Source organism: Streptomyces flavofungini (assembly GCF_030388665.1).
Taxonomy (GTDB): domain Bacteria; phylum Actinomycetota; class Actinomycetes; order Streptomycetales; family Streptomycetaceae; genus Streptomyces; species Streptomyces flavofungini_A.
On the sequence record NZ_CP128846.1, the window covers coordinates 1,784,633 to 1,842,303 of the forward strand.

Below are 57,671 nucleotides of genomic sequence, written 5' to 3' on the forward strand. Positions count from 1 at the left end.
CGGGTGGCCAGCAGTCTCTCGTACGCGTCCAGCGCTCCCGACGCCATCGCCTCGCGTCGTAAGCGATCCGTCACCGTCCGCAACTCCGCATCCATGCGCTGAGCCTAGTCGCGACGGACGTCACAAACACCGGGGCTGGCGCGCTCGTTACTCGCGGGTTAATCTCATGTGAGCGGGGCACACTCCCCGCAGAGAGTTCGTTCGCAGTTCTCGCTCTTCGCTTTTCAGCTCGTGACGGCCTGGTGACGCAGCCGTCCTGAGTGTTGTCGGTTCGGTACGCACGTACCGCAGGACGGCGTGGCCACGGGACAGGGCCTGCCGGTTCCCCTCTCGCGCAACCTCCGCACGCCGTACGCGACTTCACGCCCGCTCGCGCGGCCACCGCGCACGCTCGCGTGGGCCGTGTGCCGGTGCGCCCCCGCCACGCGCCGTGCGCGTGCGCCCCTCAGTCGTCACTCACTTCCTGGAGTCCACCCATGGACACTCCCTTCAGCACGGTCGCCGTCGTCGGTCTCGGCACGATGGGCACCGGCATCGCCGAGGTGCTCGCGCACGCGGGCCGCGACGTCATCGGCATCGACATCAGCGAACAGGCCACGGCCCACGCCGTCGCCGCCCTGGAGGCCTCCACCGCGCGCGCCGTGCGCCGCGAGCGGATCACCGAGGACGAGCGCGAGAACATCCTCACCCGCTTCCGCGCCGTCACCGACCTGCGGGCGGCGGCCGAGGCCGACCTGGTGATCGAGGTCGCCCCGGAGTCGTACGCGATCAAGCAGCAGATCTTCCGCGAGCTCGACGGCATCGTGCGCCCGGACACGGTCCTCGCCACCGGCACGAACGCGCTCTCCGTGACCCGCCTCGCCGCCGAATCCGCACACCCGGAGCGGGTGTTGGGCCTGCACTTCTTCAACCCGGCGCCCGCCATGAAGCTCGTCGAGGTCGTCTCGTCGGTGCTCACCGCGCCGGCCGCCGTGGCGGCGGTGACCGACCTCGCCCGCGCCCTCGGCAAGGAGCCCGTCGCCGTCGGCGACCGCCCCGGCTTCGTCGCCGACGGGCTGCTCTTCGGCTACCTCAACCAGGCCGCGGCGATGTACGAGGCCAAGTACGCGAGCCGCGAGGACATCGACGCGGCGATGCGGCTCGGCTGCGGACTGCCGATGGGGCCGCTCGCGCTGCTCGACCTGATCGGCGTCGACACCGCCCGCACCGTCCTCGACGCCATGTACGCCGAGTCCCAGGACCGGCTGCACGCGCCCGCGCCGATCCTCAAGCAGCTCAGCGAGGCGGGCCTGACGGGGCGCAAGTCGGGCCGCGGCTTCTACACCTACGCGGCGTCCGGCAGCGACGAGGTGGTGCGGGACGCGGCGACGCCCCTGGAGGGCACCCGGCAGGCGCGCGGGCGCGAGATCCGCTCCGTCGGCGTGGCCGGTTCCGGCACCATGGCGTCCGGGATCGCGGAGGTCTTCGCGAAGGCCGGGTACGACGTGGTGCTCGTCGCCCGCAGCGAGGAGAAGGCCGCCGCGGCCAGGGCCCGGGTCGCCAAGTCGCTCTCGCGCTCCGTCGACAAGGGGCGGCTCACCTCGGAGGCGGCCGCGAAGACCCTGGACCGGATCACGCCGAGCGGTACGTACGACGCGTTCGCCGACGTCGATCTCGCCCTGGAGGCGGTCGCCGAGGACCTGGAGATCAAGCAGCAGCTGTTCGCGACGCTCGACAAGGTCTGCAAGCCCGGTGCCGTCCTCGCCACCACCACGTCCTCGCTGCCCGTGGTGGCCTGCGCCCGCGCCACCTCACGGCCCGGCGACGTGATCGGCCTGCACTTCTTCAACCCGGCGCCCGCCATGAAGCTCGTCGAGGTCGTGCGCACCGTCCTGACCGAGGACGACGTGCACGCCACCGCCCGCGAGGTGTGCGCGACGATCAAGAAGCACCCGGTGGACTGCGGCGACCGGGCCGGCTTCATCGTGAACGCCCTCCTGTTCCCGTACCTGAACAACGCGATCAAGATGGTCCAGGAGCACTACGCGTCCCTCGACGACATCGACGCGGCCATGAAGCTCGGCGGCGGCTACCCGATGGGGCCCTTCGAGCTCCTGGACGTCGTCGGCCTGGACGTCTCGCTCGCCATCGAAAAGGTGCTGCACCGCGAGTTCCGTGAGCCGGGGCTCGCCCCCGCGCCGCTCCTGGAGCACCTGGTGGCCGCGGGCTGCCTCGGCCGCAAGACGGGCCGGGGTTTCCGCGAATATGCCCGGCGCTGACCGGCGCGCGGACCTCGGGGCCAGAGCACACGAGGCGGTGCGCGCGGAGCGCGCGGACTGGGGCGGGCTGCTCGATCCGTCGGGCAGCCCGGTCCCGCAGGCGCACTCAGCTGCGCACATGCAGTACGTTCGGGTCATGCCCAAGGCCGCCAAGTCCTCACGTACGACAGCTACGCCCGACGCTCCGGAGAGCGCCGCGGGCAGCCGCGCCGCCGCACAACGGCTCAAGATGCGCCGCGAGCTGGCGGCCGCCGCCATGGAACTCTTCGCGTCCAAGGGGTACGAGGCGACGACGGTCGACGAGATCGCCGCCGCGGCCGGGGTGGCCCGGCGGACCTTCTTCCGCCACTTCCGGTCCAAGGAAGAGGCGATCTTCCCCGACCACGACGACACCCTGATCCGCGCGGAGGCCGTGCTCAACGCGGCGCCCGCGCACGAGCACCCGCTCGACACGGTGTGCCGCGGCATCAAGGAAGTCATGAAGATGTACGCGGCCTCGCCGGCCGTGTCCGTGGAGCGGTACCGGCTCACGCGCGAGGTGCCCACGCTGCGCGAGCGCGAGATCGCCTCCGTGGCGCGCTACGAACGGCTCTTCACGCGCTATCTCCTCGGGCACTTCGACGAGCACGCGCACCACCACGGCAACGACGATCCGCTGCTCGCGGAGGTGGCCGCGTCCGCCGTCGTCACGGCCCACAACCACGTCCTGCGGCGCTGGTTGCGGGCCGGGGGCCAGGGGGACGTGGAGGGGCAGCTCGACCACGCCTTCGGCATCGTGCGGCGGACGTTCGGGACGGGCATTCCCGCGGGGCGGGACACGGTGCCCTCCGGTCCGGTGGCGACGGTCTCCGACGGTGGCGAGGTCCTGGTCACCGTCGCCCGCACGGACGCCCCTCTCGACGAAGTCATGCGCACCATCGAGAAGGCACTGCGAGACCGCGGGTAGACCCCGCGGAGTGCCCTCAGAAGCCGGACGGGCCGACTACCTACCGGCAGGTAGTCGGCCCGTCCGGCTTTTGCGTACTCATGGCACACCCTCTGACCTGCAATGATCGATCATCGCTCAGATGAACCCACCCGGTGACAACTGAGAGAAATTGTTGGCACTGAGTGTCTTGCCGACTGGCACGCGGTGTCATACGTTGATGTTGTCCGGGCGGCCGACGGGTGGAGAACCTCCCCCGCCGGCTGTCCCCGCGAGCCACTGGCAAGCGCGCCCGGACGCCTGCGTCACAGGCACCCCGCGCCCCACCAGGGCGCCGCCGAGCACCACCTCCGCCGAACCGACGGCACCGCCCCGCTTTCAAGGACCACCCCGACGTACCCCTCAGAGCGCTCTCCCTCGGAGCGCCCTTCGCCGGAGGCAACCCATGCAGGAAATCCTGGACGCGATCCAATCGCAGGACACCTCGGCCGCCGACTTCGCCGCGCTGCCGCTGCCCGAGTCGTACCGCGCGGTGACCGTGCACAAGGACGAGACGGAGATGTTCGCCGGGCTCACCACCCGCGACAAGGACCCGCGCAAGTCGCTGCACCTGGACGAGGTCCCGGTGCCCGAACTCGGCCCCGGCGAGGCCCTGGTGGCCGTGATGGCCTCGTCCGTGAACTACAACTCCGTGTGGACGTCCATCTTCGAGCCGCTCTCGACCTTCGCCTTCCTGGAGCGGTACGGCAAGTTGAGCGATCTCACCAAGCGCCACGACCTGCCGTACCACGTCATCGGCTCCGACCTCGCGGGCGTCGTCCTGCGCACCGGCCCCGGCGTGAACGCCTGGCAGCCCGGCGACGAGGTCGTCGCGCACTGCCTGTCCGTGGAACTGGAGTCCTCCGACGGCCACAACGACACGATGCTCGACCCCGAGCAGCGCATCTGGGGCTTCGAGACCAACTTCGGCGGCCTCGCGGAGATCGCCCTGGTGAAGTCCAACCAGCTGATGCCGAAGCCGGACCACCTGAGCTGGGAGGAGGCGGCGGCCCCCGGCCTGGTGAACTCCACCGCGTACCGCCAGCTCGTCTCCCGCAACGGCGCCGGCATGAAGCAGGGCGACAACGTCCTGATCTGGGGCGCGAGCGGTGGACTCGGGTCGTACGCCACGCAGTTCGCGCTGGCCGGCGGCGCCAACCCGATCTGCGTGGTCAGCAGCCCGCAGAAGGCGGAGATCTGCCGGGCGATGGGCGCGGAGGCGATCATCGACCGCAACGCCGAGGGCTACAAGTTCTGGAAGGACGAGCGCACCCAGGACCCCAAGGAGTGGAAGCGCTTCGGCAAGCGCATCCGCGAGTTCACCGGCGGCGAGGACATCGACATCGTCTTCGAGCACCCCGGCCGCGAGACCTTCGGCGCCAGCGTCTACGTCACCCGCAAGGGCGGCACCATCACCACCTGCGCCTCCACCTCGGGCTACATGCACGAGTACGACAACCGCTACCTGTGGATGTCGCTGAAGCGCATCATCGGCTCGCACTTCGCCAACTACCGCGAGGCCTGGGAGGCGAACCGGCTGATCGCCAAGGGCAAGATCCACCCGACGCTCTCCAAGGTGTACTCCCTGGCGGACACCGGGCAGGCCGCCTACGACGTGCACCGCAACCTCCACCAGGGCAAGGTCGGCGTCCTCGCGCTCGCGCCCGAGGAGGGGCTCGGCGTGCGCGACGCGGAGAAGCGGGCGCTGCACCTCGACGCCATCAACCGCTTCCGCGACATCTGAGGGGCGAGGGCCCATACATGACTGAGCGCCAGAAAGACCGGCCGTGGCTGATGCGCACCTACGCCGGTCACTCCACGGCCGAGGCGTCGAACGAGCTGTACCGGCGCAACCTCGCCAAGGGCCAGACCGGTCTGTCGGTCGCCTTCGACCTGCCGACGCAGACCGGCTACGACCCGGACCACATCCTCGCGCGCGGGGAGGTGGGCCGGGTCGGCGTCCCGGTGTCCCATCTCGGCGACATGCGGCGGCTGTTCCAGGACATCCCCCTGGAGCAGATGAACACCTCCATGACGATCAACGCGACCGCCATGTGGCTGCTCGCGCTGTACCAGGTCGTCGCCGAGGAGCAGGGCGCCGACATCACCCAGCTCCAGGGGACGACGCAGAACGACATCGTCAAGGAGTACCTGTCGCGCGGCACGCACGTGTTCCCGCCGGGGCCGAGCCTGCGGCTGACCACCGACATGATCACGTACACGGTGGCGAACATCCCGAAGTGGAACCCGATCAACATCTGCAGCTATCACCTGCAGGAGGCCGGGGCCACGCCGGTGCAGGAGGTCGCGTACGCGATGAGCACGGCGATCGCGGTGCTCGACGCGGTGCGCGCGTCCGGGCAGGTGCCCGAGGAGAAGTTCGGCGACGTCGTCGCGCGGATCTCGTTCTTCGTGAACGCCGGGGTGCGGTTCATCGAGGAGATGTGCAAGATGCGGGCCTTCGGCCGCATCTGGGACCGGGTCGCGCGCGAGCGGTACGGCATCAGCAACCCCAAGCAGCGCCGCTTCCGCTACGGCGTGCAGGTCAACTCGCTCGGCCTGACCGAGGCACAGCCGGAGAACAACGTCCAGCGCATCGTCCTGGAGATGCTCGCCGTCACGCTGTCGAAGGACGCCCGCGCGCGTGCCGTGCAGCTGCCCGCATGGAACGAGGCGCTCGGCCTGCCCCGGCCCTGGGACCAGCAGTGGTCGCTGCGCATCCAGCAGGTCCTCGCGCACGAGAGCGACCTCCTGGAGTACGAGGACATCTTCGCGGGCTCGCACGTGATCGAGGCCAAGGTGGACGCCCTGGTCGAGGAGTCCCTCGCGGAGATGGACCGCATCGAGCAGATGGGCGGCGCGATGGCCGCCGTCGAGTCGGGCTATCTGAAGGCGCAGCTGGTGTCCTCGCACGCCGAGCGGCGGGCGCGGATCGAGGCCGGCGAGGACAAGATCATCGGCGTGAACGTCTTCGAGACGACGGAGCCGAACCCGCTCACCGCCGACCTGGACACGGCGATCATGACGGTCGACCCGGCGGTCGAGGCGCGCGTCGTGGAGGCCATCGGCACCTGGCGCACCACCCGGCAGGAGTCGTCGGACCGGCAGGGCCTCGGAGACCCCTACCACTTCCCCACCGTCCAGCAGGCGCTCGACCGGCTCAAGGAGGTCGCGGCAGGGACCGGCAACCTGATGGAGGCCACCCTGGAGTGCGCGCGCGCCGGTGTCACGACCGGCGAGTGGGCGGGCGCGCTGCGGGAGGTCTTCGGCGAGTTCCGGGCGCCCACGGGCGTCTCCGGGGCGCCGGTCGCGGTCACCGCGGAGGCGGGCACGCCGCTCGCCCTGGTCCGCGAGAAGGTCGAGAAGACGTCCGCCGACCTCGGCAGCGGCAAGCTGCGCTTCCTGGTCGGCAAGCCGGGCCTGGACGGGCACTCCAACGGCGCCGAGCAGATCGCGGTGCGCGCGCGTGACGCCGGGTTCGAGGTCGTCTACCAGGGCATCCGGCTGACCCCCGAGCAGATCGTGGACGCCGCGCTCGCGGAGGACGTGCACGCGGTCGGCCTGTCGATCCTCTCCGGCTCGCACGCGCAGCTCGTCCCGGACGTCCTGACGCGCCTGCGCGCGGCGGGCGCGCACGACATTCCCGTCATCGCCGGGGGCATCATCCCCACCAGCGACGCCGAGGACCTGAAGGCGGCGGGCGTGGCCGCCGTGTTCACCCCCAAGGACTTCGGCATCACGGAGATCATCGGCCGTATCGTCGACGAGATCCGCAAAGCGAACCACCTCGACCCCCTGGAGGTCCCCGCATGACCCCGTCCCAGACGCAGCCCGGCGCCGTGAACCGGCTCCGCCCGCGCCGCTCCTGCCTGGCCGTGCCCGGCTCGAACCCGCGCTTCCTGGAGAAGGCCCAGGGCCTGCCCGCCGACCAGGTGTTCCTCGACCTGGAGGACGCCTGCGCGCCGCTCGCCAAGCCGGAGGCGCGGCACACCATCGTCAAGTTCCTCAACGAGGGCGACTGGACGGGCAAGACCAGGGTCGTGCGCGTGAACGACTGGACGACCGAGTGGACGTACCGCGATGTCGTCACGGTCGTCGAGGGCGCGGGGCCGAACCTGGACTGCATCATGCTGCCCAAGGTGCAGGACGCCCAGCAGGTGGTGGCCCTGGACCTGCTGCTCACCCAGATCGAGAAGACGATGGGCTTCGAGGTCGGCAAGATCGGCATCGAGGCGCAGATCGAGAACGCCCAGGGCCTCAACAACGTCAACGAGATCGCGACGGCCTCCCAGCGCGTCGAGACGATCATCTTCGGCCCGGCCGACTTCATGGCGTCGATCAACATGAAGTCGCTGGTCGTGGGCGAGCAGCCGCCCGGCTACCCGGCGGACGCGTACCACTACATCCTGATGAAGATCCTCATGGCCGCCCGCGCCAACAACCTCCAGGCCATCGACGGCCCCTACCTGCAGATCCGCAACATCGACGGCTACCGCGAGGTCGCCCGGCGCGCCGCCGCCCTCGGCTTCGACGGCAAGTGGGTGCTGCACCCGGGCCAGGTCGAGGCGTCCAACGAGATCTTCTCGCCGTCCCAGGAGGACTACGACCACGCCGAGATGATCCTGGACGCGTACGACTACTACACGTCCGAGGCGGGCGGCAAGAAGGGCTCCGCGATGCTCGGCGACGAGATGATCGACGAGGCCAGCCGCAAGATGGCGCTCGTGATCTCCGGCAAGGGCCGGGCCGCGGGCATGAAGCGCACCAGCACGTTCGAGGCCCCGGAGGCGTAGGGATCATGCAATTCGGCCGCACCTACGAGGAGTTCGAAGTCGGCGCCGTGTACAAGCACTGGCCCGGCAAGACGGTCACCGAGTACGACGACCACCTCTTCTGTCTGCTCACCATGAACCATCACCCGCTGCACATGGACAGCAACTACGCGGAAGCGACGACCGACTTCGGCAAGAACGTCGTCGTCGGCAACTACATCTACTCGCTGCTGCTCGGCATGTCCGTCCCGGACGTCTCCGGCAAGGCGATCGCGAACCTGGAGGTCGAGTCGCTCAAGCACGTGGCGCCGACGTTCCACGGCGACACGATCTACGGCGAGACGACGGTCCTGGACAAGACGCCGTCGAAGTCCAAGTCGGACCGCGGCATCGTGCACGTGGAGACCAAGGGCTACAAGCAGGACGGCACGCTGGTCTGCGTGTTCCGCCGCAAGGTCATGGTGCCCACCGAGACGTACATCAAGGAGCGCGGCGGCGAACAGCCCGGCCGCCCGGAGCTGAACGCCCCGCAGCAGAAGACCGAGAAGTGAGGCCGTGATGACCCGACTCGCCCAGACCGCCGGGCTCTCCGACGTCCAGCAGGAAATCCTGTCCACCGTCAGGGAATTCGTCGACAAAGAGATCATTCCGGTGGCCACGGAGCTCGAGCACCGTGACGAGTACCCGCAAGCGATCGTGGACGGCCTCAAGGAGTTGGGCCTGTTCGGCCTGATGATCCCGGAGGAGTACGGGGGTCTCGGCGAGTCGCTGCTCACCTACGCGCTGTGCGTGGAGGAGATAGCGCGCGGCTGGATGTCGGTGTCCGGCATCATCAACACCCACTTCATCGTGGCGTACATGCTCAAGCAGCACGGCACCCAGGAGCAGAAGGACCACTTCCTGCCGCGGATGGCGACGGGTGAGGTGCGGGGCGCGTTCTCGATGTCGGAGCCGGGGCTCGGCTCGGACGTGTCGGCGATCACGTCGAAGGCGGTCAGGGACGGCGAGGACTACGTCCTGAACGGTCAGAAGATGTGGCTGACGAACGGGGGCTCGTCAACGCTGGTCGCCGTACTCGTCAGAAGTGACGAAGGACACCCCGAGGGGACGGCCCCCCACAAGTCGATGACGACCTTCCTGGTGGAGAAGGAACCGGGCTTCGGCGAGGTGCGTCCGGGCCTCACCATCCCCGGGAAGATCGACAAGATGGGTTACAAGGGTGTCGACACCACCGAACTGATCATGGATGGCCTGCGCATTCCGGCCAATCGCGTGCTCGGCGGACAGACCGGGCGAGGCTTTTACCAAATGATGGACGGAGTCGAGGTCGGCCGCGTGAATGTCGCCGCGCGTGGCTGCGGCGTCGCACAGCGTGCCTTCGAGCTGGGTGTCTCGTATGCCCAACAACGTCACACTTTCGGAAAGCCGATCGCCCAGCATCAGGCGATTCAGTTCAAGCTGGCCGAGATGGCTACCAAGGTCGAGGCCGCCCATGCGATGATGGTGAACGCAGCACGCAAAAAGGACTCCGGGGAGCGAAACGACCTCGAAGCCGGAATGGCGAAGTATCTGGCGTCCGAATACTGCAAGGAAGTCGTAGAGGACGCGTTCAGGATTCACGGTGGCTACGGCTTCTCGAAGGAGTACGAGATCGAGCGTCTCTACCGCGAGGCACCGATGTTGCTCATCGGTGAAGGTACCGCCGAGATCCAGAAAATGATCATTGGCCGACGACTCCTCGAAGAGTATCGATTCCAGGGCTGAATGTCCGACTTGGAGTGATTCCTTCGAGATTTATTCGAGAAGAAGATCACACCCAGTCAGCACGCTCCGGCGGCCGACTCGGCTTCCTGGCTTGCCCAGTTGTGGCTCGCAACCGATACGATCCCGGGAAAGCCGCCGTCCCCCCGTATGCAGTGCGGCATCATCCGCTACGAAGGTCATCCATGCCCCACAGCCAAACCTCTGCACCTCGCGACAGCCTGGCCGGCGTACGCCTCGCGCGCGGAGCATCGCCGTGGCTCCTGCCGACCGTGGCCACCGCGGCACTCAGCCTGGCCAAGGCTCGCCGCTCCAAGGGCGCGGCGGCGGTCGCCGTGCCCGCGACCGCCCTCGCGGCCGGAATGCTGTGGTTCTTCCGCGACCCCGAGCGTGAGATCACCCAGGGCCGGGTGATCTCCCCGGCCGACGGCGTGGTGCAGAGCATCATGCCGTGGAAGGACGGACGCACCCGCGTCGCGATCTTCATGAGCCCGTTGAACGTCCACGTCAACCGCGCGCCCCTCGCGGGCACGGTGACGTCCGTGGAGCACATCCCCGGCGGGTTCGTCCCGGCGTTCAACAAGGAGAGCGAGAACAACGAGCGCGTCGTCTGGCACTTCGACACCGAGCTCGGCGACATCGAGATGATCCAGATCGCGGGCGCCGTCGCCCGGCGCATCGTGCCGTACGTGCCCCAGGGCACGAAGGTGGAGCAGGGCGAGCGGATCGGCCTGATCCGCTTCGGCTCGCGCGTCGACATCTACCTGCCCGAGGGCGTCGAGGTGGATGTCGAGGTGGGTCAGAAGACCGTGGCTGGGGTGACTCGCATTGACCGTGACTGATCCGGAGACACAGGCGGGCTGGGTGCCCGAGTCCGTGGACACCGTGGACGACGCCGACGAGGACATGCCGCTGTCGCTGCGCCTCTCGATAGCGGACACCCTCACGCTCGGCAACGCCACGTGCGGATTCATGGCGGTGTACTTCACCACCACCGGGATCCTCATCCCGCACCTGTCCGGCGACGAGTCGGGCATGGCCCGCAACAGCGCCGCCACCGCGGTGATCCTGATGCTGTGCGCCGCCGTCTTCGACCTCTTCGACGGCCTCGTGGCCCGCAAGCTGCGGTCGTCGCCGATGGGCGCGGAGCTGGACAACCTCTCCGACCTGATCAGCTTCGGTCTCGCACCCGCCTACTTCGTGCTCGTGTACGGCATGGTCGCCAGAGACGCCCACGAGCGGGTCGCGGCGATGGGCGCCATCGTGGTCCTCCTGGCGGTGGTGCTGCGACTTGCGAGATTCTCCTGCGTGACGCTGCCGGACGGCACGTTCCAGGGCATGCCCTCGCCCTTCGGGGCGCTGACGGTGGTCTCGATCGTGCTTCTGGAGCTGCCCTTCGTGGCCACGCTCCTGGCGATCATCGGCACGGCCTGGCTGATGGTGAGCCGGGTCGAGTACCCGAAGCCCCGGGGACCGCTCGCGGTCGCCATGCTCGCCTGGATCGTCTCCGCGATGGGGCTGCTCGCCGCCTGGGCCTTCGACGCGCCCGGCGGACAGCTGCTCCTTCAGACCGGCTGCGCGCTGCAGCTCGTCCTCGGTGCGGTGATCCCGCTGTTCGCCACGGCTCGGCGGGTGAACAACTTCCGGGACAACCGGCGTGAGGCCCGGGCGACGCAGTTGCCGTAGCGGCGCTTGTACACAGCTCTGAGGGGCCCGAACCGAACGGTTCGGGCCCCTCAGGCGTTCATGGACGTCGGAGTCACCGTGACCGCCGGACGGGACTGTGCCCACCCTTCCCCAAGCTCTCGGCCGCGCTCGGGCAGGGGAGAGCCCTATCGCCCTGCGGGACGACTGCCCACCGGGTGGAAGGCGGGCCGGGCCGGGCCGGGCCGAGCTCAGGTCAGGAAGTCCGTGGCGATCTTGGCTGAGAGGCGCTCCAGGAGGGGGCCCGCCTCGGCCACGCAGCGGGACACGTCGGGCTCGATGTCGGTGAGGGCGTAGGCCCGCCGGATCCCGGCGGTGCCGAGCGCCGACGGCGGCAGCGCGAGCCGCCCGCAGACGGCGACGACGTCGACCCCGGCGGCGCGGGCCGCGGCCGCCACCCCGGCGGGAGCCTTGCCGTGCAGGGTCTGCTCGTCCAGGGACCCCTCCCCCGTGATGACGAGCGTCGCCCCGGCGAGCGCGGGCGCGAAGCCGAGGACGTCCAGCATGACGTCGATGCCCGGCCGGAACGACGCCCCGAGGCCGACCAGCGCCCCGTAGCCGATGCCGCCCGCCGCGCCGGCGCCCGGCGCCTCCGCGTACTTCAGGGCCTGCGGCCCGGCGTCCCGCGCGAGGACCCGCGCGAAGTGGGCGAGCGCGGCGTCGAGGGCGGCGACGTCGTCCGGCGTGGCGCCCTTCTGCGGCCCGTACACCGCGGGCGCCCCCTTGGGGCCCGTCAGCGGGTTGTCCACGTCGCTGGCGAGCACGATGTCGACGTCCGCGAGCCGCGGGTCGAGGCCGGACAGGTCGGCCGACGCCAGCTCCCGCAGGGGCCCGCCGCCGGGCGCGACGGGCTCACCGGCCGCGTCCAGGAACCGCGCGCCGAGCGCCGCGAGCATGCCCGCGCCGCCGTCGGTCGTCGCGCTGCCGCCGACACCGAAGACGATGGTGCGCGCGCCGGCGTCCAGGGCCGCGCGAAGCAGCTCGCCGCTGCCGTACGTCGTCGCCGTGAGCGGCGCGAAGGTCCCCGCGGGCAGCAGCTGGAGCCCGGAGGCCTCCGCCATCTCCACGACGGCCGTGCCGTCGCGCAGCGCGTACGCCGCCACCACCTCCGCGCCGAGCGGCCCGGTGACCCGCGCCTGCCTGCGCTCGAAACCGGCTGCCACGGCCGCGTCGACCGTGCCGTCACCGCCGTCGGCCACGGGCAGCGCCCGCACCGGGAGGTCGCCCAGCACGCTGTGCAGGCCCGCGGTCACGCGCTGGGCGACCTGCACGGCCGTGAGGGACCCCTTGAACTTGTCCGCGGCGATCAGCACATGGCCGCGGCCCGTGCCCCCGGCGCCGCGCGCCGCGCCGTCTCCCGCCGTCTCTGCAGCGTCCGCCACCTTGCATTCCCCTTGCTCTTCGGGCCTTGCTCGCGTCAAGGCAGTCGCGCCGCTGCGACCATAACCGCAGGAGGGGGCCGCTGCCCATGGTCGAGCGGGTCACGCCTTGATCCACTGACCCGAGATGTCCTCCCATGTCGGGGCAAAGCGGTGCCGGGGCCATGCGGGAGATGATCGATCATCCCCGGGTCCTGGTCGGCGGCGCGCGGCGCACCCCCGGCTTCGGGTACACCGGACCCATGACGTCGAAAGGACAGGACACCCCGCTCTTGGACCGCGTCCACGGCGGCTGGCTCGGCCGGGTCGCCGGGAACATGCTCGGCAAGCCCGTGGAGCGCGGTGACTACTGGACGCGCGACCGCATCGACCGCTATCTGCGGCTCACCGACGCGCTGCCGCTCACCGACTACCTGCCGGAGCCGCCGGAGGGCGCGGTCGGCTTCGAGCTGCGCCCGGAGTGGCGTGCCTGCGTGCGCGGCCGTGTCGACGGCAGCTGCCGCGACGACGACGTGGACTACGCGATCCTCGGCCTGGAACTCCTGGAGTCGCACGGGTTCGGCTTCACCACCGAGCAGGTGGGCGGGCTGTGGCTGCGGCGCCTTCCGTACCTCCAGACGTTCACGGCGGAGCGCGCCGCGTACCGCAATCTCGCCAACGGGCTCAAACCGCCGCTCACGGCCACCTACGACAATCCGTACCAGGAGTTCATCGGGGCGCTGATCCGCGCCGACATCTTCGGCTGGACCTGCCCGGGCGACCCGCGCCGGGCCGCGTCCCTCGCCCGCAGGGACGCCGTGCTCTCCCACTCCGGCAACGGCGTGTACGCGGCGATGTGGGCGGCGGCGCTGGTCGCGGCGGCGTTCACGGCGGCCGGGCCGCGGGACGCGCTCGACGCCGCGCTCACGGTGATCCCGGCGAGCAGCCGGTTCGCGCGGACGGTACGCCGGGTGATGTCGCTGTACGAGGCGTCGCTGAGCTGGGAGGAGACCCTGGCGACGGTGGAGAGCGAGACGGCGGGGCTCGACTGGATCCACGCCGTGCCGAACGCGGGTGTCCTCACGGCCGGGCTGCTGTACGGCGACGGGGACTTCACCCGCACGATCGCGCTGACCGTCCGGGGCGGCCTGGACACCGACTCGAACGGCGCGACGGCGGGGTCCGTCGCCGGAGTGCTGTGCGGGGCCGCGGCCGTTCCCGCGCAGTGGCGCGATCCGCTGCGGGACCGGGTGCGCAGCGCGGTGTTCGGCTACGACGGGGCGCGGATCAGTGAACTGGCCGAGCGGACGGCGCGGTTGGCGCGGCGGAGCGTGCGGGAGGCCGCGGCGGCCGGGGAGTCGGCGGCGACGGAGCCCGCGGGCTCGCGGGAGTAGCGCGAAGTTCTGCCGCCGCCGGGCGGTGATCGGCACAATGTGCTCATGCCCGAGTACCTTGAACTCGACCTTTCCGGCGCCGCGTTGCGGGTGCGCCTCGCCGACGTGGGCGAGGCGCCGCCGGCCGCCTCCGACGACGGCGCTCTGCCCGCCGAGTTCGGCGTGCCGGGCCCCGTGTCCAGCGGGGGCGGCGGCCGGGCCGCCGCGCTGGCCGCCGACACGCTGCGGGCGACGCTGCGGCCGCTCGGCCCGCTGCTCGACCAGGTGCACGCCTCGGTGTCCGGGGCGGAGCACCCGCCGGACGAGTTCGGCGTCGAGTTCGGCGTCGAGGTGGGCAAGGACCTCAAGCTCGGCATCGTCGGGGTGAAGGGGACGGCCACGATGACGGTGTCGGCGATGTGGCGGCGTACGGAGGAGACGGGGCGTACGGACGGGACGGGGCGTGCGGGCTCCGGGGAGCCTTCGGGTGGGGTGCCCGCGGGCGGCCGGGGCGAGGGCTGAGCGTGACCGGGTGGCCGGGCGTGGCGGCGGGGGCGCCGCCGGTCGTCGCCGTGCTCGCGCGGGCGGACGAATCGGCTGTCGGAGCGGCCGCGCTGCTGTCCGCGCACCGGGTCCTGACCTGCGCGCACGTCGTCAACGAAGCGCTCGGTCTGGCGCCGTTGAGCGAGCAGCGGCCCGTCGCGGACGTGCTGCAGGTCGGATTCGAACGGCGGACGGTGCGGATCAAGGCGCAGATCGAGGTGTGGCTGCCGCCGCGCCGGGGCGGGGGCGCCGCGTGGCAGGGCGACCTGTGCGTGCTCGCGCTGAGCGAGCCCGCGCCGGCCGGGACGGCGCCGGTCGCCTGGACGGAGATGGCACAGGGGCAGCGGCTGCGGGCCTGGCACGGCTGCGGAGATCCGATCACGTTCGCGGACGCCCGCCTGAAGCTGCTCGACGACCGCCTCGGCTACCTCGACGGGGAGTTGTCGGGCGCCCCGATCGGCCCCGGCTTCAGCGGTGGCCCGCTGTGGACGGAGGGCGGGACGGTCGCGGCGGGCCTCGTCGTGGGGCGGCTCGCGCACGGCGGCGACGCGGGCCACGGGCTGCACGCCGGACAGACGGTGCGGCGCACCTGGGCGCTGCCGTGGCAGGCGATCCGCGAGCAGCTGTACGCCGCCGGGGCCGACGACGTCGTCGACGCGTGCCGCGGCACGCGGGCGCCGGTGCCCGACGACCCGGTCGCCGCCGAACTCGTCGCCGTGCTCAGGTCGTTGCTCGGCGACCCCGCCGTACGCGCCGACCATGTCCGCAGGCTCGACTCCGAGCTGGGCCGCGCCACCGCGCACGGCGCGCCCGCCCCGGCCGTCGAGGCCCTCGCCGCCGACCTGCTCGCCACGCCGAGGGCGCTGCCCACGCTCAGCGAGTCCCTGGTGGCGGCCGGACCGTACGGCACGCGGCCCGAGCAGCTGACGCCGCTGCTCGCCCTCGGCCGGGCCGTCAGCGCGGCCGGGCTGCTCTCGACGTCCGAGTTCGCCTTCCTGGAGCGGGTGTTGGGCCAGGTCGTGGCGGCCGACGCGACGCTTCCCGCACGGGCCGCGCGGGAGGCGCTGCGGTTCACGCCGCTGCCGCAGCCGCTGTGCGCCGCCCGGCTGCGCGGGCCCGATGTGGCGGCGGTGATCGAGGAACTGGAGGGCTATCACGACCCGGTGCCGGTCTCGGGTTCGCCGCCCGTGCCGCCCCTCGTGCACTTCGTCGAGTTCGTCGCGGCGGCCGCCGACAGGACTCCGGGTGACGCGCTGCGCCTCTGGAGCGAGCGGGTGTGCGCCCGGCTCGGCGTGCACGCGGCGGCCCGCGACCAGCGCCGCGCGGACGCCGCGCGCTGGGGGGCGGTGGCGTCCCGGTCCGAGCCGGTCGTGCGGCTCCTCGCGGAACTCGCGCAGGACGGCTCGCGGGAGCCGGAGCGCTACCGCTGCCGCCTGTGGCAGCGGCTCGCGGACGGCGGCATGCGCCGCGTGGAGACCGGTACGAGCGAGGCGACGCTGACGCCGCAGCAGGTCGGCGAGCTCATCAGGGAGGCCGCCGAGCTCTCCGCGCCGGCCGGTACGCCGCTCGCCGTGGACGTCGCCGTGGACCGCGCGGGCCTGCACCTGCCGGTCGACGAGTGGGACGCGGGCAGCCCCAACGAGTTCGTGCCGAGCCTGCCGCTCGGCGTCTGCTATCCGGTGACGCTGCGCTGCCCGGAGATGAGCCGCCGGGTGCCCCGGCGCGAGGCCGAGCACCGGCGCCGCTGGGCCGACGGGCACGGCCGCGCCCTCGTCGTCGACGGCGCGCACGCCGACGCCCGGCAGGTCGCCGCGCTCCTGACGGCCGGTCACCACGACGCCAACCAGGTCGTCCTGCACGCACCGCCCGCCCTGCGCGGCCGGCTCCTGGAGGTCTGCCTCGCGCTCGGCGTGCCGGTGGTGCTGTGGGACCGCGACGCCCGCGGCGACGGCGACGCGGACCGCCTCGACCCGCTCACCCCCACGGGGCTGCTGCACCGGCTCCCCGACCGCGTACGCGAGTTCCGGGTGCAGGTCCTCGCCGCCACGACCACGGCGGCCGGTCCCTCCGGCAGACCGTCGCTCGTCTGGGAGGAACCGGCCGCGTGGCAGGACCCGACGGCAGGGGAGCCCGGCCCGTGGGAGGGGCCCCGGGCCCGGTTGACCGACCCCGACATCCTCGTGAGGGAAGGCCCCGGGTCCCGGCTCGCCGACCCCGGCCTCCCTCCGCGGCGGGGAGAGCACGGCCCCCTGCCGCGTACGACCCCGACCACCGACCCCGGCCGAGGAGCAGGCACCGCATGACAGAGCACTGGGACCAGGAGCAGGCCGAGGCGACCGGGGGCGCGGGGTGGTCCGAGGGCGGAGGGTCGTCCGGCGGCGCGGGGGCGCCCGGCGGCACGGGCCCGTCCGGGGACTGGCGGCTCTTCCGCGGTGACGGGCGGACCCGCCGCGTGGACTTCCCCGAGGCGCCGCCGTGGCGCCGCTTCACCCCCGCGCCCGACGCCGGGGCGGGCGGCACCGGCGCCCGGACACACCGCCCCTACCTCATCGGCCCCGACGAGTCAGACATCGTCAACGCCGCCCTGCTGCTGCGCCGCCCCCTGCTCGTCACCGGCCACCCCGGCACCGGCAAGTCCTCGCTCGCGCACGCCGTCGCGCACGAGCTGGGCCTCGGCCGCGTCCTGACCTGGCCGGTCAACAGCCGCTCCACGCTGCGCGACGCGCTCTACGGGTACGACGCGATCGGGCGGCTGCGGGAGTCCAACCTGCGCAAGGAGCGGGAGGAGAGCTCCGGGGGTGCCCCGGCCGCGCCGACCGCGCCGTCCACGCCGGCCGCGCAGGGCACACCGGGCACACCGGGCGCGCTGAGCGCGCTGAGCGCGCCGGGCAAGTCCGGCCCACCTGCCCCATCCACCCCACCTACCCCGTCCAGCTCACCCGCCCCGACTGGCTCCCCCAGCACCGACATCGGCTCCTACGTCCGCCTCGGGCCCCTCGGCACCGCGCTCGTCCCGGGCGAGCGACCCCGCGTGCTGCTCGTCGACGAACTCGACAAGGGGGACGTGGACCTGCCGAACGACCTGCTCGCCGTCTTCGAGGAGGGCGAGTTCGAGATCCCGGAGCTGGCACGGCTGCCGGAGGAGGAGGCGCGGGTCGACGTGCTCACGGCGGATCCGCAGGTGCGGGCGGCCGTGCTGCGCGGCCGGGTGCGCTGCTCCCAGTTCCCGGTCGTCGTGATCACCAGCAACGGCGAGCGCGAGTTCCCGCCCGCCTTCCTGCGCCGCTGTGTCCGGCTCGACCTGGCCGAGCCGGACGAGCAGCGCCTCCGCGACATCGTCGAGGCGCACCTGGGCGACGAGGCCCTGGAGGGCGTGGACGACCTGCTGCGGACCTTCCTCGCGCGGCGCGCCCCGGGCGAGTTGGCGACGGACCAGCTCCTGAACGCGGTGTTCCTGCGCAAGGGCGGCGTGGACCTGCCGCCCGGCGCCCTCCTGGACGCCGTACTGCACCGACTCGGCGGGGCGGTGTAGCCGGTGGGGGCGGAGCCGCCGGAGGACGAGCGGGACCCCACGTGGGAGGACGGGGCCGTCCCCGTACCGGAGTCGCCGCCTCCGGACTGGCCGCCCGCTTCCTCCTGGAGCGAGCTGCGGGCGGGCGGGCAGCACCCTCCGCACGAACCGCGGGGCGCGGGCGACGACGCCGCGGCCCGGCCCTGGCTCCCCCCGGAGAGCAGGCCCTCCCAGGACATGACGGACGCCCTCCGGTCCCGGTACGCCCTCCAGTCCCGGTACGCCCGGCGGCCCGCGCCCCCGCAGCCCCTCCGCGACGTCCTCGCCACCCTCTCCGCCAGCGGCATCGCCCTCTCCCGCGAGGAGTTGCTCGACGCCCTGTGGCTGGCGGACCGGCTGCCCTCGGACGCGTCCGCGCCGTTGGCGCGGGCGACCGGGCTCACACCGCCGCTTTCGCCCCCGGACGACCTCGACGCCCCGATCACCGGCCCACCACCCGCCGAAGCCGTCACCGACGCCGACCCGTGGGGCGAGGGCCGGGCCTCCGGGAGCCCCACCGCGGCGGCACAGCCTCCCGGGTACACGCCGCCGACCCGACGGCCGCCATCCGGCGCGGTCGCCCGTGGTCTGCCCGCCCCCGACGCCCGGCCCGCGGCCCGCGGCGCCACACCGCTGCACGCCGGTGCCGTTGCGCCACGCGTCTCCCCACGCGCCTCCCGCGCCCTGCCCGTCCGCACCCCCGGCACCACGGGGTTGGGCGCGGGCCAGCTCCAACTCGGGCGGGCACTGCGGCCGTTGAAGCAGAGCCGACCGGACCCGCGCCGGTGGGAGCTCGACGAGGCCGCGAGCGCCGACTCGGCCGCCGAGAGCGGGCTCGCGGACGCCGTCCTGCGCCCCGGCCGCGCGCGCTGGCTCGACCTGGCGCTGCTCGTGGACGACGGCGTGTCCATGCTGCTGTGGCAGCGGCTCGCCGCGGAGACCCGCCAACTGCTCGAACGCAGCGGCGCGTTCCGTACGGTACGGGTGCTCGGCCTCGACACCCGCGGCGCCGCCGCGCCCCTGCTGGGCCGCGCCTACAGCCCCGGCACGGCCGTCCTGTCCCCCGCCACCGTCGCCGACCCCGGCGGCAACACCCTGGTCCTCGTCGTCAGCGACGGCGTCGGCGCGGCCTGGCGCGACGGCCGGATGCGGACAGCCCTCAAGCAGTGGGCGAGGTGCGGCCCGACCGCCGTCCTGCACGCCCTGCCGGAGCACCTGTGGGACGGCTCCGGCCTGCGCGCCGAGCGCTGGCAGGTCACCACGCGGCGACGCGGCGCGCCCAACCTCACCTGGGACGTGGCCGATCCGGTGCTCCCGCCCGAACTCGCGTCGTTCGACGGCATCCCGGTGCCGGTGCTCGCGCCGGAGCCGGACGCGGTGGGGGCGTGGGCGACGCTGGTGGCGTCGCCGGGCACGAGCGCGGTGCTGCCGCTCCTGGCGGGGCCGGATCCGGGGGCGACGCCCGCGCTCCGCGCGCGCCCTTCCGCCGGGGATGCCGGGACCGTCGGGGCCGTGGGCGATGCCGGGCCCACCGGGGGTTCCGGGCCCACCGGAGCCGCCGGGGACGCCCAAGGCATCGCACATCCCGAATCCGCCGGGCGCGTCGAGCACACAGCGCACACCGAGCAGACCGGGTGGACCGGGCGGACCGGGCAGACCGAGCAGACCGGGCACACGGAAAGCTCCAACGCCGCCGCCCGAGCCGTCCTGCGCTTCCGTGCCGCCGCGTCCCCGCAGGCGTACCGCCTCGCCGCCCAACTGGCCGCGCTCGCGCCCCTTTCGGTGCCGGTGATGCGCCTGACGCAGGACGCGCTCGGCGCGGAGGTCACGACGGGGCACTTGGCGGAGGTCTTCCTCAGCGGGCTGATGCGCCGCACGGCGGACTCGGGCGGACTCGCGCCCCAGCACCGGACGTTCGACTTCACGGACGCGGCCCGCGGGCTGCTCCTGACCGCGGCCCCGGCACCGGACCTGGTACGGACGGGCCGGGCCGTGAGCCGACGCCTCGCCGAACTCGCGGGCCGTTCACCGGACTTCCCCTCCTGGATGGCGCATCCGGCGGGCACCGAGTGGGCCGACGCGGGGACGCGGCCGTTCGGGTGGGTGGACGAGCGGCTGCTGCGGCGGCTGGGGGTGGGCGGGTACCGGCCGCCGCTGTCCGGTGGTGACGGCGGCGCACGGAAGGCACCCCGTGCGCCGTCCGCCGCGGCCCCTTGGACCTCCCCGGACCCCGAAGTGCCCGCGTACGTCGACGAGCCCGGGTCGGACTGGCGCTCACTGACGTCGGGGAACCCGCGTCGGGCGGGCCCCTGGCAGCTGTTCGCCCGGCATCTCACGGCGCGTACGACGAGCGGTCTTTTCCTCGGCCGGTTCCTCGGCACGGGCAGCGTCGCTTCGGTGCGGCTGACCAGGCCCGGATCGGTCGCGAGGGGGTCACTGCCCCGCCAGGTGGCGGCGCTGCGCTCCCTGAACGGCAGGCACGCCCCGCTCCTGACAGCGGTCGACCCGGCCGACGAGCCCGCGTGGTTCGCGACCGGGGTGATCTGGGACGGCGACCGTCCCGCGCCCGACCTGACGCGCCGCACGAGCGCGTCGGGGCACTACGACGACCCTGTCGCGTTCGCCCGGCTCGGGCAGCAGTTGGCGGCCGCCCTCGCCGGGGCCCACGCGGCCGGGATCGCCCACGGCGACCTCGCGGCGGCGCGGGTCCTGGTCGCGGACGGCGAGGTGTTCGTGACGGGATGGTGCGTGGAGGAGCACCCGGACGGGTTCGCGCACGACATCAGCCAGTTGGCCTCGGTGCTGGCGTCGGTGATGGGTGAGGGCCTGCCGCTCGCGTTCCACGACCTGCTACGGCTGTGCGGCAGCCCGCTGATGCACCAGAGGCCGTCGGCGGCCGACGTCGCAGACCGGTTCGAGGAGTTCGCCCGAACCCACGCCCGGGGAGCCGTATTCGGCGCCACCATCGGCCACACGGCTTCGGGCGCCGAACTCGTGCTCGACCTCGACCGGATGGGCCCGCACGGTGGTCTCGAGGGACACGGCGAGGACAGGATCGCGGTCCTGGACGCGCTCGTCCTCGGCATCGCCGCCCACCGCTCCCCCGCCGATGTGCAGATCGTCCTGGTGGGCGACGACCCGACCCGGCTCCTGCGCCGACGGACGAGGAGCCTGCCCCACGTCGTGCTCACGTGCGACGCCGCGGGCACGGCCCGGGCACTGGGCATGGAGCTGAGGCGCCGCCAGGAGCTCGCCGACGAGGCACGGACCACGGGCACGCCGCTGCCCGCCCCGTCCCGCCTGGTCGTCGTCCTCGACCGCGACCACGACGAGGTGTCGGGCCTCCTGCCGGAGGGGCCACAGCCTGAACTCCGGGTACACATCGTGTCTCTGATGCGTCATCACACGCACGACGGCGCAGACTTCGTCATCGACTTCACCCACGGACGCCTGCTCCCCGGCCCGCCGTGTGACGGCGTCCTCCGGCACGCAGGCGAGGCCACCCCCTTCACCGTCCTGCCCGACCCGCCCCTGACTCCGTTCTCCGAGCCACCCCCGGCCACCACCCCCGTCGTCGATCCCACCCGCCAGGCCCAGCTCGTCGTGGAGCACCGCAACGCCGTGGCCGTCGGCCGCGCTGGCCGCCCCGAGCACGCGCTCGCGGACCTGCTGCGCGTCGCCGAGAGCCAGCGCCTGCTGCTCGGCCCCGACCATCCGGAAACCCTCGACAGCACCTACGAACTGGCGATCCTGTACACGATGTCGGGCCGTTACGACGATGCTCTCAGCCTCTGCGCGGACACCGCGGAGCGCCGGGCGCGCGCCCTCGGCCCGCGGGACGTCCACACTCTCGTCGCCCACCAGCAGTGCGCGTTCCTCCTCGGCCGCATCGGCCGTCACGGGGAGTCGTACTCCGCCTATCGCGCCGTCCTGTCGTCCTGGAACACCACCGTCGGCCCGTACCACCCCGGCACGCTCCTGTGCCGCCACAACCTGGCCGTCGCCCTGATCATGCTCGGCCGCCACCAGGAGGCGGCCGAGGAGGCCCGTGCCGCGTACGCCGGCCGCGCCCTCGTGCACGGCCCCGACCACCCCGACACCCTCGCCAGCGGCCACGAACTCGCCGTCGCCCTGCGGGGGGCGGGGCGCGACGCCGAGGCCTGCGCCGTGGCGGTGGACGTGCACCTGGCGCGAGAGCACGTGCTCGGTCCCCAGCACCCGGACACCCTGGCCACCGGGGGCCTGCTCACGCCGCCGAAGCGCCCCGGCGGGTGATCGACCTGGCGCTACGCTTCCCGGTGTGACCACTCTCGACTACGCCACGTACATCGCGAGCCTCCCCCGCGTGCTCGCCGGAGCCGCCAGCGTCATCCGCGACCGCGCCGGGCGCGTCCTGCTCGTGGAGCCCAACTACCGCGAGGGCTGGGCCCTTCCCGGCGGCACCGTCGAGTCGGACGACGGCGAGAGCCCGCGCCAGGGCGCGCGCCGCGAGACCGTCGAGGAGATCGGCCTGGACATCGCGCCCGGCGGGCTGCTCGCCGTGGACTGGGTGCCGGGCACGCCCGACCGGCCTCCGCTGGTGGCCTTCCTGTACGACGGCGGGGTGCTCGCCGACGACCGGTTCGAGGCGATCCGGCTCCAGGAGGAGGAACTGCTCTCGTGGCGCCTCGCCACCCGCGAGGAGCTGCCGACGTACCTCCCGGGACCGCTCGCGGGCCGGGTCCTCGCCGCGCTCGACGCGCTCGACGCGGGGACGGGTGCGGTGGAGCTGGAGAACGGGCGCCGGGTCGGCTGACCCGGCCCCGTTCCGCCTCCCCCGGACTCCCGCGGGCCCCGTCAGAACAGGACCGACCCGTTCTCGGAGGCTCCGCTCTCGAAGGCGAGGAGGCGCTGCTTGCGGTCGAGGCCGCCGCCGTAGCCGGTGAGGCCGCCGTTCGCGCCGATGACGCGGTGGCAGGGGACGATGACGCCGATGGGGTTCTTGCCGTTGGCCAGGCCGACGGCGCGGGAGGCGGCGGGGTTGCCGAGCTCCGCGGCGAGTTCGCCGTAGGTGCGGGTCTCGCCGTAGGGGATCTCCTGGAGAAGCTGCCACACCGAGCGCTGGAACGGGGTGCCGTCCAGGCGCAGCGGCAGGTCGAACTCCTTCAACTCGGCGGCGAAGTAGGCCTGAAGCTGCTCCGTGGCCGGGCCGAAGGGGGCGGGGTCGCGGTCGCCGAAGGTCTCCTCGGCGGGGCGGTGGCGCTGCTCGGTCATGTAGAGACCGCTGAGGGTGCCGTCGGTGGCGACGAGGGTGAGCGGCCCGTAGGGGCTGTCGACGACGATGTGCTGTCGGTGCATGTCACGTCCCGTTCGGGAGGTAGTTGATGGCGTGGTCCTCGGTGGCCCACAGGTACTGGACGGCGTAGGCGCGCCAGGGGCGCCAGGCGGCGGCGCGCGCGGTGAGGGCGGCGGGGGTGTGCGGCAGGCCGAGTGCCTGGGCGGCGCGCCGGATGCCGAGGTCGGAGGGCAGGAAGGCGTCCGGGTCGCCGAGGGCGCGCATCGCGATGACCTCCGTGGTCCAGGGGCCGAAGCCGGGCAGGGCGGCGAGCTGGGCGCGGGCGCGCTCCCAGTCGTTCTCGACGCCCAGCTGGAGGGTGCCGTCGGCGAGGTGGCGCACCAGCGTCATCAGGGTGGCGCGGCGGCTGCGGGGCAGCGCGAGCGACTCCGGGTCGAGGTCGGCGAGGGCCTCCGGCGCGGGGAAGAGGTGGGTGAGGCCGCCCTCGGGGTCGTCGACGGCCTCGCCGTGGGCGGTGACGAGGCGGGCGGCGTGGGTGCGGGCGGCGGCCGTGGAGACCTGCTGGCCGAGGACGGCGCGGACGGCGAACTCGGCCTCGTCCACGGTGCGCGGCACCCGCCGCCCCGGCGCCTTCGCGACGAGCGGGGCGAGCAGCGGGTCGTCGGCCAGTTGGCCGTCGACGGCGACGGGGTCGGCGTCCAGGTCGAGCAGGCGACGGCAGCGGCTGATGGCGAGGGTCAGGTCGCGCGGGTCGGTGAGGGCGAGGCGGCAGCCGATGTGGTCGGGGTGCGGGGTGAGGCCCACGATGCCGTGTCCGTAGGGCAGGCGCAGGGTGCGGCGGTAGGCGCCGTCGCGCCACTCCTCCACGCCGGGCACGGCGGTGGCGACGAGGTGGCCGAAGAGGTTGTCGGGGTGGAGGGGGGCGCGGAAGGGGAGGCGGAGGGAGATGGTGGCGGGGGCGCCGGGAACGGTGTCAGGGGCAGGACCGCGAGCACCACCGCCGGCACCAGCACCAGCACCAGCACCAGCACCAGCACCGCCACTGAAACCGGCGCCAAGGGTCACGCGCCTGCCCCCGGACCGCTTCGCCGCCCGGGCCCGGAGCTCCCCGGGGGCGAGCGCGAAGACCTCGCGGACGGTGTCGTTGAACGTACGGATCGAGGAGAAGCCCGCGCCGAAGGCGATCTGGGCCATGGGCAGGGCGGTGGTCTCGATGAGCAGGCGGGCGGTCTGGGCGCGCTGGGCGCGGGCGAGGGCGAGGGGGCCCGCGCCGAGTTCGGCGAGGAGCTGTCGCTCGACCTGGCGGGTGCTGTAGCCGAGGCGGGTGGCGAGGCCGGGGACGCCCTCGCGGTCGACGACGCCGTCACCGATGAGCCGCATGGCGCGGGCGACGAGGTCGGCCCGCTGGTTCCACTCGGGCGAGCCGGGGCTGCTGTCGGGGCGGCAGCGCTTGCAGGCCCGGAACCCGGCCTGCTGGCAGGCGGCGGCGCTCGGGTAGAAGCTCATGTTCTCGGGCTTGGGCGGCACGACCGGGCAGCTGGGACGGCAGTAGATGCGCGTCGTCAGGACCGCGGTGAAGAACCACCCGTCGAACCGGGCGTCCTTGGACTGCACGGCCCGCACACAGCGCTCGAAGTCCCCGTACGTCCCTGGGGGCGCGGCGGCTCGGACGGCGGCGAGGGGGGCGGCGGGGTGCTGCGCGGCCGCCGGGCCCGGACGGTCGGCGTTCCGGACTCCGACGGGGCCGGGGTGGTCGGCGCCCTGGGCTCCGTCCGGGCCGGAGCAGTCAGGCCCCTCGGTCCCACCCGGGCCGGAGCAGTCGGCCTTCTCGGCCCCGGCCGCGCCGGGACGCCCCGTGCCGGCCGCCCCCGTCACCGCGCGCGTGCCGGGGGCGGCCGGGCCCTCGGGCGGGTCGGCTGCTGGTGCGGGGGCGGTGGCCTCGAGGGCTCGGGATGCGGTGGGCGTCACGGGCGGCATGGCTCAAGCATCGGACATCCCCCGGGCCCGGGGCTGGCGAGAATCCGACATCAACCTCGTGCGGCCAGGGCCTCATCGAACGCCCGGTACGCGACCTCGTCGAACAGGACGAACCGCACCTCGTCCAGGTCCCGCGCGACCGCCCCCGCTCCCTCCGGGCCCGCCGCCAGGGCGCCCCGCACGGCGTCCACTGCGATCCGTGCCGCGTCGTCCAGCGGCCACCGGTACACCCCCGTCGAGATCGCGGGGAAGGCGACCGTGCGGGCTCCCAGGCCGGCCGCGACCCGCAGGGACTCCCGGTAGCAGGAGGCGAGGAGGTCCGAGCGGTCCTCGGTGGGCGACCACACGGGGCCGACGGTGTGGATGACGTGGTGGGCGTCCAGGCGGCCGGCCGTCGTCGCCACGGCCTGGCCGGTCGGCAGGCCCTTGCCGTAGTGCGAGGCCCGCAGGCGGCGGCAGTCGGCGAGGATGTCGGGGCCGCCGCGCCGGTGGATGGCGCCGTCGACGCCTCCGCCGCCGAGCAGCGAGGAGTTCGCCGCGTTCACGAGGGCGTCGGCGCGCTGGCGGGTGATGTCGCCCCGGACAAGGGTGATGCGGGCGCTCACGCGGGCTCCCGCAGCCGCTTCCAGACGGCCTTGGCCGCGTTGTGGCCGGACATGCCGTGCACACCGGGTCCCGGCGGGGTCGCCGACGAGCAGATGAAGACGGCGGGGTGCCGGGTCCGGTACGGGTACGCGGTGAGCCGGGGCCGCAGCAGGAGCTGGAGTCCGCTGGCGGCGCCGCAGGCGATGTCGCCGCCGACGTAGTTGGCGTTGCGGGTGGCGAGCTGCGGCGGGCCCGCGGTGGCGCGGGCGAGGACGCGGTCGCGGAAGCCGGGGGCGAAGCGTTCCAGCTGCCGCTCGATGGCGTCGGTGAGGTCGCCCTGCCAGCCGTTGGGGACGTGCCCGTACGCCCAGAAGACCTGCTTGCCCGCGGGCGCCCGGGACGAGTCGACGACGCCGGGCTGCACGGTGATCAGGAACGGCGCGTCCGGCGCCCGGCCCTCGCGGGACGCGGCCCGCAGCGCGGCGCCGATCTCGCGGCTGCTCGCGCCGACCTGGACGGTGCCCGCGACGCGTGCCTCGGGCGCGGTCCACGGCACAGGCCCGTCGAGCGCGTAGTCGATCTTGAAGGCGGCGGCGCCGTACCGGAAGTCGTCGTAGTAGCGCCCGAGCCCGGCGATGCGGGCGAGCGCGGCGGGCGAGGTGTCGAAGACGTACGCGCGGGCGGGCGGCAGGTCGTCGAGCCGCTTGACCTCGTAGTCGGTGTGGATGATGCCGCCGAGGTCGGTGAGGTACGCGGCGAGCGCGTCCGAGATGGACTGCGAGCCGCCGCGGGCCAGCGGCCAGCCGCGGGCGTGCGCGGCGAGCGCGAAGACCATGCCGACGCCGCCCGTGGCGAGGCCGCCGAGCGGCGCGATGACGTGGGCGACGAGCCCGGAGAACAGGGCCCGCGCGGGCTCGTCCCGAAAGCGCCGCATCAGCCACGTCGACGGCGGCAGGCCCACGAGCCCGAACCGGGCGAGCAGCGCCGGGTCGCGGGGCAGCGCGGTCAGCGGCAGCGACATGAAGTCCCGCAGCAGGGTGTCCCAGTGGGGCAGGAAGGGCTCGACGAGCCTGCGGTACGCCCCCGCGTCGCGCGGCCCGAAGGAGGCGGCGGTCTCGGCGACGGAGCGCGCGAGCACGGCGGCGCGGCCGTCGAGGAGGGGGTGGGCCATGGGCAGTTCGGGCTGGAGCCACGCGAGGCCGTACCGCTCCAGGGGCATGGCGCGGAACGCGGGTGAGTTGATGCCGAGGGGGTGCGCCGCCGAGCACGGGTCGTGCCGGAAGCCGGGGAGGGTCAGCTCCTCGGTGCGGGCGCCGCCGCCGACGGTGCCGCGGGCCTCGAAGACGGCCACGGAGAAGCCGCGGCGGGCCAGCTCCACGGCAGCGGTCAGACCGTTCGGTCCCGCCCCCACGACGACGGCATCGAGCATCGACGGCACCTTCGGACTCCTTCGTCAGCCGATGGCCAGTGCCGCCCAGGATATGCCGGACCACGGACGCTCCCCGGGCCCCGGCGCCCTCCGGCAGCACGCAGGTCCACCACGCCGCCGCGTCCGGCCACGGCCGCGGCACCGGTCGACCTGCCCGATCGCCCGCGGCCCGGACCGCGCCGGACCGCGCGGTCGCGTCCCCCGTCAGACCCGGCTCGCGAGCACCGCCGCCACCCGCAGGGCCGTGGCCTCGTCGCGGGCCGCCGTGAACGGCAGGGCGTTGCCGCCGGTGATGGCGAAGGGCACGCCGTCGCGGGTGCGGTGGGCGCCGCCCGCCTCCTCCACCAGGAGCAGGCCCGCGGCGTGGTCCCAGGCCAGCTCCCAGCTGAAGGCGACGGCGTCGAGGGCGCCGCGGGCGATGGCGAGATACTCCAGGCCCGCCGAGCCGCAGGGGCGCGCGGCGAAGCCCTCGGCGGTGAGGCCGAGCAGGGCGCGCTTCTGGTCGTCGGTGGTGAAGTCCGGGTGGGACGTGGCCACCGTCAGGGGGCGGCCGGGCTCGGGGGAACCGGCGCGCAGGGGCGTGCCGTTGAGCGTGGCGCCCTTGCCGCGGACCGCCGTCGCGAACTCGTCGAGCGCGGGTGCGTACGTCCACGAGGCCAGGACGACGCCGTCGAGGGCGAGCGCGACGAGCGTGCAGAAACCGGGGTCTCCGTGGACGAACTGGCGTGTCCCGTCGACGGGATCGACGATCCAGACCGGTGCTTGGCCCGCTATCGCGTCGTACCTCGCCGGGTCGGCGTGCACCGCCTCCTCGCCGACGACGACCGAGCCGGGCAGCAGGGCCGTCAGCTCTCGGGTCAGGTGCTCCTCCGCCAGCCGGTCGGCGACGGTCACCAGGTCGTGCGGGCCGCTCTTCTGGACGACGTCGTCCTCGGCGAGCTGCCGGAACCTCGGGGTGATCTCCGCGGCCGCGGCCTCGCGGACCACGCGCTCCACGTCAGCGCTCTGTCGTGCGAGAAAGTCGTCGATGCTTTCCTTGATTGCCTGTGTTTCGATCATGCCTCCATGAGAGCACGTACCACTGACAACGCGGACTCCCGGGGTGAACAGAGGGTGGAATCGGGATGAAAGGGAGACCCTGGGGCGGCCCCCGAGTGAGCAAGCCCTTGGCGCCTTCCGAACGCCGCCCGGGAATGCCAAGCGGCCTCACCGTCCGACCGCGTACCCCTGCATCCCCCGCGGATTCGCCGCCGCCGAGAGCACTCCGGTCCGCGGGTCCCGCGCCACCGCGCACAGCCGCCCCTCCGTCCAGGGCCCGCCCACGGTCACGTCGTGGCCGCGGCGCCGCAGCTCCGCGACGACCTCCGGGTCCGTGCGGGACTCGACGACGAGGCTGCCCGGCCGCATCCCGCGCGGGTAGAACGACTCGGGGAAGGACTCGGTGTGCCAGTTCGGGGCGTCGACGGCGCCTTGCAGGTCGAGCCCGCCGCGTACCGGCAGGCGCAGCACCACCGACAGGAAGAAGTGCACCTGCCACTGGTCCTGCTGGTCGCCGCCCGGCGTGCCGAAGGCCATGACGGGCACGCCGTCCTTGAGGGCGAGCGAGGGCGTCAGCGTCGTGCGGGGGCGGCGGCCCGGGGTGAGGGAGTTGGGCAGGCCCTCCTCCAGCCAGGCCATCTGCAGCCGGGTGCCGAGGGGGAAGCCGAGCTCGGGCACGACGGGGTTGGACTGGAGCCAGCCGCCGGACGGCGTCGCCGCGACCATGTTCCCCCAGCGGTCGACGACGTCCAGGTGGCAGGTGTCACCCCGGGTCCCGCCGTCCCGCGCCACGGTCGGCTCCCCCGCGCCCACCGCGACCTCGCGCGCACCGGCCCCGGAGGCGACGGCCCGCGCGTGCGCGGACAGCCTCGGCTCGCGTCCGCCGGGGCGTCCGGGCCGCAGCTCGCGGGAGGCCAGGTCGCCGATGAGTTCCCGGCGCCGGGCGTTGTAGGCGGGCGAGAGGAGTTCGGCGACCGGCACCTCGGCGGCGTCGCCGTACCAGGCCTCCCGGTCCGCCATGGCGAGCTTGCAGCCCTCGACGAGCAGATGCGTGTACGCGGCCGAGCCGTACGCGGGCAATTCGGCGGGAAGCAGGGCGAGTTGCTGGAGGAAGGCGGGACCCTGGCTCCAGGGGCCCGCCTTGCAGAGGGTCCAGCCGTTCCAGTCGTGGGTGACCGGGTCCTCGTACGTGGCCGACCAGCCGGCGAGGTCGGCGGCCGTGAGGGTGCCGGTGTGGTGCGTGCCGCTGGTGTCCAGGGTGGGGCGCGCGGACTGGCGGAGCAGGGCCTCGGCGATGAATCCGGTGCGCCACACCTCGCGGGCGGCGTCGATCTGCGCGTCGCGGTCGGTGCCGCCCGCGGCCTCGGCCTCGGCGACGAGCCGCCGCCAGGTGGCGGCGAGGCGCGGGTTGCGCAGGAGTTCGCCGGGGGCGGGCGGGGCACCGCCCGGCAGGTAGACCTCGGCCGACGACGTCCACGCGGTCTCGAAGAGTTCCCGTACGGCGGCGACGGTCTCCGTGACGCCTTCCACGGGCGGGTGCCCGTCCTCGGCGTACCCGATGGCGTATGTCAGGACCTCGGCGAGGGACTTGGTGCCGTGGTCGCGCAGCAGCAGCATCCACGCGTCGAAGGCGCCCGGGACGGCGGCGGCGAGCGGCCCGGTGCCGGGCACGAGGTCGAGGCCGAGGGTGTCCCGGTAGTGGCTGACGCTCGCGCCCGCGGGCGCGACGCCCTGGCCGCACAGGACGCGCACGTCGCCGCCCGCCGGGGCGAGGATGATCGGCACCTCGCCCGCGGGCCCGTTCAGGTGCGGCTCGACCACATGCAGCACGAAGCCCGCCGCGACGGCGGCGTCGTAGGCGTTGCCGCCGTCCTCCAGGACGGCCATCGCGGACTGCGAGGCGAGCCAGTGGGTGGACGACACCATGCCGAAGGTGCCCTGGAGCGTGGGGCGCGTCGTGAACATGCCCGCAGGTTAGGCCCTGTCGATCCGGTGCCGCCCGGCGGCTCCCGCGCCTGCCGTCCCGCCCGCCTCCGGCGCCCCGGCGGGGGCGGGGATCAGGCCGTAGGTCTGCGCCCGCAGGACGGTGGTGACCCGGTCCCGGGTGCCGAGCTTCCGGTAGATGCTCTGGATGTGCTTCTGCACGGTGTGCACCGAGATGCCGAGGCGGCGGCCGATGACCGCGGCGGTGAGGGCGTCGGCGAGCAGACCGAGGACGGTCAGTTCGCGCGGCGTGAGGTCACCGCCGGGCACGGGCTCGTCGGCGCCCTGTGGGGCGGTCCTGTCCTCGGCGGCGGATGCGGCGGCCCGCTCCTCCGACGCGGCCGCAGCGCGCCAGCGGCTGAGGAGTTCCGCCTGTTCGTCGACGCTCGCGAGCAGGGGCTGGATGCGGCGCGCGTACGCGAGGTGGGCGTCGGTGAAGTCCGCCCCGGAGCGGCAGATGAGGAAGCAGCGGCGCGGCCCCGAGGTCTCGGGCAGCGGAAGGACCAGGAGGTGGTCCGTGCCGAGGCGGTTCCGCAGCAGCCGTGCCGTCTCGCTGTCGTGCCACTCCCGTTCGCCGAGGATGTCCGCGGCGGTGCGCGGCGCCCGGTCGCCGGACGCGGCGTAGTGGTCCGCGAAGGGGCAGCTGAGGCGGATGCGCTCCCTGAGGTGATCGTCGAGACGGTGGCCGGCGGCTCCGTCCGCGGCCCAGGAACGGACCGGGCCCCCGCCGCCCGTCCGTTCCGCCCGGGTCAGGAACAGGAACTCACCGCCGCAGGCGTTCAATAACTCCGAGACCACCGGCGGCCACAGCCGCCCGGGATCCGGTTCCCGCAGCGCCTCGATCGCCAGGTCGAGCATGCGCTGATAGTGACGCACGGATATAGCGGACATAACCAACACAGCGTCTCCCCGTAATTTTTATTGCGCCCTTAACGCATTCCTTGCGTGTCGATACGCACTTTTACCCATACCACTTGGCGCCTAAGGTGAGCGAGTCTGGAGCTGCCCCACTCGTGCTGGACACACGTATCCGGCCCGCCGAACGGGCCAACCATGGTGCAGCGAACGGGAAGAGCCACCCCCCACCAGCGAACTTCCCTGCCGGGTGGGGAGTTGTCGGACCGGGTCCGCAGCCTCGCGCAATTCACGGGCCGCCTGTCCTGTCGACAGGACAGGAAAAAATTTCAGTCTATCGCCCAGAAATGCGCCTCACTAAGAAGCACGGCATCTGCCCATGTCGTACGACAGATGACATCGACCACCATTCGGGCACCAACATCCAATGGTGCGTCAAACGCCCCCGAGGGAGAGTCTCTTGCACCCCACGCCTGTCGCCTCCCACACCCCCACCCGCAACGAACGAGGCGTCATCGCCGAGCACTACTACGCCCTGCAGAGCCTGCGCGCCATCGAGGATGCCCGCGAGGAGGCGACCGCGGAGCCGGTCACCCCGCAGGCCCTGCTCGTGGGGCTCTACCAGTCAGCCGAGATCGCGCTGCACAACCTCACTGACCTTCTCGACCGCGCCGACGGCCATCTGGAAAGACTGGATGTCGACCGCTGCGTGACGGCTTTGCACTGGGTGCGCAGCTTCCACCGCGTCCTGGTCCGTCTCAGCGTCGCCGCCCTGCGCGTGAGCGGCGGCGTACCGGACACCGCGCCCCGCTGGGACGTCGAGGCGACCCCCGCGTTCGCCGAGTTCGCCCCGGCCCTGCGCCGCTTCGACCAACGGCTCACCTCGCTCGCCGGGCAGGGCCTCGTCGACGTGGAGGGCGTCATCGCCGAACGCGGCCTGGAGGACCGATGGTTCGGCGTCCTGCACTGCGTGCGCGTCGCCAACCACGACGCCCGAGTATGGAGTTCGAACCTGGCGAAGGCCGCGCACCCCGCGCCGGGCGTCGCCCCGGAGAAGCTGCTCGCCAGTGACCGGCTGCACCACGCCGTCCACGAGCACCACCTGTCCGGTGACACTTATTTCACCCAGTTCCGGGCACTTCACCAGATCCCCGAACTTCTCGTACGGGAGATCAACGACCGTATCGAGGCGGCCATCCGCAGCGCCCGCGCCGGTGACATCGCGGCCGCCGTCGACGCCCTGGACGGCGCCGCCGAGCTGTTCGACCCGGTCGAGGTGTGCCTGCCTCCGATCGTCGACAACCTCAGCACCCACGACTACCACCAGATCCGCGAGAACCTCGGCCTGACGAGCGGCAGCCACTCGGTCAGCATGCGGTTCCACCTGTTCACGGACCTGTACGAGCAGTTCGGCGCGGAGCTCGCGCGGCTGCGCGCCGAAGGGGTCGCCGACCCGCTGCTCCCCCGGCTCGAACGACACGGCGTGGGGCTGCGGGTGTTCATCTTCGCCTGGCGCGACATGCATCTGCACCTGCCGCGCAACAACCTCGGCGGCAGGGAGACCAAGTCGCTCACCGGCGCTCCGGACGCCATCCGCACGGTCCGCAAGATGCGGGACAACGCGGCGCAGAGCGACGCCCTGGAGCGGCACGACGTCGCGGCGCACGTCCCGTCCAGCTCGGTGGGACCGCTGACCGACTACCTCGACGGCCCCGACTCCTCCGACGGGATGCTGCTGGCCGCGACCGGCGCGTCCACGCAGGAGAACTTCCAGGACGTGCAGGAGCGGCGGGAGTTCTTCTCCCAGCCGTGCCCGTTCTCCAAGCCGCCGCGCCGGGTCGTCTGACCGACCGGCACCGGAGATCAGCCGCCCGTACCCCGCCCCACCGGGGTGACGGGCGGCGCGGGACGTTCCCGACCCGCCCCCCCGACACGCACAGTTCGACCTCTGGAGCTTTCGTGACCCACCATCAGGAATCCTCCGCCGCCGACACCGCTGCCTCCGCCGAGCTCCGGGCGGGCGACCCCCGCTCGGCCGCCACGTTCCCCGCCCTGTTCCAGGAGCGGGTGGCCGCGACGCCGGACGCGCCCGCCGTGGAGTCGGGCGACCTCTCGTGGACGTACGGGGAGTTGAACGCCCGGGCGAACCGGATCGCGCACTGGCTCATCGGGCGGGGCGTCGGACCGGAGCGCCTGGTCGGGGTGTCCCTGCCACGCTCCGCCGAGCAGGTGGCCGTGCTCCTGGGAATCATGAAGGCCGGTGGCGCCTATCTGCCGATCGACTCGGACTATCCGGCCGAGCGCGTGCGGTACATGGCGGCGGACGCGGCTCCCGCGCTCGTCCTCACCACTCGGGCCACGGCCGTGGGCCTGACCGCGGACCTCTCGGCGGGGCAGGCGGACCTGTCGGCGGGCGGGGCGGGCGCGGACGCGGCGCGGCCGGGACCGGACGTCGTGGCGGTGGACGAGCCCGCCCTCGCGCGCGCGTGGGCGCAGCAGCCCGACGCCGACCCGGTCGACGCGGACCGCACCGCACCGCTCGACCCGGCCAACGCCGCGTACGTCATCTACACCTCGGGGTCCACGGGCCGCCCCAAGGGCGTCACCGTCACCCACACCGGCCTGGCCGCCCTGCGCGCCGTCCACACCGCCCGGTTCGACCTCACGCCGGGTTCCCGCGTCCTGCAGTGCGCCTCGCCCAGTTTCGATGTGTCGGTCTGGGATCTGATCATGGGCCTCAGCACCGGCGTCACCCTGGTCCTGCCGCCCCAACTACGCCTGGTGGGCGACGAGTTGGCCGCCACTCTCGCCCATCGACGGATCACCCACGTCACACTGCCGCCGTCCGTCGTCAACACGCTTCCCGCCGACGCGCCCCGGGCCCTCACGGAGCTGCGTGTCCTGTCCCTGGCCGGTGAGGCCTGCCCGCCCGACCTGATCGCCCGCTGGGCGCCCGGCCGCCTCGTCATGAACGCCTACGGCCCCACGGAGACCACCTGCGCGGCCACCGTGGCCCGCCTCCTGCCCGGCCCCCGCGTCCCCATCGGCACCGCCGTCCCCGGCACCCGCCTGCACGTCCTCAACGACCGTCTCGCCCCGGTCCCCGCGGGCTCCCCGGGCGAGCTGTACGTGGCGGGCGCCGGCGTGGCCCGCGGCTATCTGGGCCGCCCCGGCACCACCGCCGACCGGTTCGTCGCCGACCCCTTCGGCGCGCCCGGCCACCGCATGTACCGCACCGGCGACCTGGTCCGCCTGGCCGACGACGGCCAGCTCGAGTATCTCGGCCGGACCGACGACCAGGTCAAGATCCGTGGCCTGCGGATCGAGGTCGGCGAGATCGAGGCGACGCTCGCCTCGCACCCCCGCGTCACCCAGGCCGTCGTCATCGCCCACGAAGGGCCGGGCAGCGGCAAGCAGTTGGTCGGGTACGCGGTCCCGGCCGACGCCGACGCCGCGGCGACCCGTGGCTCCCGCGCGGGGGGCGGCACCGGCTATCTGGATCTCAGCTCGGGGTTCGCGACGGGCGAACTGCGGACGTTCCTGGCCCGGCGTCTGCCGGATTTCATGGTGCCGGCGACGGTGATGGTGCTGGACCGGCTGCCGTTGACGACGAATGGCAAGGTCGACAAGAAGGCGTTGCCGGAGCCGGAGTTCAAGGGGAGTGCCTACCGTGCGCCGCGCACGGTGGAGGAGGAGGTCCTGGCGGGTGCGTTCGCCGCGGTGCTGGGGCTGGAGCGGGTCGGGATCGATGATGATTTCTTCGCGGTGGGCGGGGACAGCATCCAGTCGATCCAGGTGGTCTCGCGGGCGCGGGCGGAGGGGCTGGAGATCAGTGCGCGGGAGGTGTTCGAGTCCCGGACCGTGGCGCGGCTGGCGGAGGTGGCTGTGGCCAACCGGGTCTCGGGTGCGGTGAGTGTGCTGGAGGAGCTGGAGGGCGGGGGTGTCGGGTGGATGCCGTTGTTGCCGGTCGCGCGGCTTCTGCGTGGGTGGGGGCCGGGCTTTGACCGGTTCTTGCAGGCGATGGTGCTGGATCTGCCCGCGGGGATCGGGGCGGGGCAGCTGGCGGCGACGCTGGGTGCGGTGGTCGACCGGCATGATCTGCTGCGGGCGAGGCTGGTGGAGGACGGCGGGGGCGGGCTGGAGGTCGCCCCGGCCGGGTCCGTGGACGTGGCCGGGCTGGTCAGGCGGGTGGAGTGTGAGGGTGACTGGGCCGGTGCGGCCTGGCACGCCGTGCTGATGGCCGAGCTGGAGGCGGCGGCGGCTTCGCTGGATCCCAAGGCGGGGGTCATCGCGAAGTTCGTGTGGTTCGCCCCGGCCGGCAGTGACGTTCCGGGGCGGTTGCTGGTCGTGCTGCATCACCTGGTGGTGGACGGGGTGTCCTGGCGGATCCTGATGCCGGATCTGGCGGTGGCCTGGGAGCAGGTCCGTGCCGGGCGTGTTCCGCAGCTGGCGCCGGTGGCGACGTCGATGCGGCGCTGGGCGCACGCGTTGGCCGAGGAGGCCCTCAGCGAAAAGCGCACCGCCGAGCTGGAGTTGTGGCAGCAGGTCGTGGACGGCCCCGACCCGGTCCTGGGCGCGCGGCGTCTGGACCCGGCCGTGGACGTGATCGCCACGTTGACCGAGACGCGTGTCCAGCTGCCCGCTCCGGTCACCGAGGCGCTGCTGACGACCGTCCCGGCCGCGTTCCGCGGGGAGGTCAACGACGGTCTGCTGGCCGCTCTGGCGCTGGCGCTGGCGAAGTGGCGCCGCACCCGTGGCATCCACGAGTCGTCCTCGCTGATCCGTCTGGAGGGCCACGGCCGGGAGGAAGCGGCCGCGCCGGGCGCGGATCTGTCCGCGACGGTGGGCTGGTTCACCAGCGTCTTCCCCGTCCGTCTTGACCTGGCCGGCGCCGACCTGGACGAGGCCATCGGCGGCGGTCCGGCCGCCGCCCGGGTCCTGAAGGCGGTCAAGGAACAGCTGCGGGCGATCCCGGACAAGGGCATCGGCTACGGCCTGCTGCGCCACCTCAACCCGCGGACCGCCCCGGTGCTGGCCGCGCACGGCCACGGCCAGGTCGGCTTCAACTACCTGGGCCGGTTCTCCGCCCACACCGACATGCCCGCCCACACCCAAGGCCTCGGCTTCACGCACGTTCCGGGCATCACCGGACTCGACGCCCTGGACGCGGCCCAGGACGAGGCGATGCCCGCGCTCATGGAGGTCGACATCAACGCCTCCGTGACCGACACCGCCGAAGGCCCGCGGCTGGGTGCGCTGTTCACCGCCCCCTCCGGGATCCTCACCAGCGCCGAAGTGCGGGAACTCGCCGATCTGTGGTGCGCGGCCCTGGAGGGCCTGGCCCGGCACGCCGCCCAGGCCGACGCCGGCGGCCTGACCCCGTCCGACATCCCCCTCGTCAACGCCACCCAGAGCGACATCGAGGCCTGGGAGGAGCAGTTCCCCGGCCTGTCCGACGTCTGGCCGACCTCCCCCCTCCAGTCCGGCCTCCTCTTCCACTCGGCGATGGCGGCCGAGTCGGGCGCGTCGTTCGACGCGTACCAGGTGCAGTACGTCCTGCACCTGTCCGGCCCGGTCGACCCGGCGCGGATGCGCGCCGCCGGACAGGCCGTGCTCGACCGCCACCCCGCCCTGCGCACCGCCTTCGTCAACGGCACCGACGGCGGCGACCTCGTCCAACTCGTGGTGGACGGCGTCACGTTGCCCTGGCAGGAGGTCGATCTCGGCGACGGCACCGACCAGGCCTTCGAGGACTTCCTCGCCGAGGACCTGAGGCACCACTTCGACCCGCTCCGGCCGCCGATGCTGCGGCTCTCCCTCGTCAAGCGGGACGGGGATCGCGACGGCGGACGGCACGGGGAGCGGGACGGCACCGCACGGCACGACCTGGTCCTCACGGCCCACCACGCGCTGTTCGACGGCTGGTCGCTCCCCCTGCTCGTCCAGGACCTGCTCAGGAGTTACGCCGACGACGGCGCCGCCCGGACGCGGCCGCCCGCGCGGACGTACCGCGACTACCTCGCCTGGCTCGCCCAGCAGGACCCCGAGGTCTCCGCCGAGGCCTGGCGCGCGGAGCTGGGCGGCATCGACGAGCCGACCCTGCTCGCCCCGGGGGTCCGCGCCGGAGCCGACAGCGCCGGGATCGACCAGGTCTCCGTACCGCTGTCCGCGGCACAGGCCCGTGCGTTGGCGCGGCGGGCCGCCGAGGCGGGCGTCACCCTCAACACCGTGGTGCAGGGCGCCTGGGGCATCCTGCTCAGCCAGCTGACGAACCGTAAGGACGTGGTGCTCTCCGCCACGGTGGCGGGGCGGCCGCCCTCCGTGCCCGGCGTGGACTCGATCGTCGGCATGTTCCTCAACACCCTGCCCGTCCGCGTCCGTTGTGCCCCCGGTGACAGCCTCACCGATCTGTTCAGCGGCCTCCAGGACCGGCAGGCCGCCCTCCTGGACCACCACCACTACGGCCTCACCGAGATCCACGAGGCGACCGCTCTCAAGGCGCTGTTCGACACCATCATCGGGTTCGAGTCCTTTCCGATGGACCGGGCGGGCATCGCCGAGGCGAGCGCGGCGGCGGGGATCACCGTCACCGGGATCCGCGCGTTCACCGCGAGCCACTACCCGGTGACCGTCTTCGTCTACCCGGACGGCCCGCACCCCCGGCTGGACGTGCAGTACCAGCGGAGCGTCTTCGACCGGGAGACGGCCGACGACATCGCCGCCCGGTTCGCCCGCGTCCTGCGGCAGTTCGCCGCCGACCCCGCCCTGCCGGTCGCCGCCGTGGACATTCTGGAGCCCGCCGAGCGCCGCCGGCTGCTGGAGCGCGCCCACGGCGCCGCCGAGCCGGTGACCGACCCCACGGTGCCGGGACTCGTGGCGCGGCAGACGGCCCGTACACCCGAAGCGGTGGCGGTGGCCTGCGGCGACGTGACGTACACGTACCGGGAACTGGACGCGCGCGCGAACCGGCTCGCGCGGGAGCTGATCGCCCGGGGCGCGGGCCCGGAGACGGTCGTGGGCCTCGCCCTGCCGCGCTCCGCGGACCTCGCCGTCGGCATGCTCGGCATCCTCAAGTCCGGCGCCGGATACCTGCCGATCGACCCCGAGTACCCGAGCCACCGGCTGGACTTCGTGCTGGCGCAGGCGCGGCCGCTCCTCGTCCTGACCGACACCGGCACCTCCGGGAGGCTGCCCGCCTCCGACGTCCCGCACCTGTGCCTCGACGAGCCGACGCTCGACGGCGTGCCGGGCGGACCCGTCACCGACGCCGACCGGACCTCGCCGCTCGCGCCCGACCACATGGCGTACGTGATGTACACGTCGGGCTCCACGGGCACCCCCAAGGGCGTCGTCATCACGCACGCCAACGTCGTCAACGGCGTGACGCAGCTGGCCGCGCGGGTGGGCGGCGGCGCGGGGGTGCGGATGCTCGCGGGCACGTCCGTGAACTTCGACGTGTCGGTGTTCGAGACGTTCACGACGCTGGCCACCGGCGGCACCGTGGAGGTCGTCAGGGACGCGTTGGCGCTGGTCGAGCCGGGTGCCCCGGCGGTGAGCACGGTCAGTACCGTACCTTCGGTGTTCGCCGAGCTCGGCGACCGGATCGCCGAGGGGGCATCGGGCGGGGACGCCCCCGGCGGGCCCGGCGCGGGCTCCGCCGCCCCTCACCCGGGGCCGGACACACTGGTGTTCGCCGGTGAGGCGCTGCCCGCGTCCCTGGTGCGCAGGGTCCGCGAGGCCATGCCCGGTGTGACGGTCGTGAACGCCTATGGCCAGAGTGAGACCTTCTACGCGACCACCTTCGTGCTGGCCCCGGACGCGCAGTGGCAGGGCGTGGGCAGCACCCCGATCGGCACACCGCTCGGGAACATGCGCGCCTACGTCCTCGGGCCGGCCCTCACGCCCGTTCCGCCGGGTGCGGTGGGCGAGCTGTACGTGGCGGGGAACATCGGCCGCGGCTACCACGGCAGGGCCGCGCTCACCGCGGACCGCTTCGTCGCCGACCCGTTCGGCCCGGCGGGCGGTCGCATGTACCGCACGGGCGACCTGGCCCGCTGGAACGCCGACGGGCAACTGGAGTACCGGGGGCGGAGCGACGCGCAGGTCAAGGTGCGCGGTTTCCGCATAGAGCCCGGCGAGGTCGAGGCGGCCCTCACCGCCCACCCGGACGTGACGCAGGCCGTCGTGGTCGCCCGCGACGACGGCGGTCCCGCGGGGCGGCGCCTGGTGGCGTACGTGGTCCTCGACGGCGACGCGGCGGGCGCGGGCGACGGCACGGCGGGGCTGCGGGACTTCGTGGCGGGCAGGCTGCCCGACCACCTCGTGCCGTCGGCGTTCCTGGCCCTGGAGCGGCTGCCGCTGACCCCGAACGGGAAGGTGGACCGGGCCGCGCTGCCGCAGCCCGCGTTCGCGGGGGCCGGGTACCGGGCGCCGCGCACCCCGCGCGAGGAGGCGCTGTGTGCCCTGTTCGCCGAGGTCCTGGGCGTACGCCGGGCCGGGATCGACGACGACTTCTTCGACCTGGGCGGGCATTCGCTGCTCGCCACCAAGCTCATCAGCCGCATCCGCGCGGTCCTCGGCGCCGAGGTGGCGCTGCGGACCCTCTTCGCCCACCCGACGGCGGCCCGGCTCGCTCCGGCCCTCGCCGAGGGGACTGCCCCGCGGCTGCCGCTGGTGCCCGCCGCACGGCGGCCGGAGCGGCTGCCGCTGTCGTTCGCCCAGCAGGGCCTGTGGTTCCTGCACCGGCTCCAGGGCCCGTCGGCGACGTACAACATGCCGTACGTCCTGCACCTCACCGGCGCGCTCGACCTCCCGGCCCTGGAGTCCGCCCTCGGCGACCTCGTCGCCCGCCACGAGCCGCTGCGGACCGTCTACCCGACGACGGGCGGCAGGCCCCACCAGCGTGTCCTCGACCCCCGGGAGGCCGCGGTCGACCTGCCGGTGCGGGCGGTCGCCGACGGCGATCTCGCCGCCGCGGTCGCCGCGGTCGCGCGGCACGCCTTCGACCTGTCGGGCGAAGTGCCCCTGCGGGCCCACCTGTTCACGCTCGGCGCCGAGCGGTCGGCGCTGGTGCTCGTGTTCCACCACATCGCCGTCGACGGCTGGTCCCTCGCCCCGCTCACCCGGGACCTGACCACCGCCTACACCGCGCGGCTCGCGGGCACCGCGCCCGACTGGCCGCCGCTGCCGGTGCGGTACGCCGACCACGCGCTGTGGCAGCACGACCTCCTCGGCGCCGCGGACGACCCCGACAGCCTCCTCAGCCGCCGGCACGCCTACTGGGCCGAGCAGCTCGCGGGCCTGCCCGAACAGGTCACCCTGCCCGGCGACCGCCCGCGCCCGGCCGCGCTCGCCCACACCGGCGACACGGCGACGTTCACCCTCGACGCCACGCTGCACCGCGGCCTCGTCGACCTGGCCAGGTCGTCGGGCGCCACGCTCCACATGGTGCTCCAGGCCGCCACGGCCGCGCTGCTCACCCGGCTCGGCGCCGGTACGGACATCGCCGTCGGCAGCGGCAGCGCGGGCCGCGCCGACGACCGGCTCACCGATGTGGTCGGCATGTTCGTCAACATGCTCGTGCTGCGCACGGACACCTCCGGCAACCCGGCGTTCACGGACCTCGTCGCCCGGGTGCGGGAGACGAGTCTGTCCGCGTACGCCCACGAGGTGCCCTTCGAGTCCCTGGTGGAGCGGCTGAACCCGCAGCGCTCGGCGTCCCGGCACCCGCTGTTCCAGGTCGCGCTCACCGTGCAGAACAACGAGGAGGCCCGGTTCGAGCTGCCGGGCCTGCGGGTGCGCGCCGAGACCGTCGGCACGGGGACGTCCCGCTACGACCTGCTGCTCAGCGTGTCCGAGACGTTCACGGACGCGGAGTCCGAGCGGGGTGGTACGCCCGCCGGGGTCACCGTGGACGTCGAGTACTCCACGGAGCTGTTCGACGCGGCGACCGTCGAGGCGTTCACCGACCGGTGGCGGCGGTTCCTCGCGGCCGTGGTCGCCGACCCCGGGCTGCGTGTCGGCGCGGTCGACCTGCTCACCGAGGCGGAGCGGCGCCTGCTCCTGTCGCCCGCGGAGGAGGTGCCGTACGCCGATGCGGTGGCTCCCGAAGCGACGACTCCGGGCGCGATGACGTGGGCGGAGCTGTTCGAGGACCGGACTCTGGCCCACCCGGACGGCACGGCGGTCGTCGACGGCCACCTCTCTTGGTCGTACCGCGAGTTGAACGAGCGCGCCAATCGGGTCGCGCACTGGCTCGTCGGGCAGGGGATCGGCCCCGAACGGGTGGTCGCGGTCGCCCTGCCCCGCTCCTGCGAGCAACTGGCCGCCGTCCTTGGCATCGCCAAGGCGGGCGCCACGCACCTGCCGATCGACCCCACGTACCCGGCCGACCGCATCGCCTTCCTCGCCGAGGACGCGCGGCCCGCTCTGACCCTCACGGACCGGGCCACGGCTGACGGCTTCCCGCCCGAGCTGCACCGCGCCCTGAGCGCCATCGGCGGCCTGGTCACGGTCGACGCGCCCGACGTCCGGGCGGCCTGGCGGCAGGCGCCCGCCACCGACCCCACGGACGCCGACCGCACCGCGCCCCTCACCCCCGCGCACGCCGCGTACCTCATCTACACGTCGGGCTCCACGGGTGAGCCGAAGGGCGTCACCGCCACCCACACCGGTCTCGCCGGTCTCGGCGCCGCGCTGGCCGAGCGCGCCCGTGTGACCCCGGGCAGCCGTGTCCTCCAGCTGTCGTCGGTCAGCTTCGACGCGTCCGTCCTCGAATACGCAATGGCGTTCCGCTCCGGTGCCGCCCTGGTCATTCCCGGTCAACCACGCCTGGTGGGCGATGAGTTGGCTCGGGTCCTCGCCGACCAGCGGATCACCCACGCCTTCATACCGCCCTCGGTCCTCGCCACCCTTCCGCCCGGGGCTCCGGCCGCCCTCACCGAGCTGCGCGACCTCATCGTGGGCGCGGAGGCCTGTCCGCCGGACCTGGTGGCCCGCTGGGCACCCGGCCGCCGCCTCCTCAACGGCTACGGCCCCACCGAGATCACCGCCCTCGCCACGATCAGCCGCCCCATGACGGACGGCCGCGTCCCCATCGGCCTGCCGCTCCCCCGCACACGCCTGCACGTCCTCGACGAACACCTGGGCCTCACCCCGCCCGGCACCCCCGGCGAGCTGTACGTCGAGGGCGCGGGACTGGCCCGCGGCTACCTCGGCCGCAGCGCCCTCACCGCGTCCCGCTTCACCGCCAACCCGCACGGCGCCCCCGGCTCCCGCCTCTACCGCACCGGCGACCTCGTCCGCCTCGCCCCCGACGGCCAGCTCGAATACCTCGGCCGCACCGACGACCAGATCAAGATCCGCGGCATCCGCATCGAACCCGGCGAGATCCAAGCCGCGCTGACCGCGCACCCGGGGGTCGCCCAGGCGGTCGTGTCGGTCCGGGAGGGCAACGGGAGTCGGCAACTGGTGGGATATGTGGTGCCGGTGGGGTCGGCCGCATCGGAAGGCTCGCCCAGGCCGGCGGGGTCGCCCGGACCGGAGGGCTCGCACGGGCTCGCGAACCCCTCGGCGCCCACGACTCCGTCGGCGGAGCCCCAGGCCCTCAGCGACCTGGACGTCGACCTGGCCACCGTGGTCTCCGCGCGCGAGCTGCGCCGCTTCCTCGCCGCGCGGCTGCCGGAGTTCATGGTGCCCGGCGTGTTCGTCGTACTCGACCAGCTGCCGCTGACCTCGAACGGCAAGGTGGACTATCGGGCGCTGCCCGAACCGGAGTTGACCGGCGGCGACTACCGCGCGCCGGGTTCGGCGGTGGAGAAGGTCCTCGCCGGGGCCTTCGCCGAGGTGCTCGGCCTCGGCCGGGTCGGTGTCGACGACGACTTCTTCGCCGTCGGCGGCGACTCCATCCGCTCCATCCAGGTCGTCTCGCGGGCCCGCGCCCAGGGCGTCGAGATCACGCCGAGGCAGATCTTCGAGTGCCGGACGGTGGCCGAACTCGCGGTCGCGGCGGCGCCCGGGGGCTCGGGAGCCGGTGCGGCCCCGGCAGGACCGAAGGAGCTGGCGGAGCTGGAGGGCGGCGGCGTCGGCTGGATGCCGCTCCTGCCGGTGGCCCGCTACATGACCGCCGAACTCGGTTCGGCCATCGGCAGGTTCTCACAGTCCAGCCTCCTGGACCTGCCTGCGGGCATCGACGAGGCGGGCCTCTTCGCGACCCTGAGCGCTGTCGTCGACCACCACGACGTGCTGCGCTCGCGCTTCCTCACCGAGGGCGAGGGCGGCCTTGAGGTCACCGCGCCCGGTTCGGTGGACGTGGCGTCGCTGGTGCACCGGGTGCGGTGCGAGGGGGCATGGGACTCGGCCGCCTGGCAGCAAGCAGCGAAGGCCGAACTCGACGCCGCTACCGGCCGGTTGAACCCGGCGGCGGGGGTGATGGCGCAGTTCGTGTGGTTCGACACCGCGGGTGCGGACACGGCCGGCCGGCTGATCGTGGTGCTGCACCACCTGGTGGTGGACGGCGTGTCGTGGCGCATCCTGGTGCCGGACCTGGCCGCGGCCTGGGAGCACGTCAAGGCGGGCCGGACGCCGGAGCTCGCACCGGTGGCGACCTCGCTGCGCCGCTGGTCGCACGCCCTGACGGACGAGGCGCACAGCGAGACCCGCACCGCCGAACTCCCCCTGTGGGAAAGCATCTTGGACGGACCGGACCCCGACCTCGGCGCGCGCTCCTTCGACAGCGCCGTGGACACCGCGGCCACCGTGGACCACCTCTGGGTGGAGCTGCCGGTGGCGGTGACGGAGTCGCTCCTGACGACCGTTCCGGCCGCGTTCCACGGTGGTGTCAACGACGGGCTGCTCGCCGCGCTCGCCCTGGCGGTGTCGCGCTGGCGCGAGGAGCGGGGCGTGGCGGAGTCCTCCACGCTGATCCGGCTGGAGGGCCACGGCCGTGAGGAGTACATCGCTCCGGGTGCGGACGTGTCGCGCACGCTGGGCTGGTTCACGAGCATGTTCCCGGTCCGGCTGGACGTGGCGGGGCATGACGTGGCCGAGGCGTTCGCGGGCGGCCGGGCGGCCGGTTCGGTGGTCAAGGCGGTCAAGGAGCAGCTCCTGGCCGTGCCGGACAAGGGCATCGGCTTCGGTCTGCTGCGCTACCTCAACCCGGACACCTCCCGTGTCCTTGAGGGGCGTTCGACGGGGCAGATCGCGTTCAACTACCTGGGCCGGTTCTCCGCCGACGACATGCCCGAGGAACTGCGCGGCCTGGGCTGGAGCATCGCCCCCGACACCGACGCGCTCATCGCCGACCACGACGCGGACATGCCCGCCCTCGCGACGGTCGAGCTGAACGCGTACGTCACGGACGGCGCGGGCGGCCCTCGCCTCAGTGCCCGGTTCGGCTTCCCCACCGGGCTGCTCGCCGAGGACGAGGTGCAGCGCCTGGCGGACCTGTGGTGTGAGGCCCTGGACGGCCTCACCCGCCACGCCGCCGAGCCGGACGCAGGCGGCCTCACCCCGTCCGACCTGCCGCTCGTCGCCGCCCGGCAGTCCGACATCGACGCCTGGGAGGCGGCGCACCCCGGCCTCGGGGACGTATGGCCGCTGACGCCGATGCAGTCGGGCCTGCTCTACCACAGCATGCTCGGCGCCGACGAGCACGACGCCTACCAGGTCCGCCTCGTGCTCCACCTGTCCGGACAGGTCGACCCGGAGCGCATGCGCGCGGCGGGGCAGGCGCTGCTCGACCGGTACGCGAACCTGCGGGCCGCCTTCGTGCACGACTCGGCGGGCGAGCTGGTCCAGCTCATCGTGGACGACGTCGAACTCCCCTGGTCCGAGGCCGACCTGAGCACGCTGCCCCAGGCCGAGCGCGAGGAGGCGTTCGAGAAGCTGCTCGCCGAGGACCAGGTCACCCACTTCGACCCGGCCACCGCGCCCCTGCTGCGGATGTGCCTGGTCACGATGGACGACAACCTCTCCGAACTCGTCTTCAGCGCCCACCACGTGCTGTACGACGGCTGGTCCTTCCCCATGCTCATCCAGGACCTCCTTCGCCTCTACGGCTCCCACGGCGACCCCGCCGACCTGCCCCGCGTCCGCAGCTACCGCGAATTCCTCGCCTGGCTCGACCGGCAGGACCGGGGCGAGGCCGCACGCGCCTGGGCGCGCGAGCTGGAGGGAGTCGAGGAACCGACCCTGCTCGCCCCGGGCGCCCCCGACTCCCCCGGCGACACCGAGCCGGGCATGGTCGAGGTGCCGCTGCCCACGGAGGACGCCCGCACCCTGTCGCGCCGCGCCTCGGGGCTCGGCATCACCCTCAACACCCTCGTCCAGGGCGCCTGGGCCCTCGCACTCGGCCAGTTGACGGGACGCCAGGACGTCACGTTCGGCGCCACCGTCTCCGGCCGGCCCCCGTCGGTCACCGGCGTCGACACCATGGTCGGCCTCTTCATCAACACCCTGCCCGTCCGCGTGACCGCCGAGCCCGGCCAGACCCTGGCCCAGCTCCTCACCGGCCTCCAGGACCGCCAGGCCGCACTCCTGGACCACCACCACTACGGCCTGTCGGACATCCAGCGGGCCGTCGGCCTGGACTCCCTGTTCGACACCATGATCGGGTTCGACTCCTATCCGATCAACACCGCCTCCCTCGCCGACGCGTACTCGGCGGCGGGTGTCGCGGTGGCGGGCCTCAGCGCGGTGAGCGGCACGCACTACCCGCTGACGGTGGTGGCCGACGCCGAGCCCCGGCTGCGCCTGCTGCTCCAGTACCAGCGGCACGTGTTCGACCGTGCCGCCGTGGTCCGTGTCGCCGAGCGATTCGCCCGGGTCCTGCGGCGGATCGCCGATGATCCGCAGCTGCCGGTGGGCCGCGTGGACACGCTGTCGTCGGCCGAGCGGGAGCAGGTCCTGCACAGGTTCAACGACACCGGTTTGCCGGGTCCGGAGTTGACGCTTCCGCAGTGGTTCGAGCGGCACGTGGCGGCCAGGCCGGACGCGGTCGCCGTCACGCACGGCGGTACGTCGTGGACGTACCGGACGCTCGACGAGCGCGCGAACCGAGTCGCGCACTGGCTGCTCGCCCAAGGCGTCGGCACGGACCAGCTCGTCGGGACCGCCCTGCCCCGCTCGGCCGAGCTGATCGCGGTCGTCCTCGGCATCGCCAAGGCGGGCGCCGCCCATCTGCCCGTCGACCCCGAGTACCCGGCCGACCGCATCGCCCACCTGATCCGCGACGCCCGCCCCGCCCTCGCCCTCACCACCCTCGACACCGCGGCCCGCCTGCCCGACGACCTGCCCACGCGGGCCGTCGCCGTGGACGCGCCAAACGTGCGGGCGGCTTGGGAGCGGGCGGCCGCGACCAGGCCCGGTGACGCCGACCGCAGCGCGCCCCTCACCACCGCCCACACCGCGTACGTCATCCACACCTCGGGCTCGACGGGGCGGCCGAAGGGCGTCGTCGTCACGCACGCCGGGCTCGCGGGGCTCGGTACGGCGCTGGCCGCGCGGGCGCGGGTCACCCCGGGGAGCCGGGTCCTGCAACTGGCGTCCGCCGCCTTCGACGCGTCCGTCCTGGAGTGCACGATGGCGCTGTGCGGGGGTGCCGCACTGGTCGTGCCCGAACAACCCCGGCTCGCGGGCCAGGAGTTGGCCGATGTGCTCGCCGAGCACCGGATCACGCACGCGTTCATCCCGCCCTCCGTCCTCGCCACCCTGCCCGCCGACGCCCCCCGCACCCTCACCGGGCTGCGGACCCTCATGGTCGGCGCCGAGGCCTGCCCGCCGGACCTCGTCGCGCGCTGGGCGCCGGGCCGACGGCTCCTGAACGCCTACGGCCCCACCGAGACCACGTCGGTGGCCTCCCTCAGCGAGCCGCTGACCGGGGAGCGCGCGCCCATCGGCACGCCCCTGCCCCACACCCGTCTGTACGTGCTCGACCCGCAGCTGAGGCTCACCCCGCCGGGAGCGCCCGGGGAGCTGTACGTGGAGGGCCCCGGTCTGGCCCGCGGCTACCTCGGCCGCAGCGCCCTCACCGCGTCCCGCTTCACCGCCAACCCCTACGGACCACCCGGATCCCGCCTCTACCGCACCGGCGACCTCGTCCGCCTCGCCCCCGACGGCCAGCTCGAATACCTCGGCCGCACCGACGACCAGATCAAGATCCGCGGCTTCCGCATCGAACCCGGCGAGATCCAAGCCGCCCTCACCGCCCGACCCGACGTAGCCCAAGCCGTCGTGACGACCCGTCAGGACGACGCGGACGACCTGCGGCTGATCGCGTACGTCGTGCCCGCTCCGGGGGCGGAGCTGTCCGCGTCCGTGCTGCGGGACGCGCTGGCGGAGCGGCTTCCCGCCCCCATGGTGCCGTCCGCGTTCGTCACGCTCGACGCGATCCCGCTGACGGTCGCCGGGAAGGTGGACCGGCGTGCGCTGCCCGCGCCCGAGCGGGCCTCGGGCGGTGCCGGGCGGGCGCCGCGCTCGCCCCGCGAGGAGACGCTGTGCGCGCTGTTCGCGGACGTCCTTGACGCGGCGGCGGTGACCGTCGACGACAGCTTCTTCGACCTGGGCGGGCACTCGCTGCTCGCCACGAAGCTCATCAGCCGCATCCGGTCGGCCCTCGGTGTCGAGGTGGCGCTGCGGACGCTGTTCACGCACCCCACGGTCGCGGGGCTCGCCGGGGCCCTGGACGGCGGCGGCCCGTCCCCGGCGCAGGCGCCGCTGGTGCGTGCCGACCGGCGGCCCGAGCGGCTCCCGCTGTCGTTCGCGCAGCGACGCCTGTGGTTCCTGCACCGGCTCGAAGGCCCTTCGGCGACGTACAACATGCCGTTCGTCCTGCGCCTGAGCGGTGAACTCGACGTCGCCGCCCTGGAGTCGGCGGTGTGCGACGTCGTCGCGCGGCACGAGACGCTGCGCACCGTGTTCCCGATGGCCGACGGCGAGCCCTACCAGCACGTCCTCGACGCGCGCGACGCGCGGCCGCCGCTGCGGGTGCGGCAGGTCGCGCAGGAGGAGCTGCCGGGCGCGCTCGACGAGGCCGCGCGGTACGCGTTCGACCTGGGTGCCGAGATGCCGCTGCGGGCCTGGCTGTTCGAGACCGGTCCGCACGCGTGGGTCCTGACCGTGGTGGTGCACCACATCGCGGGTGACGGCTGGTCCCTCGCGCCGTTCGCGCGGGACCTCGCCGCGGCCTACGCGGCGCGGCGCGCGGGGGACGCGCCGGACTGGGCGCCGCTCCCGGTGCAGTACGCCGACTACACGCTGTGGCAGCACGACCTGCTCGGCGACGCCGACGACCCGGGCAGCCGGTTCAGCGAGCAGTACGCGTACTGGGCCGGGCAGCTCGGCGGCCTGCCCGAGCAGGTCACCATCCCCACCGACCGGCCGCGCCCCGCCGTCTTGTCCACCCGCGGCGACCTGCTCCGGCTCTCCCTGGACGCCGACCTCCACCAGGGCGTCACCGACCTCGCTCGCCGCGCCGGAGCCACCCCGTTCATGGTGCTCCAGGCCGCGATGGCCGCCCTGCTCACCCGGCTCGGCGCGGGCACGGACATCCCGATCGGCAGCGGCGTCGCGGGACGCACCGACGAAAGCCTCACCGACCTGGTCGGGCTGTTCGTGAACACGCTGGTGCTGCGCACCGACACGTCCGGGGACCCGGCGTTCGCCGACCTGCTCGCGCGGGTGCGGGAGACGAGCCTCGCGGCCTACTCCCACCAGGACATCCCCTTCGAGTCCCTGGTGGAGCGGCTCAACCCGCAGCGCTCCCCCTCCCACCACCCGCTGTTCCAGATCGTCCTGGTCCTGCAGAACAACGAGGAGGCGCGGTTCGACCTGCCGGGACTGCGGGTGCGCACGGTGACCACCGGCACCGGCACGTCCCGCTACGACCTGCTGCTCAGCCTGTCCGAGACCTTCCGGGACGGCACCACGCCCGCCGGGGTCACGGTCGACGTCGAGTACTCCACGGAGCTGTTCGACCCCGCCACCGTCGACGTGTTCGTCGCCCGCTGGGAACGGCTCCTGCGGGCCGTGGTGGCCGACCCGGGGCTGCGCATCGGCGCCGCCGACCTGCTCACCGGCGCCGAGCGCGCGGAACTCCTCGCGGCGCCGGGGCGGGCCGACGCGGACGTGCCCACGGCGACCTGGCCGGAGCTCTTCGAGGCCGCGGTGCGGGCCACGCCGGACGCCACGGCCGTGGAGTCGGGCAGACTCCGGTGGACCTACACGGAGCTGAACGAGCACGCCAACCGGATCGCGCACTGGCTCATCGGCCGGGGAGTGGGCCCGGAGGACCTGGTGGGCGTGGCCCTGCCCCGCTCGTGCGAACAGGTCGCGGCCGTCCTCGGCGTCACCAAGGCGGGCGCCGCCCACCTCCCCGTCGACCCGGAGCACCCGGCGGACCGCGTCGCCCACCTCGTCGGGGACGCCCGGCCCGCGCTCGTCCTCACCACCCGCGAGACCGCCCGCCGCCTGCCCGCGGACCTGGCCGCGCGCCTGACCGCCGTGGACGCCCCGGAGACGCGCGCGGCCTGGGCGCGGTCCGCCGCGACGGACCCCACCGACGCCGACCGCACGACCGCGCTCACCCCCGCCCACCCCGCGTACGTCATCTACACCTCGGGCTCCACGGGGCGCCCCAAGGGCGTCACCCTGACCCACGCGGGCCTGGCTCCGCTGCGCGCCACGCAGCTGCGGGACCTGGCGCCGGGACCCGGCGCCCGGGTGCTCCAGGCCGCGTCCACCGGCTTCGACGTGGCGGTGTGGGACCTCCTCGCGGCCCTGACGACCGGTGCGACGCTGATCCTGCCGACGCAACCGCGCCTGGCCGGTGACGAGTTGGCGCGCGCCCTCGCGGGCCACCGCGTCACGCACGTCACGCTGCCGCCGTCCGTCGTCGCCACGCTGCCCGCCGACGCCCCGGAGACGCTGGGCGAGCTGCGGGTCCTGACGGTGGCCGGGGAGGCGTGCCCGCCGGACCTGGTGGCCCGGTGGGCGCCCGGCCGCCGCCTCATGAACGGCTACGGGCCCACCGAGATCACCTGCGACGCCACCATGGCGCGGCTCACCCCGGGCCCCCGGGTGCCCATCGGCACCGCCGCCGTCGGCACCCGCCTGTACGTCCTCGACGAGCGCCTGGGCCTCACCCCGCCCGGTGTTCCGGGCGAGCTGTACGTGGCGGGCCCCGGCCTGGCGCGCGGCTATACGGGGCGGGCCGCGCTGACGGCCGAACGGTTCGTCGCCGACCCGTACGGGCCCGCGGGCACCCGCATGTACCGCACGGGCGACCTGGTCCGGCGGGCCGCCGACGGGCAGTTGGAGTACCTGGGCCGCGGCGACGAGCAGCTCAAGATCCGCGGGTTCCGCGTCGAGCCCGGTGAGGTGCAGGCGGCCCTCACGGACCAGCCCGGCGTGGCCCGCGCGGTCGTCACCACCCACGAGACCGACACCGGGGACCGGCAGCTGGTCGCCTACGTGGTGCCCGCCACCGACGACGACGGGGGCGAGCGGCACGTCTCGCAGTGGCGGCACGTCTACGACGCCGTGTACACCGAGGCGCCCGACGTGCCGCTCGGCACCGACTTCCACGGCTGGAACAGCACGTACACGGGCCGGCCGCTGCCCCTGGACGAGATGCGGGAGTGGCGTGACGCCACCGTGGCCCTCATCCGGGAGCACCGGCCGCGGCACGTCCTGGAGATCGGCGCGGGCTCGGGGCTGCTCCTTGGGCCGCTCGCGCCGGACGTCGAGTCGTACTGGGCGACGGACCTGTCCGCCGCCTCCGTGGACCGGCTCTCCGCGCTGACCGGGCACTGGGACCACGTGCGGGTGCGCCACCAGCCCGCGCACGACTTCACGGGGCTCCCCGCCGGGCACTTCGACACGATCGTGCTGAACTCGGTGGTCCAGTACTTCCCCGGCCACCCCTATCTGACGGGCGTCCTCGACCAGGCCCTCGCGCACCTCGCGCCCGGCGGCCGCGTCATCGTCGGCGACGTCCGCCACCACGGCCTGCTCCCGGCCCTGCAGACCGCCGCGCACGCGCCGCGGGGCGGGGTCACGACCACTCCTGGTCTGTACGACGCCGTGCAGCGCTCCGTGCTCACCGAGGAGGAACTCCTCGTCCACCCCGGCTACTTCACCGACTACGCCCGCCGGCACCCGGGCACCACGGGCGTCGACATCCGCCTCAAGCGTGCCGCCGCGCACAACGAGCTGAGCCGCCACCGCTACGACGCCGTCCTGCACACCGCGCCCCGCCCGGCCGACCTCACCGCCGCCCCCGCCCGCCGCTGGCCCGAGGACGGCGGCTCCGCCGACGTCGCGGCCGCCCTGGACGGGCTCGCGGCCGGCGTCGAGGGGCCGCTGCGCGTCACCGGCATCCCCAACGCGCGGCTCACCCGCGAAGTCGCCGCCCACCGGGCCGCGTCGGGCAGCACGCCGCTGGAGCACATCCGGCACCTCCTCGCCCACGCCGACACCGGAGCCGTCGACCCCGAGGACGTCCACCGCTGGGCGCGCCGGCGGGGCCGCACGGTCCGCACCACCTGGAACGGGCAGGCCCTGGACGCCTTCGACGCGCTGATCCTGCCGCCGGGCGCCGACGGAGCGCACGTCGGCACCTACGACTCGCCCGCCCCGCCCGCGACGCCCGCCAACTCCCCCGCGGGCGCGGCGGCGACCGCGGACCTGCTCGCCGCCGTGCGGCGGCGCCTGAAGGAACGGCTGCCCGCGCCGATGGTGCCGTCGGCCCTCGTCCCCATCACGGAGGTGCCCCTCACCCCCAACGGCAAGATCAACCACCGGGCGCTGCCGCGCCCCGACCACCGTTCCGCTGCGGACGGCCGGGCTCCGCGCACGCCCCGCGAGGAGATCCTGTGCGCCCTGTTCGCGGAGGCGCTGGGGCTGCCCGCGCCCGTCACCGTCGACGACGACTTCTTCGACCTGGGCGGGCACTCGCTGCTCGCCACGAAGCTCATCAGCCGCATCCGCGCCGACCTCGACGCCGAGCTGCCGCTGCGGGTGCTCTTCGCCCACCCCACGGTCGCCGGGCTCGCCCCGCACCTGGACACGGCCGCGCGGGCGCGGGCCCCGCTGGCGCGCGCGGTGCGCACGACCGAGCGGCTTCCGCTGTCCTTCGCCCAGCAGCGCCTGTGGTTCCTGCACCAGCTGGAGGGTCCGTCACCGACGTACAACATGCCGTTCGTCCTGCGTCTGACCGGTGACCTCGACGTCCCGGCGCTCACGGCGGCGCTCGGCGACGTCGTGGCCCGCCACGAGACCCTGCGCACCGTCTTCCCGGTCACCGACGGCAAGCCCCACCAGCGCGTCCTCGCACCGCACGAGGCGCCCGTCGACCTGCCCGTGCGGCAGGTCCGCGAGGACGAGCTGGCGGCGGCCGTCGCGGCCACCGCGCGGCACGCCTTCTCCCTGACCGACGAACCGCCCCTGCGCGCCCGGCTCTTCACGCTCGACCCGACACGTTCGGTGCTCGTCCTCGTGCTCCACCACATCGCCGCCGACGGCTGGTCGCTGACCCCGCTCACCCGGGACCTGACCACCGCGTACACCGCGCGGCGCGCGGGCGGCGCGCCGGACTGGGCGCCCCTGCCGGTGCAGTACGCCGACTACACGCTGTGGCAGCACGACCTGCTCGGCGACGCCGACGACCCGGAGAGCCGCTACGGCAGGCAGCACGCCTACTGGGCCCAGCAGCTCGCCGGGCTGCCCGAGCAGATCACCCTTCCCTCCGACCGGCCGCGCCCGGCCACCCCGTCCCACACCGGCGAGTTCACCCGGTTCACCGTGGACGCGCGCGTGCACCAGCGGGTGACGGAGCTGGCCAGGTCCGCGGGCGCCACCGTGCAGATGGTGTTCCAGGCCGCGCTGGCGGCGCTGATGTCCCGGCTCGGCGCGGGCGACGACATCGCGATCGGCACGCCGATCGCGGGGCGCACCGACGCGGGCCTCGACGACCTCGTCGGGTTCTTCGTGAACACGCTGGTGCTGCGCACGGACACCTCGGGCAACCCGGCGTTCACGGACCTCCTCGCGCGGGTGCGGGAGGCGAGCCTGGCCGCGTACACCCACCAGGACGTGCCGTTCGAGAGCCTCGTGGAGAAGCTGAACCCGCGGCGCTCGCCGTCCCGGCACCCGCTGTTCCAGGTCGCGCTCGCCCTGCAGAACAACGAGGAGGCCCGCTTCGACCTGCCCGGCCTCCAGGTGCGCACGGAGGGCGCGGCGACCGGGACGTCCCGGTACGACCTGCTGCTCACCCTGTCCGAGAGGTTCGAGGGCCGGGCGACGCCCGCGGGCCTGGTGATCGGCGTCGAGTACTCCACGGAGCTGTTCGACGCGGCGACCGTCGAGGCGTTCGTGGACCGCTGGCGGCGGCTCCTCGCGGCCGTGGTCGCCGACCCCGGGCTGCGCGTCGGCGCGGTCGACCTGCTCACCGAGGCGGAGCGCGACCTGCTCCTGGCCCCCCGGGAGCAGCCGGACGAGGACGCGGTGGAACCCCTGACGCTGCCCGCGCTGTTCGAGGCCAGGGCACACGCCGCGCCGACCGCGGCGGCGGTCGTGGAGAGCGCGCGCACCTGGTCGTACGGGGAGTTGAACGAGCGGGCCAACCGGATCGCGCACTGGCTTCTCGCGCAGGGCGTCGGCCCGGAGCAGCCGGTGGGCGTGGCCCTGCCGCGCTCCGGAGACCAGATCGCCGCCGTCCTCGGCATCACCAAGGCGGGCGCGGCCCACCTCCCGATCGACCCGTCCTACCCCGCCGAGCGCATCACCTTCCTGACCACCGACGCCCGTCCCGCGCTCGTCCTCACCGACCGCCCCACGGCCCGCGACCTGCCCGCGGACCTGCCCGCGCGCCTGGTCCACCTCGACGCGCCCGCCGTACGCGACGCGCTCGCGCAGGCGCCCGCCACCGACCCCGAGGACACCGACCGCGCGGCACCTCTCACGCCCGCGCACCTCGCGTACGTCATCCACACGTCGGGCTCCACGGGGCGACCGAAGGGCGTCGCGGCCACGCACTCCGGTCTCGCGGGGCTCGGGACGGCCCTGGCCGCGCGGGCGCGGGTCACCGCCGAAAGCCGGGTGCTCCAGCTGTCGTCCGCGAGCTTCGACGCGTCCGTCCTGGAGTACACGATGGCCTTCCGCGCGGGGGCCGCGCTCGTGGTGCCCGACCAACCCCGGCTCGCGGGGCAGGAGTTGGCGGACGTGCTCGCCGAGCACCGGATCACGCACGCGTTCGTCCCGCCCTCGGTCCTCGCCACGCTGCCCGCCGACGCCCCGCGCACCCTCCCGGAGCTGCGCGGCCTGATGGTCGGCGCGGAGGCCTGTCCGCCCGACCTCGTCGACCGCTGGGCCCCCGGCCGTCTGCTCCTCAACGGCTACGGCCCCACCGAGATCACCGCCCTCGCCACGATCAGCCGCCCCATGACGGACGGCCGCGTCCCCATCGGCCTGCCGCTGCCGCGCACACGCCTGCACGTCCTCGACGAGCATCTGGGCCTCACCCCGCCCGGCACCCCGGGCGAGCTGTACGTGGAGGGCCCCGGTCTGGCCCGCGGCTACCTCGGCCGCAGCGCCCTCACCGCGTCCCGCTTCACCGCCAACCCCTACGGACCACCCGGCTCCCGCCTCTACCGCACCGGCGACCTCGTCCGCCTCGCCCCCGACGGCCAGCTCGAATACCTCGGCCGCACCGACGACCAGATCAAGATCCGCGGCTTCCGCATCGAACCCGGCGAGATCCAAGCCGCCCTCACCGCCCGACCCGACGTAGCCCAAGCCGTCGTGACGACCCGTCAGAGCGACGCGGACGACCTGCGGCTGATCGCGTACGTCGTGCCCGCCGTGGCAGGCGAACTGCCTGTTCCCGAACTGCGCACGGCGCTCCAGGAGCAGCTGCCTGCGCACATGGTGCCGTCCGCGATCGTCGCCCTCGACGCCCTGCCGCTCACCCCGAACGGGAAGGTCGACCGGCGTGCCCTGCCCGCGCCGGGGCTCCCGGCGACCGCAGGGGGGCGGGCGCCGCGCTCACCGCGCGAGGAGATCCTGTGCACGCTGTTCGCCGAGGTCCTCGGCATCGGCGAGGTCGGCGTCGACGACAGCTTCTTCGACCTGGGCGGCCACTCGCTGCTCGCCACGACCCTCATCAGCCGCATCCGCACGACCCTCGGCGCCGAGGTGCCGCTGCGCGTCGTCTTCGTGCACGCGACGCCCGCGCGGCTCGCCGCCCACCTCGACGACCTCACGGACGGCGACAGCTCCCTCGACGTCCTGTTGCCGCTGCGCACCGGCGGGCACATGCCGCCGCTGTTCTGCGTGCACCAGGGCGGCGGCGACAGCTGGAGCTACGCCAACCTGCTGCCGCTGCTCAGCGCGGACTTCCCCGTCTACGGCCTGCAGTCGCGGCTCCTTCGCCATCCCGACGACGTGCCGGCGAGCATCGACGAGATCGCGGCGGACTGCGTCGAGCAGATGCGGCGCGTCCAGCCGACGGGCCCGTACCACCTGCTCGGGCACTCCTTCGGCGGCATCGTCTCGCACGCCATGGCCGCGCTCCTGCAGCGCTCCGGCGAACGCGTCGAGGTCATCGTGTCCCTGGACAGCGAACCCGCGCGGCCGGTCCCCGCCGACGACCTGGAGCGGATGGAGGACACCGGACGCATCTACGCGACGCTCCTGGAACTGATGGGCGCCGATCCGGACTCCGACCGCCTCACCTACGAACAGTTCACCGAGGCGGCACGGACCACCGGCACGGCCCTCGGCTCGCTGTCCGAGGAGGAGGTGGCGGCCCTGGTGCGGCGGACCCGGCACTTCGTGCGCCTGGCCGGGCTGCACCGGCACGAACGGGTCGCCACCGACCTGCTCCTGTTCGCGGCCACCGACCGGGAACCGCCGCTCGTCACCGCGGACATGTGGCGCGGGTACGTCGACGGGGACATCACCCGGCACCTCGTCCGCTCCAAGCACCACACCCTCGTCCGGCCGGACGTCCTGCGCTCGCTCGTGCCGGTGATCGAGGAACGGCTGCGGCGCTCCACCGGGGCCCCGGCCGGGCCGCGGTCCGCGTGAGCGCCGCCGTCCGCGGCCCGGACCCCCTCAGGCGGCGTGCTCCCCGAACGGGCTCTCGCTGTCGCCCAGGCAGGCCGCCACGAGTTCGTCCAGGCAGATCCGCTCCGACCCCGGCGTCACCAGCGCGTGCGTGGTGTCGAGGAAGGCGGTGATGTCGGCCGCGGCGGCGTGCAGCACGCCGTGGGAGCGGCCCGCGGGGCCCGGCATGCCGAACAGCTCGACGCGCACGCCGGGCCCGCGGCCCGTGTCCGGGGTCGGCTCGACGCGCACGTCGCCCTCACCGGCCGGGCCCCGGCAGCCGTCGCCGAGGAGCTGCCGGTCCAGGCGCCAGCGCGTCACCTCACCGCCCTCGCAGTGGAACGTCATGGTGACCGCGAAGGGATCGGCGGCCGCATAGGCGAGTTCGGCGGCGAGGGGGGCCCGGCCGCCGGGTGCGTCGGCGGTCTCCAGTTCCATGAACACCGTCACTCTGACCTCGGCCTCCACGGCGTGCCTCCAGGGGGTTGGGGGGTGGTGGGACCCGTATGCCCCGACGGGCTCGGGGAATGCGGGGAAAACACTTGATGGGTGACATGTAACAGCTGCCTGCCGGTGACGAACAGCCGGGAGGTGGCAGCCGACGCACTCTGTTGGTTCCATTCCTTGATCAATAGGCTGTGCCGGCCAGGCAGTCGCCCTCCGAAGGAGCACCGTGTCCACTGCTCAGCCCATTCCGGACATTCTCTCGCCCGAGTTCGCGGCCGATCCTTACCCGGTCTATCGCGCCCTGCGGGAACAAGCCCCGCTGCTGTGGCACGAGCCCACCAAAAGCTACCTCGTCTCCCGCTACGAGGACGTGGCCCGCGTCTTCAAGGACAAGGAGGCGCAGTTCACCACGGAGAACTACGACTGGCAGCTCGAACCCGTGCACGGCCGGACGATACTCCAGCTCAGCGGCCGTGAACACGCCGTACGCCGGGCCCTGGTCGCCCCGGCCTTCCGCGGCAGCGAGCTGCGGGACGTCTTCCTGCCGGTCATCCGCCGCAACTCCGAGGAGCTGATCGACGCCTTCCGCGACCGCGGCTCCGCGGATCTGGTGGCCGACTACGCCACCCGCTTCCCGGTGAACGTGATCGCCGACATGCTCGGCCTCGACAAGGCCGACCACGCCCGCTTCCACGGCT

28 protein-coding genes (2 of these 28 running past the window's edge) are annotated in these 57,671 nt (G+C 73.8%); 18 read left to right on the plus strand and 10 right to left on the minus strand.

The annotated features are described in order from the left end of the window. A protein-coding gene (locus QUY26_RS06955; protein ID WP_289944242.1) for an adenylosuccinate lyase crosses the window boundary here: on the minus strand, positions 1 to 95 show its 5' portion. 499 nt of this gene lie to the left of the window's left edge; 95 of the gene's 594 nt are visible here — the first part of the coding sequence; it begins with the start codon at positions 93 to 95; its stop codon lies off the left edge, out of view. Positions 96 to 476: 381 nt separating this feature from the next. On the opposite strand from QUY26_RS06955, the gene QUY26_RS06960 reads away from it, so the two are divergent. The 9 genes from QUY26_RS06960 (at position 477) to pssA (ending at position 11,441) form a co-directional block, all read left to right on the plus strand. After that, positions 477 to 2,258, plus strand: a complete 1,782-nt coding sequence (locus tag QUY26_RS06960; RefSeq protein ID WP_289944243.1) for a 3-hydroxyacyl-CoA dehydrogenase family protein — start codon at positions 477 to 479, stop codon at positions 2,256 to 2,258. A gap of 118 nt (positions 2,259 to 2,376) precedes the next feature. Then, the gene (locus QUY26_RS06965; protein WP_289955541.1) at positions 2,377 to 3,204 is read left to right on the plus strand and encodes a TetR family transcriptional regulator; all 828 of its coding nucleotides are present in this window, start codon (positions 2,377 to 2,379) and stop codon (positions 3,202 to 3,204) included. Between the two features lie 424 nt (positions 3,205 to 3,628). Next, the gene (gene ccrA, locus QUY26_RS06970; RefSeq protein ID WP_289944244.1) at positions 3,629 to 4,966 is read left to right on the plus strand and encodes a crotonyl-CoA carboxylase/reductase; all 1,338 of its coding nucleotides are present in this window, start codon (positions 3,629 to 3,631) and stop codon (positions 4,964 to 4,966) included. Between the two features lie 17 nt (positions 4,967 to 4,983). Further along, positions 4,984 to 7,035, plus strand: a complete 2,052-nt coding sequence (locus tag QUY26_RS06975) for a protein meaA (protein WP_289944245.1) — start codon at positions 4,984 to 4,986, stop codon at positions 7,033 to 7,035. Beyond that, positions 7,032 to 8,015 carry an HpcH/HpaI aldolase/citrate lyase family protein gene (locus QUY26_RS06980; RefSeq protein WP_289944246.1) on the plus strand — a complete coding sequence of 328 codons (984 nt, stop codon included), beginning with the start codon at positions 7,032 to 7,034 and terminating at the stop codon, positions 8,013 to 8,015. Before QUY26_RS06975 ends, QUY26_RS06980 begins: the two co-directional genes overlap by 4 nt. A 5-nt stretch (positions 8,016 to 8,020) precedes the next feature. After that, on the plus strand, positions 8,021 to 8,545 hold the full coding sequence (locus tag QUY26_RS06985) for a MaoC family dehydratase (RefSeq protein ID WP_289944247.1): 525 nt from the start codon (positions 8,021 to 8,023) through the stop codon (positions 8,543 to 8,545). Positions 8,546 to 8,552: 7 nt separating this feature from the next. After that, entirely contained in the window at positions 8,553 to 9,758 is a 1,206-nt protein-coding gene (locus QUY26_RS06990; RefSeq protein WP_289944248.1) for an acyl-CoA dehydrogenase family protein, read from the plus strand. Between the two features lie 182 nt (positions 9,759 to 9,940). Then, positions 9,941 to 10,597, plus strand: a complete 657-nt coding sequence (locus QUY26_RS06995) for a phosphatidylserine decarboxylase (protein ID WP_030361809.1) — start codon at positions 9,941 to 9,943, stop codon at positions 10,595 to 10,597. Continuing rightward, entirely contained in the window at positions 10,584 to 11,441 is an 858-nt protein-coding gene (pssA, locus tag QUY26_RS07000) for a CDP-diacylglycerol--serine O-phosphatidyltransferase (RefSeq protein WP_289944249.1), read from the plus strand. The genes QUY26_RS06995 and pssA overlap by 14 nt, the downstream gene beginning before the upstream one ends. A gap of 209 nt (positions 11,442 to 11,650) precedes the next feature. Here the strand turns inward: pssA and QUY26_RS07005 are convergent, their stop codons facing one another. Then, positions 11,651 to 12,772, minus strand: a complete 1,122-nt coding sequence (locus tag QUY26_RS07005) for a glycerate kinase (RefSeq protein WP_289955544.1) — start codon at positions 12,770 to 12,772, stop codon at positions 11,651 to 11,653. Between the two features lie 308 nt (positions 12,773 to 13,080). On the opposite strand from QUY26_RS07005, the gene QUY26_RS07010 reads away from it, so the two are divergent. From QUY26_RS07010 to QUY26_RS07035, 6 genes are read left to right on the plus strand one after another with little or no spacing between them, the layout of a single operon-like run. After that, a complete protein-coding gene (locus QUY26_RS07010) occupies positions 13,081 to 14,211 on the plus strand; it encodes an ADP-ribosylglycohydrolase family protein (RefSeq protein WP_289955546.1) in 1,131 nt (376 codons plus the stop codon). Between the two features lie 45 nt (positions 14,212 to 14,256). Then, complete coding sequence (locus tag QUY26_RS07015) at positions 14,257 to 14,712, plus strand: CU044_2847 family protein (protein WP_289944250.1); 456 nt, start codon at positions 14,257 to 14,259, stop codon at positions 14,710 to 14,712. 2 nt (positions 14,713 to 14,714) lie between these two features. Next, positions 14,715 to 17,036, plus strand: a complete 2,322-nt coding sequence (locus QUY26_RS07020; RefSeq protein ID WP_289944251.1) for a trypsin-like peptidase domain-containing protein — start codon at positions 14,715 to 14,717, stop codon at positions 17,034 to 17,036. Beyond that, a complete protein-coding gene (locus QUY26_RS07025) occupies positions 17,033 to 18,265 on the plus strand; it encodes an AAA family ATPase (protein ID WP_289944252.1) in 1,233 nt (410 codons plus the stop codon). The genes QUY26_RS07020 and QUY26_RS07025 overlap by 4 nt, the downstream gene beginning before the upstream one ends. 3 nt (positions 18,266 to 18,268) lie before the next feature. Continuing rightward, on the plus strand, positions 18,269 to 22,558 hold the full coding sequence (locus QUY26_RS07030; protein ID WP_289944253.1) for an SAV_2336 N-terminal domain-related protein: 4,290 nt from the start codon (positions 18,269 to 18,271) through the stop codon (positions 22,556 to 22,558). A 25-nt stretch (positions 22,559 to 22,583) separates the two neighbouring features. Then, positions 22,584 to 23,078, plus strand: coding sequence for an NUDIX domain-containing protein (locus tag QUY26_RS07035; RefSeq protein WP_289944254.1), 495 nt, complete (start codon positions 22,584 to 22,586; stop codon positions 23,076 to 23,078). Between the two features lie 41 nt (positions 23,079 to 23,119). Here the strand turns inward: QUY26_RS07035 and QUY26_RS07040 are convergent, their stop codons facing one another. From QUY26_RS07040 to QUY26_RS07070, 7 genes are all read right to left on the minus strand, one after another. Continuing rightward, a complete protein-coding gene (locus tag QUY26_RS07040) occupies positions 23,120 to 23,620 on the minus strand; it encodes a methylated-DNA--[protein]-cysteine S-methyltransferase (RefSeq protein WP_289944255.1) in 501 nt (166 codons plus the stop codon). 1 nt (position 23,621) lies between these two features. Further along, positions 23,622 to 25,535, minus strand: a complete 1,914-nt coding sequence (locus tag QUY26_RS07045; RefSeq protein WP_289944256.1) for an AlkA N-terminal domain-containing protein — start codon at positions 25,533 to 25,535, stop codon at positions 23,622 to 23,624. Positions 25,536 to 25,585: 50 nt separating this feature from the next. Then, positions 25,586 to 26,140 (minus strand): O-acetyl-ADP-ribose deacetylase, encoded by a 555-nt coding sequence (locus QUY26_RS07050; RefSeq protein WP_289944257.1) that lies wholly within the window; start codon positions 26,138 to 26,140, stop codon positions 25,586 to 25,588. Beyond that, positions 26,137 to 27,549, minus strand: a complete 1,413-nt coding sequence (locus QUY26_RS07055) for a phytoene desaturase family protein (RefSeq protein WP_289955547.1) — start codon at positions 27,547 to 27,549, stop codon at positions 26,137 to 26,139. Before QUY26_RS07055 ends, QUY26_RS07050 begins: the two co-directional genes overlap by 4 nt. A gap of 204 nt (positions 27,550 to 27,753) precedes the next feature. Beyond that, a complete protein-coding gene (locus QUY26_RS07060) occupies positions 27,754 to 28,608 on the minus strand; it encodes an inositol monophosphatase family protein (protein WP_289944258.1) in 855 nt (284 codons plus the stop codon). 147 nt (positions 28,609 to 28,755) lie between these two features. Further along, positions 28,756 to 30,552, minus strand: a complete 1,797-nt coding sequence (locus QUY26_RS07065; protein WP_289944259.1) for a gamma-glutamyltransferase family protein — start codon at positions 30,550 to 30,552, stop codon at positions 28,756 to 28,758. 9 nt (positions 30,553 to 30,561) lie between these two features. Next, on the minus strand, positions 30,562 to 31,446 hold the full coding sequence (locus tag QUY26_RS07070) for a helix-turn-helix transcriptional regulator (protein WP_289944260.1): 885 nt from the start codon (positions 31,444 to 31,446) through the stop codon (positions 30,562 to 30,564). 439 nt (positions 31,447 to 31,885) lie between these two features. Between QUY26_RS07070 and QUY26_RS07075 the strand changes: the two genes are divergently transcribed. Then, positions 31,886 to 33,271 carry a hypothetical protein gene (locus tag QUY26_RS07075; protein WP_289944261.1) on the plus strand — a complete coding sequence of 462 codons (1,386 nt, stop codon included), beginning with the start codon at positions 31,886 to 31,888 and terminating at the stop codon, positions 33,269 to 33,271. Positions 33,272 to 33,384: 113 nt separating this feature from the next. Next, complete coding sequence (locus QUY26_RS07080; protein WP_289944262.1) at positions 33,385 to 56,508, plus strand: non-ribosomal peptide synthase/polyketide synthase; 23,124 nt, start codon at positions 33,385 to 33,387, stop codon at positions 56,506 to 56,508. 27 nt (positions 56,509 to 56,535) lie between these two features. On the opposite strand, the gene QUY26_RS07085 is transcribed toward QUY26_RS07080, so the two are convergent. Further along, complete coding sequence (locus QUY26_RS07085; protein WP_289944263.1) at positions 56,536 to 56,994, minus strand: SsgA family sporulation/cell division regulator; 459 nt, start codon at positions 56,992 to 56,994, stop codon at positions 56,536 to 56,538. A gap of 205 nt (positions 56,995 to 57,199) precedes the next feature. Here QUY26_RS07085 and QUY26_RS07090 point away from each other — a divergent pair, with 205 nt between their 5' ends. Next, on the plus strand, positions 57,200 to 57,671 hold the beginning of the coding sequence (locus QUY26_RS07090) for a cytochrome P450 (protein ID WP_289944264.1). The gene runs 755 nt beyond the window's last position; the window shows 472 of its 1,227 coding nt (coding positions 1-472); its start codon is at positions 57,200 to 57,202; the stop codon falls past the right edge of the window.

Coding starts and splice junctions, on each gene's coding strand:
- QUY26_RS06990 (WP_289944248.1), top strand. CDS start 8,553: ATGACCCGACTCGCCCAGACCGCCGGGCTCTCCGACGTCCAGCAGGAA.
- QUY26_RS06995 (WP_030361809.1), top strand. CDS start 9,941: ATGCCCCACAGCCAAACCTCTGCACCTCGCGACAGCCTGGCCGGCGTA.
- QUY26_RS07055 (WP_289955547.1), bottom strand. CDS start 27,549: ATGCTCGATGCCGTCGTCGTGGGGGCGGGACCGAACGGTCTGACCGCT.
- QUY26_RS06975 (WP_289944245.1), top strand. CDS start 4,984: ATGACTGAGCGCCAGAAAGACCGGCCGTGGCTGATGCGCACCTACGCC.
- QUY26_RS06985 (WP_289944247.1), top strand. CDS start 8,021: ATGCAATTCGGCCGCACCTACGAGGAGTTCGAAGTCGGCGCCGTGTAC.
- QUY26_RS07025 (WP_289944252.1), top strand. CDS start 17,033: ATGACAGAGCACTGGGACCAGGAGCAGGCCGAGGCGACCGGGGGCGCG.
- QUY26_RS07045 (WP_289944256.1), bottom strand. CDS start 25,535: ATGCCGCCCGTGACGCCCACCGCATCCCGAGCCCTCGAGGCCACCGCC.
- QUY26_RS06960 (WP_289944243.1), top strand. CDS start 477: ATGGACACTCCCTTCAGCACGGTCGCCGTCGTCGGTCTCGGCACGATG.
- QUY26_RS07040 (WP_289944255.1), bottom strand. CDS start 23,620: ATGCACCGACAGCACATCGTCGTCGACAGCCCCTACGGGCCGCTCACC.
- QUY26_RS07060 (WP_289944258.1), bottom strand. CDS start 28,608: ATGATCGAAACACAGGCAATCAAGGAAAGCATCGACGACTTTCTCGCA.
- QUY26_RS06980 (WP_289944246.1), top strand. CDS start 7,032: ATGACCCCGTCCCAGACGCAGCCCGGCGCCGTGAACCGGCTCCGCCCG.
- QUY26_RS07010 (WP_289955546.1), top strand. CDS start 13,081: ATGACGTCGAAAGGACAGGACACCCCGCTCTTGGACCGCGTCCACGGC.
- QUY26_RS06965 (WP_289955541.1), top strand. CDS start 2,377: ATGCAGTACGTTCGGGTCATGCCCAAGGCCGCCAAGTCCTCACGTACG.
- ccrA (WP_289944244.1), top strand. CDS start 3,629: ATGCAGGAAATCCTGGACGCGATCCAATCGCAGGACACCTCGGCCGCC.
- QUY26_RS07065 (WP_289944259.1), bottom strand. CDS start 30,552: ATGTTCACGACGCGCCCCACGCTCCAGGGCACCTTCGGCATGGTGTCG.
- QUY26_RS07015 (WP_289944250.1), top strand. CDS start 14,257: ATGCCCGAGTACCTTGAACTCGACCTTTCCGGCGCCGCGTTGCGGGTG.